Source organism: Paenibacillus sp. FSL R5-0517 (genome assembly GCF_037974355.1).
Lineage (GTDB): Bacteria > Bacillota > Bacilli > Paenibacillales > Paenibacillaceae > Paenibacillus.
Window position 1 is genome coordinate 2,768,228 of record NZ_CP150235.1, and the last position, 57,671, is coordinate 2,825,898.

The following is a 57,671-nucleotide window of genomic DNA, read 5'->3' on the forward strand; positions in this document are numbered from 1 at the left end:
GTCATCACCGTCAAGAGGTTCGTGTCTTTGCTCCGTATCTGGAAGACTTTGTGTTGGCCCTGGGCGTAAAGCCTGTGTTGCAATATTCGCATCACTCCTGGGGTAGACAGCATTATTTGGGATTGGATGATGTGCCCGAATTCGATGTAAGCCAGCAGGATGCTCAATTCAGTGCGGATTTTGTACCTGACTTTATCATGCTGAACAAGGGATATGATCGATGGAATCTGGACCGCTTTGAGCAAGTAGCACCTACGTTTTACGTAGATCATCTGGGAGAGGATTGGCGTTCCATTCTTAGATCAACAGCCGATGTGTTGGGAAAGGTGAATCGGGTTCAAGATGTAATTGGTGCGTATGAGGACAAGGCATTGGAAGCTAAAGGACGTTTAACACGTTATATGCGTGGTCAAACGGTGGCGTTTTTGCGTATATCTGCGTCGGATATTACTCTCTATGGGAATCAGCAAGGTTACGTGGGCCCTGTAATTTATCAGGATCTTGGACTAACTCCGCATTCCCGTGTGCAGCAATGGACGAGACATGAGCGCAGGATTTCCATTGGATTGGAGCAGTTAAGCCAACTTGATGCGGATCACTTGTTGATTACTTTTGATACTGGGGATTCTGCTGAACCAGGAGTTGAGCGCGAACTGCTCGATCGGGATGAATGGAACCGTCTGCCTGCGGTGAGGAACGGTAATGTGTATGAAGTGGATTTCCTGTCATGGATGAACTACGGTGTGATCTCTCATGGGAAGAAGATTGAGGATGTATTGCGGTTTATGGCTTGAGGGATGGAAGTTAAAACTACAAACAAGCTGGTTTCAATAATTAAATTAAACTCGAAGAAAAATGAATAGGAGAATAGACATCATATGCAGAAAAAAATCTGGGCATCGCTTTTATCTGGGCATCGCTTTTAGTAGTAGCTGTTATTGGAATGGTTCCTGTTACAGAGGTACCGAGGACTACGGTTGCCGAATCGCATGAAATCTTGCCTGAAGATCTTCCGGAAAGTTTAAGATATGATTCCGAGCATCCAGATGTAATTTATGTGAAAGATTGTGGGGTCTACGAGAAAGTTGATTCCAGTTTGGTAGACTACGGTGAAGAAGAGGTTGTAGTCGATGATTTACAAAAGGTAACAGATAAAACAAATGTAATTGTTGCTTATGAAGCAACTTACGTCAAAAAAGGTGAATGGGAATAAAACATATGACGTTTGAAGTAAGTGAATACTAAAAAATATGAAGTTCCATCAGCATAGCTGAAGGGGCTTCTTTTTGTTCGCTTTGATAAATGAACCAATACAACGACTCAAAAGGCTTGTTTCATCTCATTTTAGTGTAGCGTTTACAAAAAAACAGAACAATGAGCACAAAATGCAAAAGCGGATGTCCTTGACTGAAAGATTACGACATACCATTAGAGTGAAGGCTGATCTGTAAGGCAGGATGAAGTCTTCAAGCATAGCCATGAATGGCGGATGGGAGAGCTGTAATGACAAAACGGGTAATTCTGTTGGAAGAAGGTACGGCAGAGATGAAGGGGCTAATGGGCAGTATAGGGGCTGATCTTGCGGAGCTAAAGCATGCAGGTTGGTCTGTCCCGGCCGGATTTGTAGTCACAACGGAATGCTGTCGCGAGTTCTGTACCCGTCTTGGACATCTTTCCGGTGAAGGAGAGGAAGAGATTGTGAACGCGATCCGGCACCTGGAACAGCAAACCGGTAAATTCTTCGGACATTCGGAGAATCCGCTTCTGCTCGCGGTACTTACTGATCGTGATCAATCATCAGATGCTGCCATACATCCATTGTTAAGTGTGGGTCTAAACGATGTCACTGTGGAAGGACTCGCACGTCATACCGGTAATCGGTTGTATGCACTCCAATGTTACCTTCATTACTTAAAGGAATATGGACAGTTGATACATGGAATTCCGTCTAAATTTTTCACAGAAATATCGAGCAACGTCAAGGATGGGGATGAAGCGGAGCTTGAATTAATCATTACCGAATTTAAATATTTAATTGAAGCGAAGGGTCGCAGCCCTTTTCCACAGGATGTCCAACTTCAATTCAATGAAGCTGTACGTGCGGTATATCATTCACAGCGTGTTCAAGCATCCAGATCTCAGAATGAGATCATGCGTAAACCAACTTACTTTTCTTCGGAGCCAGGCGCTCCTGTTCTTATACAGACCATGATGCATGGGAAATGTGGAGACTCAAGCGGGACCGGAACAATATATACGCGTAACCCACTTACAGGAGAGAAGGGAATTATTGGACAGTACGTTTCAACGGGAAACACCGATCAAACGGATCACGGTCTGGAGCGGCTAAGAGATGACCAATCTGAGCTTTATACACGTTTGTTGGAGATAGGCAGCCAGTTGGAGAGACGTGAGGGAGAAGTGCAGGAGATTACCTTTGTAGTTGATTCCGGCGCGTTGTATGTTGTGTACACCCAGCCCGCTCGATTATCTTCTACAGCCTTACTGAGAAGTGCTGTGGATTTTGTCCATAAAGGACTCATTACCAGGGAGGAAGCACTGTTGCGTATTCAACCTGGGCATATCACGGAAGTGCTGAAGCATTATACAGATTCGGGCAGAGAAGAGAGCATTGGAAATCTTCCCACACAGATCCAGCTAGGAACGAATGACGAGCATGCAGCCTCTGAGAATAACTCAGCTTCACCTTCTTCATCCGATCTGCAACTGCTGCTCGAATGGGCTAATGAAGTGAAAGAGTTGACGATACTTTCCAATGCGGATCGACCGCAGGATGCCATAACAGCACGGAAGCTGGGGGCGGAGGGAATTGGGTTGTGCAGGACGGAGCACATGCTGTTGTCACCTGCGCGGCTACCTTTTGTACAGAAAATGATTCTGGCTGATAGTGAATCCGAGCGCAGGAGAGGGTTGGAGCGTCTGTTACCGATGCAACAGTCTGATTTTGAACAGCTGTTCGAAGCGATGGATGGATTCCCGGTAACTATACGTTTGCTCGATTCGCCGCTGCATGAATTGCTACCGGATCTGGGCGTGTTGGAGAAACGACGTGAATGGTTACAATCCGAGGAGCCGCAGAAGCAAGAAGACCCCCAGAGTGAACTGGAGGAACTGGAGCGCGTCATTCGCAGAGTCAGTGAATTGCACGAACACAATCCGGCACTTGGGCAACAGTCTTGTCGTCTGAGTACCGTGTTCCCTGAAATTATGGATATGCAACTTGAAGCAATATTCCGTGCAGCAGTGAAAGGCATCCGTCAAGGCTGGTGGGTACGCCCCGAGATTATGATCCCGCAGATCGGTCATGTGCATGAACTTCAGGTGATGAGAGATCTGGTGGATCATGTGGCTGACCAAGTGCTAGGTGAGGAGAGACGGCATTGTCACTATAGAGTTGGGGCGATGATCGAAGCTCCGAGAACGGCGCTGACGGCGACTCACATCGCTCGACAGGCAGACTTTTTCACATTTGGCACGGATGAGCTCACAGAGATGACGTTTGGATATAGTCGCCATGAAGCCGAGAAGCGATTCCTTCAACGTGATACGGATTCTCGTACAGTAACGAATAACCCATTTCATGTGCTCGATATTGAAGGAGTCGGGCAACTGATAGAGATGGCGGTAGTCCAAGGGCGAATTCGAAAACCTCATCTGAAAACAGGGATCTGCGGAGAAAATATGGCGGATCTGGAATCGATTACGTTCTGCCACCGTATTGGAATGGATTACGTAAGCTGTCTGCCTGAACAGATCCCTTATGCACGAATTGCAGCTGCACAAGCAGCCATTGAGGGACAGAGAGAGGTTACGAACACACAGAATGCAGATATATCCACCATTGCGTAAACACGCAGCCTGTCTTGCACGGAACTTCCATGGAATAGCAAACAGAAAACTGTTATACTGAAATATGCGTTTTGTAAAGAGAACGTAAAATTTCAGGGTAAGGGTTGAAAGCGACCATGTATAATTCCAATAATGAACGAACTTCATCACGGACTTTATTCGCCGTGTTATTCATTCTTATGTTGTTGAAGCTGTCACTGTTGAGGTATTTCTTTTTCCAGGGTCTGTCTGGCATTGGTCTGGTGACTGACGCATTAGGTGCATTAACGTTGGTATGCATACTGGATCTGATTGTGCCCAAAGGCTGGAAGCGGACCGTTTATGGGGGATTCAATATTTTGTTTTCTCTGCTTCTGTTCGCGGCAACGCTGTATAACGTTCATTTCAGTTCGGTACCCACATATACCGTGCTAAGTGAGTTAGGTCAGGTTGCGCAAGTACGGGGCAGTATCGGACCTCTGGTACGACCGGAGCACTTTCTGTTTTTTGCAGACATCGTATTGGCACTGCCAATATGGTTGATTGTGCGCAGACGTGCAGGTGGGCGTAACCGCAGCAGTTACCGCGATAGCGGTCTGACGTTCGGCAGAGTTCGCAGACGTTACTGGGGAAAACTCGGTGTTGCGCTTACCGCTGCATTCTGCATCGTGTTGTCTGGCAGTTTTATTGTCAAAGGTGAAACGATTGATAACGAACTGGTTCGCGCCGAGAATCTCGGTTTTCTGAACTACCAGGTCTCATCTGCTATTATGACAAGCAAAGAGAATGAGGCCATTGCGAATGGCAACATTAACGAAACGATTGCCAAGATCAATGACCTGGTTAGCAAGTATCCGTATCAGGATAAACCGAGTGACGGCTCAGCCGTGAAGGCCAAATATTTTGGTCAGGCCAAAGGCAGTAATCTGATTGTACTGCAACTGGAGTCCTTTCAGAATTTTCCGATTAATGCCTCATTGGACGGTCAGGAATTAACGCCGGTATTGAATGATCTGGCAAAAGAAAGCTATTATTTCTCTCATTTTTTCCAACAGATTGGACAGGGAAACACATCAGACGCTGAGTTTATGTCGAACACGTCCATCTATCCAACCGGCGTTGTCCCCATGTCGGCAGGGTATAGTGACCGCGAATTGCCAAGTCTTCCAAAATTACTTGGCAAAGAGGGATATGAGTCCGAGACGTACCACGTCAATGACGTTACCTTCTGGAACCGGAACAAGATGTATCCGGCCCTCGGATTCACTCGTTACTTCGACAAGCCGAGCTTTGAGAATGACAAGTTTAATGATTTTGGACCATCAGATGAAGAGTTGTACCGTGTAGGTGTGGAAAAAATGACTGCGCATCAGGCTGCAAATCAGCCGTTCTATGCTCAGTTCATCACGGCATCAAGCCACTCGCCGTTTACGGTTCCTGCCGATCGTGCACGAATTACGATTCCCGCGACGATCACAAACAAACTGCTTCACGATTATCTGCAGTCGATCAACTATACGGACTATGCCATTGGTCAACTCATTAATGAGTTGAAGGCCAACGGATTATGGGATAACACAACCCTAGTGCTCTACGGAGACCACTTCGGTCTGCCTGCTGACGAAGAGATTACACAACAGATTCAGGCTAATCTCGGTGTCCCTTATGACGGTAAAGTAAGTCGATTCAACATTCCGTTAATGATTCACACACCGAAACAGAGCAAAGGGCAAGTCATTGAGCAGCCAGGCGGTCAGCTGGATATGTTGCCAACAATCATGAATCTGATGGGCGTTTCGCTCCAGGACGAGAAGTTCACTGCCTTCGGACATGATCTGCTCAACATGGATCATAATGCCTTCGGTATCCGGTATTACTTGCCGACGGGGTCATTTGTCAACAATGACATCATGTTTATTCCGGGTGCAGGGTTTGATGATGGAACAGCCTACTCACTCAAAACGTATGAGCCGGTAACGGATTTGGAACCCTATCGTGCCGACTATGAACATGTGCTCAGCCTGATGAAACTGTCTGACGAGTATGTGAAGTTGTTACCGAAACGTGCGCCATAACTGAGTTTTTCTGAAAGAGATTAGATCTCAACGCTACATCCAAACGTCACCAGTTCAAAACTGGTGGCGTTTTTTGCATGTTTCTTGCACAAGTGTGGTAATAAAAGAGGATAACTAAAGTTTGAAACTGTAATAATTAATGTTACAATGGAACAAGCAAGAATGAAGTGAGCAATAGCGTGTAATATTCGCAGAACTCATATTCACAGAAATCATGAAGCAATAGACGAGAGGATTGAATATATATGAAACTGAGTGTACTCGAACATGGACATATCAATGAAGGCCGTAGTGTGCAGGATACGCTGCAGGAAACGGTGAAACTCGCGCAACATGCGGATCAATTGGGATACTCCCGCTTCTGGATGTCGGAGCATCACGGTAGTGGTGCACTGTCTTTTTCCAGTCCTGAAGTGATGATTGCACATGTGGCTGCACATACGGATCACATTCGGGTAGGTTCCGGTGGAGTCATGTTACCTCATTATAGTGCCTATAAGGTTGCGGAGAATTTCCGTCTGCTGGAAGCGTTGCATCCGGGGCGGATTGACCTTGGAATTGGCAGAGCACCAGGCGGAATGCCGATTGCCAGCAGAGCGCTGAACGAAGGCAAATCATCGAATGTACAATTCTTCCCACAGCAGATTGCGGATCTAGGCGGATACTTCCACGAGCAATTGCCTGAGGATCATCGGTTTGCGTCTCTGGTAGCCGGACCATCGGTTCCAACGGTACCCGAAGTGTGGTTGCTAGGTTCCAGCTCCGAAGGTGCGAGGATTGCAGCTGCGCAAGGGACGTCGTATGCGTTTGCCCAATTCTTCGGTACACCAGGCGGCGAAGAAGCAATGAAACATTACCGTAGACATTTCAAGCCGTCCATCCTGAATGACAAACCCCATTCCATGATCGCTGTCTCGGCGTTCTGTGCAGAGACAGAGGAAGAAGCGGCTGAACTGGCGCGCAGCAATGAACTATTCTTCCTGCGACTCGGACGGGGACTTGAACAGAGTTCCTTCCCATCCCTGGAGACGGTGAACAACTATCCATTCACAGCGATGGAGATGGAACAGATCCGTCAACGTCGTTCTTTTTCCATCGTGGGTACACCGGATCAGGTGAGAGACAAAATTACCGCTATGGCTGAACGTCATGAAGCGGATGAAGTCATTATCGCGTCAGCGATCCATTCGTTCGAAGCACGTCTACGCTCATTCGGCTTGATTGCAGAAGCCTTTGGACTCAAGCAGGACTAATAATCAGCAAGCGGGAATAACTACTCTGAACAGACCGGAATTTTGCTCTTGCAAGGTTCCGGTTATACTCTTGCTTGATCAGGGAGAGGAGAGAGATTCATATGCGCAGATGTGTCATTAGTGATATTCATGGCTGTTACGATGAAATGAATGCATTGCTTAAGCTTGCAGATTATAATCCTTTGCAAGATGAGTTGATTTTGCTGGGTGATTATGTGGATCGCGGTCCAAACAGCAGGCAGGTCATCGAACAGATTATGCAGCTTCAGCAACGGCACAATATTATAGTGATTAAAGGCAATCACGATGCCATGATGGTCAAGGCGCTGACTCAGGATGTTGAGCAATATGATCAGCATTGGATTCGTAATGGTGGATTAAACACGATGGCAAGTTATCTGGATCTGGAGCTTACATATGATGAGCAACAGATCGATTGGGAAGCTTATGCTGAAGCCAAACAGTGGATACGTACACATTATGAACATCATCTTCAGTTTCTGGATCAGCTTCCGCTGGTGTACGAGATACCGGGTTATATTTTTGTGCATGCCGGGATCAACCCGGATATCGAAGATTGGAGAAACCAGTCCGAGCGGGACTTCATTTGGATTCGGGAACCATTCTATTCCAGACCAACGGCGATTAGAGAGACGGTCGTATTTGGACACACACCCGTGAAGCATTTGCATGATGAGTCAGGCATTTGGTTTGACCCGAGCGGAGACAAAATTGGCATTGATGGTGGTTGTGCCTATGGAGCACAATTGAACATGCTGGAGATTAACGAGGATGGCAGTCTACAGACCTTTTTTGTACGGCAAGGGCAGAGCGTGGAAGAGTCCGAGATTTAATATTTTCGTTGCGTATCAGGAATTCATATGCTAATTTATAAGGTTGTACGATGGAATAAATAGGATACATATCATATCGACTTGAGGGGAATGAACCAAGTTTGGCTATCTATAATCTGGATCAACTGCAACATCACATTTTACTCTGTAATGGTGGAACATGCATGCGTAACGATGGGGAAGAAGTAACTCAGGCGGTACGGGACGAGATTGTTAAACAGCAGGCGGGAGGATTCATCCATACGACTCGTACCAAATGTAATGGTCAGTGTGACAACGCATGCGTGTCGATTGTGTATCCACAGGGTGACTGGTATGGCCAGATGACACCGGATTCAGGCAGAGCACTCGTACAGGCCTTGTGCGAAGGCGAGAAACTGGAGAAACACTTGATTGCGAATGTGGCCAAGACCTCTGTGAAATAGAATTACAGAGAGGATATTATTTTTTTCTAAGATGACTTACCTGAGAATGATTTGCAATTAATTCGCTGTAACGGGATTGGAATTAAGCCTTATAAGCGCTATAATCAGTAGGGTATGATTAAAATATGACATGTATTATTCTATATAAGTTCAACTAAACGTTTTACACGAGAACGGAGAGGACAGAAAAAAGCTGGAGAAGCGGAGCGCTCGCCTAAAAGCTTTCTGAAAGAAAGCTGCATCGGAAGCGTATGCTTATCACCGGATTTAACCTTTAAAAAGGGAATCAAAAAATCTGGGGATAACAGCGACCGGAAGGTTATTCTGTCATCGGAGTGGCAAGTGTAAACATTCTTTGGTTAAACTTATATAAATGAGAATTGACGGAGGGCTATAAATATGGAAAAAGCGTTAATCTTCGGTCACAAAAATCCCGACACGGATACGATCTGTTCGGCAATCGCCTATGCGGATCTCAAAACAAAATTGGGTCAGGACGTTGAAGCTGTTCGTCTCGGCGAAGTCAATGGTGAAACCCAGTTTGCACTGGATCATTTCAAAATTGAGGCACCGCGCCTGATTAAAACAGCTTCAAATGAAGTAAACAAGGTTATTCTGGTTGACCACAACGAGCGTCAGCAAAGCGTAAGCGATATTGAGGAAGTGACTGTCGTGGAAGTTATCGACCACCACCGTATTGCTAACTTTGAGACAAGCGGACCTCTGTATTTCCGTGCAGAGCCTGTAGGTTGTACTGCAACCATTTTGAATAAAATGTACAAAGAAAACGGCATCGAAGTGAGTGCGCCGATTGCTGGTCTGATGCTGTCTGCAATCATTTCTGATTCCTTGTTGTTCAAATCCCCGACTTGCACAGAGCAGGATGTAGCCGCTGCGCGTGAACTGGCTGCCATTGCTGGCGTAGATGCAGACAGCTATGGTCTGGACATGCTGAAAGCCGGCGCGGATCTGAGCCAAAAAACAATTGCTGAGCTGATTTCCCTGGATGCCAAAGAATTCGTAATGGGTCAAGCCAAAGTGGAAATTGCACAGGTTAACGCTGTAGATGTGAACGATGTTCTCGTGAAGCAACCTGAGCTAGAAGCAGCCATTGAAGCGATCATTTCCAGCAAAGGTCTCGACCTGTTCGTATTTGTCGTAACAGACATTCTGAACAACGATTCTGTGGCTCTGGCATATGGCGCATCCACCAAAGCTGTGGAGAAAGCCTACAATGTGACACTGTCTGATAGCAAAGCGCTCTTGAAAGGCGTAGTATCACGCAAATCACAGATTGTACCGGTTCTGACGGAAGCATTCAACACGTTATAAATCGGACAGATTGGCGTATTCATACGCTGATAGGTATTACAAATAATAGCAACGACATCCTAGCCTGCTCTGATCGGTACATGATCAGGACAGGCTTTTGATGTGGAGGAGGAAGAATCATGATCAAAAATGAAAAAATCAAAGCAGCCGAAGTACAGCTTACCGGATTGAATGGTGAAGATCTGGGCGTGATGCCCACAAAGGAAGCCCTTCTACTTGCGAAGCAGCATAAAGTAGATCTGGTGTGCTTGTCCTTGATGACCAGTCCGCCGCCATGCAAGCTGATCGGTGCAGGAGCAGCCAAAGCGGAAGCGCAGCAGGCGAAGAAAAAAGCGAGTAAATCCCCTGATAAACGGAAAGTAAAAGAAATTCGTTTGAACCTTGCAATGGAGGATCATGACCGGGATACCAAGCAATCTCAGGCGGAACGCATCCTGAAGAAAGGTGATTCGGTAAAACTCGTCATCCAGGTGCATGGAGCCAAAGAGGGAGCTGCTGGCAAGGAATGGGCAGAGCAACTGAGCAAATCGCTGGCTGAATTCGGTAGTAAAACGACGGGTGTCCAGGTAAGTGGTAAACAGGTTGTCGTGCAACTGGACCCCCATGCGTAGATTGCCAGACGATTATTGAGATAACACATAGCAAGGCCAATGTGAATGCAGTAATGATTATTCGAATGTGAGAAAAGCCCAATGAATGGCAGGGTAACTGCTGTACCATTGGGCTTGTTAATCGTCACTTGGATTGATATATCAGGGATGCAACTCAAGGCGAAATCCGTTTCTGTATCATTAATTCAGCTGCGTAAATAACGACTGCCCCCAAGACGTACATATAACTGTCCGGGTAATACAGGTGTAGAAGCAGCGGCAACATTATTCGGGTTGTTCTTGGCGAATCGAGATAAATAAAAGAAGTCCGGATAAATAACCATATCCATTAAGTAAGCAGAGACCCGGCTACCTGGAACGCGGAACTGATTCAGGGTACGTATTATTTCTCCGCCGCTTGCAATGCCAATCCCATGGCCATAATACCAGTCCTCGCGCAGCATAATCGTATTCTCTCCCTGCCATTCGGGGGTTTCGGGAGAAACATCCGGATTTTTGAAATACAGTACATCTCCTGGAAGCGCGGTTTCACTACCATTTTTTTCGATCAATCGCAGGTCGCTGTCATAATGCCAGTCAAAGAGCAGCAGATTTCGAAACAGCGAATTAAAAGCATCTTCACGAATGCTTCCCAGCACGCCACCATACAGCACAATGACCGTGGCTGTTGCACATTCAAAGGCATACAAGTGCCCATTCCTCCAAATATCCCGGATGCCGTCAGCGGGTGTTACGTTCGGTTTAAGCTCGAATCCACCCTCTGCATTTCGATTCCAGAAGGCAGGATTACATCTGGATTTTTCAAAGGATGCAAAATTCACCCCGCTTCGATCCAGTCCTTCTGCTGCATTCACGAGCGAGCCTCTCAAGTCCCATTCAAATCGAAGATGATCCATGGATTGGTAAACATATCTCGTTGGACGATCCTGAAGTTGCTGTAACCAGTACCATTCAAAATCAGACCATTCCGAGCGGTTCAGCAGGGCGGGTTGATTTGCGACAATGATCATCATTCATAACCTCCATTCCTGTTTGAATATTCAACATTGTATTATCAGTAGAGCACGGGTATTGTGTAGTATATGACGCGATGTGTTCGAATTGGTATGTACATATTGAATGTCCCGGCATCCAAGCTTAAAAATGTCGTTTCCTGTGAACATTTTGTGTGACCTCGTTTATAAATCATGGCATTTGGGGTAGTACTCTATAGATGAAGTTATGTTCAAGCGGGTCTATTCATACGGAATACAATCAGATTCTCATAAAGGAGGACACGTGATGTCGAAATCCATTACAGAGAGCCGATCTCTGTTCGAACAATTGTATACACACGCACCAATCGGCATTGCTGTCGCATCGCATGTAAATGGAAAGTGGTTGCAGCTTAATCCTGCATTTTGCGAGATGCTTGCATATAGTGAAGAAGAACTGCTCGATACTTCGGTCGTACATATGATCTGCGAAGAAGATCTGCACATGGAGGAATTCCGCAGCAAGTTCTGGGAAATGACCCATAAAACAAGGGAGATGTACGAGACGGAGGTTCGCCTGAAACGCAAGGACGGTTCGTTATTATGGGCAACCATTAGAGCTTGCATCGTACGGGATGAAACGAGTGGTGAACCTTTGTATCTGCTCGTACAAGCTGCTGATATTACGAAACAAAAAGATGCAGAGGAAATCCTTATTGTGCAACGTAAGCAATTGGAGGAGAGCAGTCGCATCTCGAGGCTGCTGGCAGAGTCTTCACTGGACCTGATTGCAATACATGATGTCGATTCCAGTCGTACATTTAAATATGTTTCGAATGCATGCAAGAGCATGCTCGGCTATGAGTTGGAAGAAGTGATAGGTAAGCCTGGAACATTCGTTATCTGTCCGGAGGATGTGCCCTTGGTTGAAGCGTATATGGAAGAGCAGAGAAGGGGTCTGGCTCCCAAACGGCTCAGTTATCGCCTGCAACATAAGGACGGATCTACGGTGTGGGCAGATACCATTACACATTATGTCTATGACAGTGCAGGTGAATTGTTAGAACTCGTCGCTGTAACCCGGGATATCACAGCCAGCCAGCAACAACAGTTAAGCATGCAGGAGTACAGATCATTATTTGACTGTAATCCCCTGGGCGTGGCTTCTCTTGATCTGGAAGGCAATCTGCTGAAAGCCAATGTGGGTCAGGAACAGTTGACGGGACACAGCAAGGAGGAGCTGCTGAGCCGACCTTTTGATCACCTCATTGATCCTGTGGATCTGGAGAAGACACGATATCATTTTGAGGAAACGGTGAAGGGCACGGCACAGAGCTATGAGATAGGCTTGATTCACAAAAATGGACAGCGAATTGAAACCAATGTGATTAATGTTCCTATTATACTGGAGGATAAAGTTGTAGGTGTCTATGGGATTACCAGTGACATTACGGAGTCCAAACGTTATGTCGAGGAAATCGAGAATCTTAGTTATGAACGGGCATTGATTTTGAATGGCATGTCTGAGGGTGTTATTGGACTGGACCTGGAAGGGAATCTGAACTTTGCTAATCCGGCCGCTGCGGAGATCATGAACTTCTGTCCAAGTGAAATGAACGGCAAACCTCTTGAACAGATGATGATTCAGATGCAGAGCGAAGGAATCCCTTACCCATCCAAGGATACACCAATTCTACAGGCTGTTCGTGAGGGACGAGGTCTGCCGCGTACCGAATCCGTTTTTTGGAGACAGGATGGGTCCAGTTTCCTGGCGGAGTTCCAATTGAAGCCGATTATGGATCAGGGTAGAACCCGTGGAGCCGTTTTGGTTTTCCGTGATATGACATCTGTGAAGGACATCATACGTGCCAAGGAAGCAGCAGAGCATGCAGACCGAGCGAAGTCCGAGTTTCTGGCTATCATGAGTCATGAGCTTCGAACACCATTGAATGGCATCATGGGCATGGCCCACCTATTAATGGAAACCGAGCTGGATGATGAACAGAAAGGCTTTGCAGAAATCATGATTGATAGCGGCGAATCTCTTTTGTACATTTTGAATGAAATCCTGGATTTCAGCAAAATCGAAGCAGGCAAAATGGATCTTGAGCGCGCACCTGTAGATATTAAGGCGATGCTGGGTGGAGTGATTGAACTGTTTGCGCTGAAGGCCTCAGAGAAAAATATTGAACTCTTTTGTGAAGTGTCGGATCACATTCCTGAGCGAATTCGGGGGGATGAGACACGAATTCGGCAGGTGCTGATTAATCTGGTGGGTAACGCTGTTAAATTCACAGAGCAGGGTCGTATTCAGGTGAGCGTTGGTGCTGATTTTTCAGATGAGCATGGTCGGGACAATCTGATGTTGACCTTTAAAGTAAGAGATACAGGAATCGGTATTCCAACAGAAAAGCAGCATCAGTTGTTCCAATCCTTCTCACAGCTTGATCCGGCCATCAATCGCAAGTTTGGCGGGACAGGACTGGGGCTTGCGATCAGCAAGAAACTGGTGGAATTAATGGGTGGAGCGATTGGCGTACAGAGTGAGATCGGTGAGGGAGCAGAGTTCCAGTTCACCCTCGTAGTGGAGCGCTGGCAAGAAGAAAGTAGTGACCCGATCGAAATTACTGAGAATGATGAACTGCAATTGGATCGAGCCAGTCTTGCCCATGACCTCAAAATATTGATTGCTGAAGATCAAGCGGTCAACAGCCACCTGTTGGAGGAGATGCTGCGCAAGTTTGGCGGAGTATGTGATATCGTTGAGAACGGTGCACAGGCCGTTGATTCATTGAACAAGGTTCAATATGACCTGGTGTTCATGGATATTCAAATGCCCGTTATGGATGGGATTGAAGCGACCTGTCGAATCAGACAGAGCCATCCAGAGATACCGGTTATTGCAGCGATAACTGCTTTTGCAGGTGCGAGTGACCGCGAGGAGTGCTTGAAATGCGGGATGCAGGACTTTATTAGCAAACCGTTCCATTCCGCGGAGATCAGCCGTGTATTAAATACATGGGTTCCATATATTCGCTCTCAAAGGGTAACGTAACAGAAAAATAACCTGTGCCTTGAATTCAAGGTACAGGTTATTCTGTCATTTACGACCAGCCTCCGATTAACCCGGAGAGGGTTACGCATTCGTCATCTTCCAAATCTGCAATCAGAGTGAGTTCTTCGTTGTCTTGTGGATCAACGGAGAATAATTCACGGCGTCCGTCCTCATGCACAATAATGACTAACTGCTGGCCGCCCTTTGTATCAAACTGGTACTTAACTCCAATACCAGGTAGTGGGCATTCGCGGATATTCATGAAACCTGTCACCTCTTTAGCTTTGCTGAATAAAAAATTAACCGTTCACACAGTACGGATGTATTCTACTATCCACAACACCGTTTGGCAAGTCACAAATAAAATTGGTGTGAAGGAATTAATTTTTTCCGCGATGTGATCCTGCACTATGTCTCTGTCTGGCCCGTTTGCGACGAACCAAAAACCAAATGAGCAGAGCAACGATGAATAATAGGCCAATGACTGCAACGATGATGATGTTCCGAATGTTGGGGACCTGTACAGTCAGATCCAGTTTATTCATCTGGAGGGGGGAAACGTGCCAAATGAGCGTTTTTCCGCCATCCTCTACCTGATCCGCATTGGAATCAGCTGCCTTGATAGGCAAAGACAACTTAAAATCAAAGTTAACATCTTTTAACAAGAGGTTCTTAAGAAAGCTAGGCACCTTGTTAATCTGATTTTTGATCTCACCATCCGGCATGGATTCCATGAGGTCGGCTTCTGCTGTAATGTGCATCTTGGAAGTGAAGAAGCCGGGAGAAGTTGATTGTTCAACTTTGATCCCTTGTGGTAACTTGGACGTATCAAAGTTGGTTGTATTGCTTTTTTCATAATGGGTGGTCGCTGTGAGTTGCTTCTGATCTCCCTGTTCCGAAACCTCTGCCTGGAAGTTATTTCGATTCAATGCATCTGCGATCAGAGGCATGAGATTGTCTTGTCCAATCTTTCCAAGAGCGGAGTTCTTTACGTTGAGATTGAGATCCAGATCCGTTGATCCGTCCATATTCACCGTTAGATGGGCTTCTCCATCCGCACAGGCGGATAAAATAGATAACATAAGGACTAGTAGAACAGTAAGCATTAGCTGACGTAAGGGGATGCGAGTCGACATGTCTTTCAACCTTTCTGCGTAAAAATCCAAATTCCATTTCATAGAAGTATAGTATACACCGTAAACATGGCGGATGAAACTTTGAACCCTGCAGTGAGGTACGTATGATATAGTGCCCTGTGGGAAATAATCAATATGTTAAAATTGAAGATTTCGTATTTTTGTCAATGTTCGGTCAATTCAAACGGTGTTTCACCGTGTACACTAGTAGTAGTGTGATGAATATACGGAAGCAGGGAGGTTACATTCATGACATATATCATTATTATGGCCGTTATTATGGTCGTGGGCATGGTCGGAATGGGCTGGTTCTATCAGATTATGGATAAAGACCAAAGCTAGTATTTTTTAAATGTGAAAAGAAGAGAGACAACCTATAAGCTGGCTTCGCTAATGCGAGGCGGGCTTATTTGTGTTTGAAAGTTTTTTGAAGAAATGATCTTACATTAGCACGTAATATATGTAGTCAACAATGTTGTACAAATTTGACCGATGGACAAATATTTTTCGTAAAGATGGGATTTTTTAGCTGCTCTTTTGTATAATAGGGGTTAGTTTAACTCGGGATACTCTCGAGATTCTGCCAAACAGGAAAGGGTGTACATAAATGAAATTTAGTGAGTATACGTATACACGTCCGAATCTGGAACACATCAAGACATCTTTCCGTGAGCTGTTGAGCGGTTTTGAAGCTGCGACAACGGTTGAGGAACAGAGTGGGTTCATGGATCAGATTAATGCGCTGCGCAGTGACTTTGAGACGCAAGCCCAACTGGTCTACATCCGTCATTCCATTGATACCAATGATGAGTTTTACAAAGCGGAGAACGAATTTCTGGATGAAAATGCACCCATTGTGCAGGAATATATTACGGATTTTTACCGTGCACTGGTTAACTCGAAATTCCGCAATGAATTGGAGCAAAAATGGGGTTCACAGCTGTTCCAACTGGCGGATCTTTCACTGAAAACATTCAGCCCGGAAATCATTGAAGAACTCCAGAAGGAGAACAAACTTTCCACAGAATACAATCAGCTGATCGCTTCGGCCAAAATTCCTTTCGAAGGTGAAGAGCGCACGTTACCACAGCTTCATCCATTTGAACTGTCCACGGATCGCTCCATGCGTGAGCGGGCTTCGGAAGCCAGATACACGTTCATGGCTGAGCATGAGGCTGAATTCGATCGTATTTACGATGAACTGGTTAAAGTGCGTACACAGATTGCGAAAAAACTGGGATATCCAAGCTATGTGGAACTCGGCTATGATCGCATGAACCGTACGGATTATAACGCAGAGATGGTAGCCAACTTTCGGGCCCAAGTTCGCGATTATATTGTACCTGTAGCGACCAAGCTCAGAGAGCGCCAGCGTAATCGGATTGATGTGGATACACTGTATTATTACGATCAGGGCTTCAGCTTCAAGACAGGTAACCCGACACCTAAGGGTGATGTGGAATGGATTATTGAGAATGGTAAAAAAATGTACGCTGAATTATCGCCAGAGACGGATGCATTTTTCCAGATGATGACCGACAACGAGCTTATGGATCTGGTCAGCAAAAAAGGTAAACAAGGGGGCGGATATTGTACGTTCCTGAACGATTACAAAGTGCCGTTTATCTTCTCCAACTTCAACGGTACATCCGGTGATATTGATGTATTGACACATGAAGCAGGTCATGCTTTCCAAGTGTATGAGAGCCGTGATTTTGCAGTGCCTGAATACAACTGGCCGACATATGAATCGGCTGAGATTCATTCCATGAGTATGGAGTTCTTCACATGGCCTTGGATGCAATTGTTCTTCAAGGAAGATACGGACAAATACAAGTTTGATCACCTGTCTTCCGGTTTGTTGTTCATTCCGTATGGTGTAGCTGTGGATGAATTCCAGCATTTTGTATATGCGAACCCGGATGCGACACCAACGGAGCGTAAGCAGGCATGGCGTAACATTGAGAAGACCTATCTGCCACACATCAATTACAAAGATAATGCTTATCTGGAGCAGGGTGGTTTCTGGCATAAGCAGGGTCACATTTTCTCATCGCCGTTCTATTACATTGACTATACGTTGGCACAGATCTGTGCATTCCAGTTCTGGAAACGCAGCAACGAAGATATGAAGTCCGCATGGGCCGATTACCTGACATTGTGCAAAGCGGGAGGAAGTTTGTCCTTCACAGGATTGGTTGAACTGGCTGGATTGAACTCACCATTTGAGGACGGTTGTGTTTCCTCCGTAATTGGAGATATTGAGGCATGGCTTGACGGTGTGAACGATAAGGCGCTTTAAGCCTTCGTAAGGATAAGGATGTTTCAATGAAAGTACCTTCGTAAGGTATAAGTAGTGGATATAGCTTTAAGATTGATAGGCAAGACGGCTTGGATACCTTCGGGTGTCCGGGTCGTCTTTTTTTCATTACGGGTAAAAATAAACTTCAGTGTAACATTTATCGTGTCCATTGTGATTTATTTCACTATATCTGAAAACGGATTCAGTTACAATGTAGATAGTAAATCAGGGGTTACAGGAGGCTGGTTCAGATGGCAACACATGCATATTATGTTCCGCCCGTGAACTTGATGGGTAGAGGTTGTTTACAGGAAGCAGGCCAGATGATTGGACAGATGGGTATCTGCAAAGCACTGGTCGTGAGTGATCGTCATTTGATAACTTCAGGCGTTGCAGAGCAGGTACTGTCTATATTAAGAAAATCAGGGTTAGACTATGTCGTATATGATGAGGTTCAGCCTAATCCAACATGTCAGAATGTACATGACGGACATCGATTATTCCAAGATCATGGCTGTGACGCCATTATATCGATAGGCGGAGGTTCACCACAGGATGCTGCCAAAGGTATTGGCATTGTGGCTACCAACGGTGGGCATATCCGTGAATATGAAGGATTGCATCAATCGAAACATAAGTCCGTGCCACTTGTAGCTTTTAACACAACGGCTGGCACATCGAGTGAGGTGACAATGAACTACGTGATTACAGATGAGGAACGTAAAGTAAAGATGGTAATGGTGGACCGTAATAGTCTGGTCTCCCTGTCGGTTAATGATCCGGAGCTGATGCTCAGCAAGCCAGCAAGTCTCACAGCGGCTACGGGAATGGATGCCTTAACCCATGCCGTGGAAGCGATGGTTACGCCTGGTGGATTTACAGTGACAAGTGCGACAGCTGCAGCAGCTGTTGAATTGATCTTTGAATATTTGCCAAGAGCGGTGAGAGACGGCAGTGATCTGGAAGCGCGGGAACATATGACGTACGCATGTTTCCTTGGCGGGATTGCTTTTAACAATGCGGGTCTGGGTTATGTCCACGCGATGGCGCATCAACTGGGTGGCGTATATGATTTGCCGCATGGTGTGTGCAACGCCATGTTACTCCCTTATGTGGAGGAGTTGAATGCCAAGCATGTACCGGGCAAATTCCGTCACATTGCCAAAGCGATTGGTATGGATGTGAAGGGTAGAAGTGATGAGGAGTGTTCCGATTACGTCATTGAGGCCATCCGTCAGCTATCGAAGGAAGTTGGGATTCCTGAGAAACTGTCTGAGCTGGGGGTGAAAGATCCGGATGTGGAACTGCTTGCCGATAACGCGATGAAAGATGCCTGTGCACCAGGAAATCCCTATCAACCGTCCAAGGATGAAGTGATGGAGCTATTCCGCAAAATTATATAGACTTTTTCAGAAACGGATATATCAAAGTACGATCCTATTGATGTTGAGGATCACGGATTATCCAATTCAAAAATAATAGACAAAATGAGCCGAGATCGAAAGTCGGCTTTTTTGTCGTGTAAACTCGATATTTTTACTTATTTTTCCACTTAATAATTGCACAAAAACTAAAGGATTTTGCTTCTCTATTATCGAATACAATATGAATAACAGCGGCTAGAGAAAGGGTAATCTTACCCGAAACTTGATGTCGATGTTTTCCAGTAAGATTCCCCAGTCCGTTTCGTGTTTAATGTTAAATAGGAGTATTCTATTTCATTGCTCACGAGCTACATCTTAAGTTCTTCATTTAACATTCACCTCTGTAAGTCAGTCAAGGCAATTCTACACCGCATCATCTCTATCTCAGGCTTCACAATCAAAAAGTTCAACTTCAATAAGACTTATCCGGTTACACATCTGTACAGCATGCTCCTAATCATGACAACAGTGTCCACACAACAGAATATCGATTATGGGCTCTGAAATGAATCAGAACGAATGCACGTGGAGGAGGCTGTAATGATGGCGAAAAAAGAAGTTGTAGCGATGCTACTTGCCGGAGGGCAAGGGAAGAGGTTAAAAGGATTAACGAAATCACTGGCTAAGCCGGCAGTATATTTTGGCGGTACGTACCGAATTATTGATTTTCCGCTAAGTAACTGCTCTAACTCGGGTATTGATACAGTGGGCGTATTAACTCAATATGAACCACTTGTCCTGCACTCCTATATTGGTATTGGCAGTGACTGGGATCTGGACCGTAAAAATGGCGGAGTATACGTACTTCCTCCCCATGAACGTGAAGACGGAAGCAGTTGGTACCGTGGTACAGCAGATGCCATCTTCCGTAACCTGAACTTTATTGAACAATTCGATCCTGAGCACGTGCTCATTTTGTCAGGGGATCATATCTATAAGATGGACTACGAAAAAATGCTCCAGTATCACAAAGATAAAGATGCGGATTGCACCATATCGGTCATTGATGTCTCATTGGAAGAAGCCAGCCGATTCGGGGTGCTGAACACCAACGATGACTATAGCATCTATGAATTTGAAGAAAAACCTCCTGAACCCAAGAGCACACTCGCTTCCATGGGTATCTATCTCTTCAAGTGGGATGTACTGAAACGTTTCCTGATCCAGGATGAACAACAGGCATCCACCTCCTATGACTTTGGTAAAGATATTATTCCTTTGTTGCTTGAAAACGAAAAATCCTTATATGCATACCCATTTGAAGGTTACTGGAAAGACGTAGGTACCATTCGCAGTCTGTGGGAATCCAATATGGACCTGTTGGACGAAGACACACCGTTTAATCTGAATGATCCGGACTGGCGTATCTTTACACGTAATCCGAACCAACCTGCACAATACATCTCACCTTCGGCGAAGGTTCGCAATTGTATTATTAGTGAAGGCAGTATTGTGCACGGCGAGGTCAACCATTCCGTCCTCTTCTACGGGGTAGACGTTGGGGAGAACAGCGCTGTTATCGATTCGGTCATCATGCCAAGAGTGAAAATCGGGCAAAATGTGCGCATTTACCGAGCTATTATCGCAGAAGGATTGGTTATTCCTGATGGAACACAGATTTCGCCTGCACCGGAAGATGAGAGTGATATATTGCTCGTCGATCAGGAAGAACTGGAACGTCAGCTTCGCCAAGGAATAACCAGCAAGGCCTAATTGAAGTCAAAAGGACGGTGCATGCGATGAAACAATTGATCGGAGTTATTAACCTTGACCATGAACTTGAGGAATTGAAGGAATTGACGTACTTTCGCTGCGGAGCCGCGGTGCCTTATGCCGGGCGTTACCGTCTGATCGATTTTGTTCTATCCAATATGATGAATGCAGGGATTGAGAGTATAGGTGTATTTGTACGGCGAAAATATCGCTCGTTGATGGACCATCTTGGTGATGGGAAGCCTTGGGATCTGGATCGTAAGCATGGGGGCATGTTTATTTTGCCACCAGACTGGAACGATCCAACAGACACATCACAGGGGGATTTGCAGCATTTTCATAATAATTTGGACTTTTTCCACAGAGGTGCAGGACAGTATGTTGTGCATGCAGGTAGTCGCCATGTGACCAAAGCAGACCTCCAGGATGTCTACAGGTATCACATCAGCAAAGGAGCGGACGTTACACTGGTCTGCAAAAAAGTGGATCAACTGCTGCCTGAGCATGACGCCTGTGTCAAAGTTGACCATGACGGGGACGGTAATGTGGTGGACATTCACCAAAGCGCTAATCACCCGAATATATATACAGAAATTTTCATCATGGAAAAAGAATTGTTCTTGCGCCAGGTGCAGCGCTGTATTGATCATGGCGAGAGCCATTTCTTCCGGGATGTGATTCAAAAAAATCCGGATGGATTGAATATCGCTGCGTATGCATATGATGGCTATCACGCAGTCATCAATTCCATTGACAGTTATTATCGCAACAGTATGGATCTGCTCAACACAGGGCAATATGAACAACTGTTCAAGGAAGATCCGATCCAAACCAAAATCAAATATGAAGCGCCTGCCAAATACCTGGATACCGCCAATGTTAAACATTCCCTCCTTGCCAACGGTTGCATTGTGGGTGGAGAGGTGGAGGACAGCATTCTGTTCCGTGGTGTACAGGTGGCCAAAGGTGCCAAAATCAAAGGTTCCATTATCATGCAGAAATGTTACATTGGTGAAGGGACAGTGCTTGAGAACGTCATTTTGGATAAAGACGTGAAGCTGACCGGAGGACAGACGCTGATCGGTGACCGGTCGAATCCATACATTTTAGCGAAAAGCACTATTATCTAAAGCCCGCACGTAACCGATATCTTCTATAAATATATATAAAATAAAAATCCTGTAGGATGGATTTAAGGTTCGTAGACGAAAGTTGTTTGGTAAAGAGCCTAGCAGTAAGTGAAGGGGACGAAATCGATTCTGAAGAAGCGTATATTGTCTCCAAATTTCAACCTTTTACTATATAAATTAAACTTAAACATTTACACAAAACGGAGAGGACAGAAAGAACCTGAAGAAGCGGAGCGTTCGCCTTTATCCCCGGATTTTTCCTTTTAAAAAAAGGAATCAAAAAAATCTGGGGATAACAGTGATCGGAAGGTTATTCTGTCATCGGAGTGGCCAGTGTGAATATTATTTAGTTCAATGTATATAGGTAATCGAGAAAATTTGGAGACAACAGCGATCATAAGAACGATTCGTCACCGTAACGGCCACTTTGCACAATGTTGAGCAACGGAGTGTATGAACCGCCATCATCCTGCAGGGTTTCCCCGGGAGGAACCTACTTTTGTTTGACAACAAAGAAACGTTCAAGAGTATCTTTACACGGAATTTGGTCAGCAAATTGGGCAAACCGATTGAAGAAGCCACACAGGAAGACGTGTACCATGTACTGGGAAGCATGATCCGTGAATATGCAGGACAGGATTGGGCAGCGTCGAATCAGGGGTTCAAGCAGCGCCAGGATAAACAGGTCTATTACTTCTCGCTGGAATTCCTGATTGGACGTCTGCTCGGCAACAATCTGCTGAATGTAAACGAGTTGGAACTCGTCCGTGATAGTCTGGCGGAGCTGGGTTTTTCCTTGGAAGAGGTAGAAGAACAGGAGGCAGATGCAGGACTCGGTAACGGAGGTCTGGGACGACTCGCTGCCTGTTTCCTGGATTCACTCGCATCACTCGGATATGCAGGACATGGTTGTGGCATTCGATACAAATACGGTTTGTTTGAGCAAAAAATCATCAATGGCAATCAGGTAGAGCTACCCGACAATTGGCTGGATAAGGGCAATGAATGGGAAGTCCGCCGTCCAGACAAAAAAGTGGAAGTGCAGTTCTGGGGCCGGGTAGAAGCTCACGAGCAAGATGGGGAATATCAATTTGTTACCAAAGATGCCGAAGCGGTTGTAGCCATTCCCTATGACGTGCCTGTCATCGGTTATGGTCAAACGCATGTGAACACATTGCGGCTATGGAGTGCTGAACCGAAGCGTGAGACTTCACTTGACACCCCATCGAACTACTACGGTTATCTGGATTATAGCCGTTCCGTTGAATCGATCTCCGAATTCCTGTATCCGGATGATTCCCAGTACGAGGGAAAGCTGCTGCGATTGAAGCAGCAATACTTCATGTGTTCAGCAGGCGTACAGAGTGCCTTGCGTACGTTTAACAAGCTGGAGCTACCGTATGATCGTTTGCCAGATAAAGTGGCCTTCCACATTAATGACACACATCCAACTTTGGTTATACCGGAACTGATGCGCATCCTGATTGATGTGAAGGGTTATGGCTGGGATGAAGCATGGGACATCACAACGCGTACTGTATCGTATACCAATCATACAACACTGAGTGAGGCGCTTGAGAAATGGCCTGTAGCCATGATCAGCAAGCTGCTGCCGCGGATCTACATGATCATTGAAGAGATCAATAAACGCTTCTGTGGCATGCTGCTGGATCGGTATCCGGGAGATCAGGATCGTATAGGGCATCTGGCGATTGTTGCGAATGATCAGGTACGGATGGCGCATCTGGCGATTGTAGGCAGTCATAGCGTGAATGGTGTTGCTGCATTGCATACCAAGATTTTGAAAGAGCGCGAGATGGCTCCGTTCTATGCACTGTATCCAGAGCGTTTCAATAACAAAACCAATGGGATTACCCATCGCCGCTGGCTGATGCATGCCAATCCGAAACTGTCGGATCTGATTACGGATACCATCGGTAACGAATGGATTACAGAGCCGGGTAAGCTGGACCAGTTGGCTGGCTTTGCGGATAGTGCATCATTCCAGGAGCAGTTCCGTTTGATTAAGCGGGATAACAAAGAGCGGCTTGCTGCGTATATTCTGGACCATACCGGGACATCAGTGAACCCCGATTCCATTTTTGATGTACAGGTGAAGAGACTGCATGGGTACAAAAGGCAGCTGTTAAACATTCTGCATGTCATGCATCTGTATAATCGACTTAAGAATGATGCTTCATTTGATATGGTACCGCGTACGTTCATCTTTGGTGCCAAGGCAGCGCCGAGTTATTATTTTGCCAAGAAAATTATCAAGCTGATCAATACCGTCGCTGATACGGTGAATCGGGATGCGGCCGTGAATGATCGCTTGAAGGTGTTTTTCCTCGAGAACTATTCCGTCTCTCTTGCAGAGAAAATCATTCCTGCTGCGGATGTTAGTGAACAGATCTCAACCGCAGGGAAGGAAGCGTCCGGTACGGGCAACATGAAGTTTATGATGAACGGTGCTTTGACGATTGGCACGATGGATGGAGCCAACGTGGAGATGGCAGAGCAAGTTGGAGAGGAAAATATGTTCATCTATGGTCTGCGTGCAGACGAAGTGCTTGAGTACTATCGTTCCGGCAGCTATCGTCCAAATGAGATTGTGCAGCATGATGAACGCATTCGCGAGGTCGTGGAGCAATTGGTGCATCCAGGTGCATTCTGTTATCGTGACGGGGAGTTCTGGGATATTTATGACTCCTTGTTAGCTCATGGTGACGAATACTTTGTATTGCGTGATTTTGCTGCTTATGCAGATGCGCATGCTGCCATTGACCAAGCGTATCGGGATATTCCGGGCTGGACTCGAAAAGCGATATTAAATACGGCGCATTCCGGTATATTCTCCAGTGACCGTACCATTAGTGAGTATGCCACAGATATCTGGGGTATTCATCCCGTGTCGGGGAACTGGAAAGGTTGAGCATAGATTTCTAGACAAATAGGTCCCCTTGTTCACAAGAGTGATCTCTACTGGTTAATCAATCAGAGTAGGGGTATCTCCTTGTAGAGCAAGGGGATTTTGGCATACATTTTATTATAGTGACATTCAGAATGAAGAGAAACGGATTTCACTTATCCTAACTCATACAAGTTCGCACACAAAATCAAAAAAATGTTCCGGATCTCAGTCATACTACATAAGAAATCGTTTGATATTTCGAATTAGATAGGGGAGCCGTCACTATGGATCATTACACACGAATTCAGCTTGCGATTGAGTATCTGGAGCAGCATTTGCAGGATGATTTTAATATCAGAGAGACGTCTGCTGCTGCGAGCTTTTCGGCGTTTCATTTTCAACGTTTATTTCAGGCGATCACCGGATTCACTGTACTGGAATATGTGCGCAGACGAAGATTAACGGAAGCTGCCGGGATGCTGCGGGGCTCGTCGGAAGGCATATTGGATATTGCGATGAACTTTGGCTATCGATCTCAGGAGGCGTTTACCCGTGCATTTTCAGCATACTTTGGAATGACACCCGCGAAGCTGCGCAAGTTGGAAGCGGATCAGTTGTCTCTTTTGAAGATGCAACAGAGCATTGATTTCAATGATTATCGAACTTCGCTTAATGGAACATTCCATATGAACACACCCCGTCTGGTCACACGGGAACCGAACTGGATTGCCGGCTATGAATATAAGACCAACCTGAATGACAATCAGCATTATGCTGAAATACCTGGATTTTATCACGATTTTGATGTGGAACAGAGATTCATGGCGATCCCGGAGAGGACACGCGCTGATATGGCTTATGGTGTGGCTTGTCATTTTGAAGAGGATGGAGCATTTTCTTTTATTGTGGGTGAAGAGAGCAGTGGAGCATCTCAGGTGCTTGAACCCGGTTTTACCTCGATTGAAATTCCGGGAGGATTGTATGCAGAGTTCACCGTGGAAGGCTCAGGGCAGGATATCAGGAAAATGATCTATGGCAGTTGGCTGCCACAGTCGAACTATGAACGGAGGGAAGGACCAGACTTTGAAGTGACGGATGTCTGGAAATCAACTCCTGAACAATTGGACATGAAGATCTATATCCCGTTAAAATAGACCTACCGCTTCGCGGAAAACAAGGTCGGAGGATAGAGGGAATGAACGAAAAGTCGTGGCTCCACTCCAAGTGGATACTTGCAACGGTTGGTTTCATGGCAGTGTTATACGTATTGATCATGGGCAATTTACTGTTTGTCAGTGGACGAACGCAAGGCTTGTATTATCAATATAATCTCGTCCCCTTTGAGACCATTCGGCCACTTCTATTGGAGAGGGAGAGGTACCATACAGATGCCTGGGTCAAGAATTTGTTCGGCAATATCGTATTGTTCATTCCACTGGGCATCTGGATTCCCTGGTTGTTTCGGAGGTGTCGTTCATTCCTGATCTTCACATCCACAGTTGTTTTGCTTCTGCTTGGTGTTGAAGTCATCCAATTGATTACACGTGTAGGTTCGTTCGATGTGGATGACATTATTCTGAACACAGTCGGTGCCTGGATTGGTTACGCCGGATTTAAGCTATTCTTATTATCACCAGGAAAGACTCGGAATTGAGCCGCAGATCGCGGTCCATGACCGAGTCTTTTTGCATAAGAACCCTTTCATATGTTTACAAGGGAATCATTTCGGATAAAACATATTAACGGCTTATTTATATCGTATACAGAGATTATATATATAAATTGAACTAACATTTACACGAAACGGAGAGAACAGAAATAACCTGAAGAAGCGAATGCGTTCGCCTAAAAGCTTTCTGAAAGAAAGCTGCATCGGAAGCATAGGCTATACCTGGATTTTCCCTTTATTGGGGTAATTCATAAAATCTGGGGATAACAGCGATTGGAAGGTTGTTCTGTCATCGGAGTGTCCAGTGTAAATATCCTTTAGTTCAATTTATATATAGTACAAAGATGAAAGCGAGGTGGGCGATATCGTTTGGTGGAAAGAGAGTGTGGTATACCAGATTTACCCGAACAGCTTCAACGATTCGGACGGAGATGGGTATGGCGACTTGCAGGGGATCTGTGAGAAGCTCGATTATTTAGAGAATTTGGGCGTGGATGTGATATGGCTCTGTCCCATCTATGATTCACCAGGACATGATAACGGATACGATATACGTGATTATTACGCCATTCTGCGCAAGTATGGCACGATGGAGGATTTTGATCGACTCTTGGCAGAGGCACATAAGCGTGGTCTCAAGATCATGATGGATCTGGTGTTGAATCATACGTCGGATGAACATGCCTGGTTTGCCGAATCGCGGTCGTCAAAGATGAATCCGAAGCGGGATTATTATATTTGGCGTTCAGGCAAAAATGGCCAGGTGCCGAATAATTGGGAATCCTATTTTGGAGGTTCAGTGTGGAAGCATGATGCCGAAACGAATGAGTATTATCTTCATCTATACTCGGAACAGCAACCCGACCTCAACTGGAACAATGAACAGATGGCGGAAGAGATGTATGAGATGGTTCATTGGTGGCTGGAAAAAGGGGTAGACGGATTCCGTTTCGATGCAGTGGCGCATATCGCCAAGGCAGAGGGGCTGCCAAGTGCCCACAATCCGGACAATCTGCCAGTGGTTCCGGCATATCAGCTCTTTTCCAACCTGGAACAAGTCCATTCGATTCTGAAAAAGCTGAATAACATGATCCTGAAACCATACGGACCTATGACGGTTGGCGAGACTTCGGGACTTGGGCCTGAGCAAGCGCTGGCTTATGTGGGGACTGATCGTGATGAACTTAATATGGTATTCCAGTTTGAGCATATGTTCATCGATGCCAAATCTTCCGGAATTGGTAAGTGGAACTACAAGGAATGGAAATTGACTGATCTCAAAGAAATCATGAGCCGGTGGCAAACGGTTTTGCATGGTAGAGGCTGGAACGCCAATTATATGGGCAACCATGATCAGCCACGCCCGGTCTCCCGTTTTGGTGATGACGGTAAATATCGAGTGCGTTCTGCTCAGATGCTGGCCACGTGGATGCTTACACTTGAAGGAACACCTTATATCTATCAGGGAGAAGAGATCGGCATGACCAATGTCGCTTTTCCGAATATCGAGCAATACCGGGATATTGAGACGAAAAATTATTATAATCATTACATTGGTCAAGGTAAGTCGAAGCATGAAGTCATGCAGGCGATTTGGCTGAAGAGTCGCGATAATGCCCGTACGCCAATGCAATGGGATGATACGGAACACGCTGGATTTACTCAAGGTCAGCCCTGGATACAGGTGAATGATAATTATCCTGAGATTAACGTAGCTGATGCCGAAAGTGATCCACAATCCATTTTGCATTATTACAGAAAGCTGATTGCACTTCGCAAACAACATAAAGTGCTGATCTATGGCGCGTATGAACTACTGCTGCCGGATGATCCGGATATCTATGCCTATACACGAACGCTGGATGATGAGCAGATGTTGGTCATTTTGAATTTTCGTGGGCATGAGCCTGAGATGGAGTGGCCTGAAGGGTGGGATGCGGAGCATGCCAAGCTGATCATCAGCAATGTCAGCAGACGTTATTCTACCGATGAAGGTGCCATTCAGCTTCAACCATATGAAGCAAGGGTATATCGTAGGAAGCAGTGAGACGGAAGTTATCCATTTTTGCGTTGGTGAAGAGCTATGATTTATAATCAATAGTGGTTTCAAAATAATCAAAACATATGTCGGGAGGAATCCGAGTTGTTGAATATTACGTTCCATGGTCACTCCAGTGTACAGCTGGGCACAGAAGAAAAGTCACTGATCATTGATCCCTTCCTGCGTGGCAACGAGCTTGCCGTCACGAAGCCTGAAGATATCAAGACCGATGTTGTATTGCTGACACATGCACATATGGATCACATCCTTGATGCTGAACCTATCGCCAAAGCGAATAACGCCAAAGTTGTGGCTATTGTGGAATTGGCTACATATATGTCCTGGAAAGGTCTGGATACGCTCGGCATGAATATGGGCGGAACGGTGGATCTTGGCTTTGCTCAAGCCAAAATGATTCAGGCATTCCATACTTCCGGGATTGTGCTGGAAGAAGAACAACGGATTATGTATGCAGGTTTGCCTGCTGGATATATCATTACTATTGGTGGTAAAACGATTTTGCATGCAGGGGACACGAGTCTCTTCGGGGATATGAAAATGATTGGTGATCGTCATGACATTGATGTAGCTTTCTTGCCGATCGGTGGACATTTCACCATGGGACCTGAGGATGCACTGCAAGCGGCCGAATGGTTCAATGCCAAACTGACGATTCCGGTTCATTATGATACATTCCCGGTGATTCGTCAGGATGCGGAACACTTCGTGCAACAGCTGGCTGCAAAAGGGTTGGAAGGGCGTGTGTTGGCCCCGGGAGATTCTCTTACCCTGTAAACCACATTTAACCCCTGTTCAATAATAATTGTATTTTTGGATAAAGACGAATATCACGTCAAGATAACTGACGCGATATTCGTCTTTTTTCGGTTTCAGGTTCAATTTTCACCGATAGAGTTGGTACAAATGACAAAAACATTGAAATTCCATTGTTGAACTCTGGTTTGGAATGATATAAAAAGTTACACGGAAACCAAACGGAAATCCGAATTGACCGCAAACAGGGGGAGCGTTCATGTCATTTGTGAAATCACTTTTTTTTCAAATTATTGTCGCGGTAATCATCGGGATTGGGGTAGGCATCCTGTGGCCGGATCTGGGTAGCTTGCTGCAACCGCTCGGGACAGGGTTCATCAAATTGATCAAAATGATCATCGCACCATTGATATTCATGGTGATTGTCACAGGCATTGCCAAGATCGGAGATCTGAGTTCGGTAGGTCGTATCGGACTGAAAGCCATCGTGTGGTTCGAGATTGCAACTACAGTGGCGTTGGTGCTTGGATTGGGGACAGCCAATCTGCTTCGCCCAGGTGCCGGAATGAACGTAAACCCTTCAACCATAGACGCGAGTGGCATTGAAGCGAAAACGAATGGTTCCGAGTTACCGCACACGGTCGACTTTATTATGAATATTATTCCGACAAGTGTTGTGGATGCCTTCGCACAGAATGCACTTCTGCAAGTACTGCTCGTAGCCTGCCTGTTCGGGGTTGCGCTGGCAGCAACGGAGAGTAAGGCAAAAGAAAATGTACTGACGCTGATTGAGAACTTGCTCGGCATTGTGTTCCGCATCATCGGTTATATCATGAAACTTGCACCGATTGGTGCATTTGGAGCCATGGCCTACACGGTAGGAGCCTATGGGGCTTCCACATTGTCGTCCTTTGGTCTGTTGATTCTGGCCTGTTACGGTGCAGCACTGTTGTTTCTCATCATGTTGGCACTCGCTGCCTGGTGGATCACCGGGCTGAATTTCCTACAATTTGTGAAGTATACCCGTGCTGAAGTTATGCTGGCGATTGGAACAGGATCATCGGAAGTGGTGATGCCACGCATGATGGACAAACTAACCAAGGCGGGATGCGATCGTGCGGTTGTGGGTCTTGTGGTGCCGACGGGGTACTCGTTCAATCTGGATGGCGCTTCAATCTATTTATCATTGGCAACGGTATTTGTTGCTCAAGCCGTAGGGATAGAACTGACATTGATGCAGCAGATTACGATTCTGCTGGTGTTAATGTTAAGTTCCAAAGGTATGGCAGGAGTACCTGGCTCCGCATTTCTGGCCCTGTCCGCAACGGCAGTAGCCGTCAATGCTTTTCCGGTAGCAGCGGTTGCTCTGCTGCTTGGTGCAGACCGTTTTATGGATACAATGCGTGTTTTCACAAACCTGATGGGCAACTGTGTTGCAGCATTCGTGGTTGCAAAATGGGAAGGTTTGTTGGATCAAAAGCGAATGCGTGCCGTGCTGTCTGGGGAGATCAGTGCTGCTGAATTGGAAAGAGAAGAACAAGCTGCGCTCTCCTTACTGAAGTTGAATCTGCAGGACAAACAAGGGAAAGCTTCCGTTTCACCAGAGATGTCATAAGAGGCGTGGCTCCGCTGTGGTGATGAAGTCAAGTGACAGCAACCCTATGATAACAATCCATTACAAAAGTAAAAAACAGCAGAGTACATTTAAAAAGTTCAACCAAGATATACCGTCTGTTGCCCACACCACATGTAGGGAGAACAGACGGTTTTTTTTGTGCCAATACAGATATCATGGAGTTCACGAACGCTGATTCCAAAATAAATGTTACAGAGGAAAGGTTTATGGGGAATGTGTAGAAGAGGCGAAGAATAACCATATTATAGTTTCAACTTGTATATACATGTTTAGTTATGTAATATAGATATGAAGTTAACCGAGAACATCACATGAGAGCATTACAATTTATTGGAGGCGTTAACATGAGTTCTAACAATACAACTCCGTCATCTTGGTGGAAGACATCAACGGTGTATCAGGTCTATCCGAAGAGTTTTAATGATACAACCGGATCGGGTACCGGAGATATTCGTGGATTAACCGAGAAGCTTGATTATTTGCAGCATCTGGGTATCGATATTGTGTGGTTGCAGCCGGTATATGTATCCCCGCAACATGATAATGGATATGACGTAGCGGACTATTACCGGATTAATCCGGATTATGGGACGATGGAGGATTTTGACGAGCTGTTGAAAGGTCTGAAGGCTCGCGATATGAAACTGATGATTGATATCGTGGTGAATCACTCTTCGACCGATCATGAGTGGTTCCAGCAATCCCGCTCTTCCAAGGATAATCCGTATCGGGATTATTATATTTGGAAAGATCCTGCCCCGGATGGCGGTGTGCCGAACAACTGGCAATCCAAGTTCGGTGGACCTGCTTGGCAGTATGACGAACTGACGGGACAATATTTCCTGACTTTATTTGATAAAACGCAGGCAGATCTGAATTGGGAGAATGAGGAAGTACGCAAAGCAGTACGGGATATGATTAAGTTTTGGGCTGAAAAGGGTGTAGACGGTTTCCGTATGGACGTGATCAACCTAATCTCCAAAGATCAGCGCTTCCCGGATGACGATGGCAGCGTATCACCTGGTGATGGACGCAAGTACTACACGGATGGACCGCGTGTACATGAATATATCACCGAGATGTACGACGAAGTATTCGGACCGTACAACATGGTGACTGTCGGAGAAATGTCCTCCACAACACTGGAACATTGTATCCGATATTCGAACCCGGCTTCCCGGGAGTTTTCAATGACGTTCAACTTCCATCACCTGAAAGTGGATTATCCGAATGGTCAGAAGTGGGAACTGATGCCGTATGATTTTGAAGCGATGAAGCAGCTCTTCAGTGAGTGGCAGACAGGCATGCAGGCGGGTGGAGGATGGAACGCGCTGTTCCTGAATAACCATGATCAGCCGCGAGCACTGTCCCGATTCGCTGATGATGGTGACTATCGTGCCGAGAGTGCCAAGATGCTCGCGACAACGATACACGGAATGCAAGGTACGCCTTATGTATACCAGGGTGAAGAGATCGGAATGCCGAATCCAGTCTGGAATGACGTTAGCGAGTTCCGCGATATCGAATCGACGAACATGTACCGCTTGCTTCAGGAAGAACGAGGGAAATCAGCGGAGGAAGCGTTCGAGATCGTGAAGGAGCGTTCCCGGGACAACTCCCGCACACCGATGCAATGGAATGGAAGTCAGAACGCCGGCTTCACTACGGGAACACCTTGGCTGAAGGTGGATGAGCGGTATCCTTCCATTCACGTGGAACAGCAGCTGGCTGACCCGGATTCGATCTACTACCATTACCGCAGATTGATTGCCCTGCGTAAACAGGTAAACGTGCTGATCGACGGTCTGTATGAACGCTTGGATGATGCCCACCCGGATGTATTTGCGTACGCACGGACCAATGGAAGTGAAACCCTGATTGTTGTATCCAACTTCAGTAAACGAGACGTCACGTTCTCGCTTCCGGAAGCGGTCTGGAATGATCACATTGCAGGCAAATCAGCTGAATTACTCATTGGTAATACAGAGGCGGCCCCTGCTCTGACGCAGGAAATCTTGCTCAGTCCGTATGCATCCTATATGTGGCTTGTACCACAACAGGACTAATCATATTTTATAAATAGGAAGTGACACTATGGCAATTGATAAAAAACAGGTTGAGGAGATCGTCCGGGCAGTCGGCGGCAAAGAGAATATTGAAGCTGCAACACACTGTGTTACACGACTCCGGTTTGCCTTGCATGATGAGAGTAAAGTGGATACCGAAAGCCTGGATCAGAATGATCTGGTTAAAGGACAGTTCTCTTCCCAGGGACAATTCCAGGTCGTTATTGGGCCTGGTCTGGTGGATAAGGTCTATGATGAGATGATTCAGATTACCGGTGGAGATCGTTCTTCCAAGGATGATGTGAAGGCGGTTGCTGGTAAAAAGCAAAATCCAATTCAGCGAGCGATTAAAACACTCTCGGATATTTTCATTCCAATCTTGCCAGCGATCATCACGGCAGGTCTTTTGCTCGGGATTAATAACATTCTGACAGGTCCAGGCATTTTCTTTGATGGAAAATCACTGGTGGATGTCTACCCAGCCTGGAAAGATCTTGCGTCCATTATTAATACGATTGCAAGTACAGCCTTCACGTTCCTGCCGGCTCTCATTGGTTGGGCAGCTGTAAAAAGGTTCGGCGGCAGTCCGCTGCTCGGGATCGTGCTTGGTCTCATTCTGGTACATCCCGATCTGCTGAGTGCATACGGTTATGCTGATGCCGTGAATAATGGCACAGTACCAACATGGAATTTGTTTGGTTGGGAGATTGAGAAGATCGGTTACCAAGGGCAGGTTCTGCCGGTACTGGTATCGGCCTATCTGCTTGCGAAGATGGAAATTTTCCTGAACAAAAGAGTTCATGATTCGATTAAACTGCTGGTCGTTGCACCAGTTACATTGCTGATTACCGGATTCCTGGCATTTACGATTATTGGACCGGTTACATTCGCCATTGCGAATGCAATTACATCCGGCTTGATCTATGTATACGATTCATACGCGGCGCTGGGTGGTCTGATCTACGGTGGTCTATATGCTCTGCTCGTCATCACCGGTATGCATCACACATTCCTTGCGGTGGATGTTCAGCTCATTGGTAGCCAGGGTGGTACGTTCCTGTGGCCGATGCTGGCATTGTCCAATATCGCACAAGGTTCAGCGGCACTTGCGATGATGCTTGTCCTGCGTGAGAAGAAAATGAGAGGACTTGCGGCAACATCCTCGGTGTCGGCCTTCCTCGGGGTTACTGAGCCGGCGATCTTCGGAGTAAATATCCGTTACCGTTATCCGTTTATCTTCGGTATGGTCGGTTCCGCAATTGGTGGTGTGCTGCTGACGATCAATAATGTTCAGGCAACTTCCATCGGTGTAGGTGGTGTACCGGGCTTCCTGTCGATTTTCCCGAACAAGTGGGGCGTCTTCTTCATCGGCATGGCGATCGTCTTGGTGGTACCGTTTGTACTGACGGTCCTTTTTGGCAGAGCCAAACTGAGAAAAGAAGATCGTAATGCAAGCAACGGAACGGATGCTGAGCCTACAGCGGCTACATCGCAATCTGCTTCGGCGGTTACCTCTTCCACTGCCAAAACTGAACCAAACCAGCGCACACGTAGTGCAGCTCAAGTAGGGGACGAAGCAGTGAATACGCTGGAAATTATGGCACCATTAACAGGCCAGGCCGTGTCACTGGAGCAAGTACCTGATCCGGCTTTTGCCGAGAAACAGATGGGTGAAGGTGTAGCCATTGAGCCTTCCGGCAACCTGGTCGTAGCTCCGTTCGATGCTCAAGTCGCTCATGTGATCAAGAGTAAACATGCCGTGATTCTTGAACACGCGAGTGGACTACAAGTTCTGATCCATGTCGGGATTAATACGGTATCGCTCAAGGGTGAAGGTTTCAACATGCATGTCGAAGCTGGCGAGCACGTAAAGGCTGGGCAAAAGTTGTTGGAATTTGATCGTAAGGTCATTGAAGATGCGGGATATCCGCTGATTACACCGATTATCATTCCAGATGGCCAAGATATGGTTGAACGGGTAGAAGTCACAACAGGTGATGTTACCTCTAATCAAAATGGTGTGTTGAAGGTCCATCTGAAAGGTTAATTAAATATAACAACATGAAGGGGCTGCGTGATGTGCAGCTCCTTTTTGCAGTATGATCGTTATTTCCATGGTTATCATGGTAAACTGTATATAAAATGGAAGAATCACATTTTTGAAATACAGGTTCCTATATAAATTGAACTAAACATTTACACAAAACGGAGAGGACAGAGAGGACCTGAAGAAGCGGAGCTAAAAGCTTTCTGAAAGAAAGCTGCTTCGAAAGCATACACTTCGCCTGCAAGCTTTCTGCAAGAACGCTACATCGGAAACATATGCTATCCCCGGATTTACCCTTTATAAAAGGAATAAATAAATCTGGGGATAACAGCGATCGGAAGGTTGTTCTGTCATCGGAGTGTGCAGTGTAAATATTCTTTAGCTCATTTTATATAGTATGTTTTCTAATAAAACATGCTTCAGGCATGTTCGAGTGGTGGCGTTCATATGGTGGAGTAAGAGATCCTAGCGATCGATGAGGAGGAGAGCCATGACACGTATTGCGGTGATGGTCATTCATGGGCTGGGTATGCGGAAGGATGGGTACGCGGACAAGCTGATTACTTCTTTGCATAAGGAATTGGACAAGGTGATGGTCTTGCCTGGAGCCTCCAAACAGATGCTGGATATTGAGCCCGTATATTGGGCGGATGTATTTGAGGAGCGGGAAGAGATGTTGTTTCAACAGCTCGTCAGCTCTCCGGGATTGAATTACCAGTCGCTGCGACGATTTGTCATCCATTACCTGGCTGACGCGGTTGCATATCAACCTGTGGAAAATCAAGGCCATAACTATGATGCCGTACATCGAACGTTGAATCAGGCGATGCATACCCTTGCACAGCGTAACGGACCCGAAGCTCCGCTCTGTGTAGTTGCCCATAGTTTGGGTGCCGTAATCGCGAGTAACTTCTTCTATGATCTGCAATATCCGTCCAGTCGTATTCCTGAGGTTGTGGATGTGAGCTCGGCGTTGGAGCGGGGGGATACGCTTACTAATTTTTACTCGTTTGGTACAACCCTGCCTTTATGGAGTTTGCGTTACCATGACTTTAGTTGCCCAATTCAGGTGCCCTCTGCCCAGGTGAATCAGTATTATGCCGGACTGGAAGGGGAGTGGGTGAACTTCTACGATCGGGATGATATTCTGGGTTATCCATTACGCCCCATTGATCCGGCTTATGAGAAAGCGGTCAAAGAAGACATTGAAGTGAACTCCGGCGGCGTAGCTATGAGTTGGAATCCGCTAAGCCATGGAGGGTATTTTTCCAATCGAAGCATGAATCGGAGAATCGCGCAGGGGCTTGCACGAACCTGGACCTGGATAAATCGTTCAATATAAAAGATTATTACTTCATCCCATCTTCTTGATACTGAAAACCGATCTTTTTGAACATGTATTGTAAGTACTATAAGTATTGAAATGAGGAGGGAATACGTATGGAATGCAGGACAGGCTGTGCCGCATGTTGTATCGCCATTTCCATATCATCACCGATACCGGGCATGGCTCATGGCAAGCCGGCAGGTGTACGTTGTGTGCAGCTTACAGATGATAATCGCTGCGGAATTTTTGGCCAAAAAGAGCGACCTGCCGTATGCAGTGGATTGCAGGCTGAGGAAGAGATGTGCGGTAGCACCGATCAGGAAGCATTTGATATTCTAACCTGGTTGGAGCAAGAAACTGCACCGACTGTCATTGCACCGAAAGTCGTTTGATTGACTTGTTTTAATTAAATAGGATAATTATACTTAATATGGAAGAAGGTAGATCTGGAGAGGAGATGCGAATACAATGGGGCTTGTTAAACGTTTTGTATTGGTTGTTGTGAATATGATCGGAGAGTTATGGATGGGCTTTTACCGACGTAACTCGGATTATTATGACCATCAGACTTCGGGGTCCAAGAGCAAGATGGGGTATTATGCATTTATTATTGGGGCAACGGTAGTTACGGTAGGCATTGTGGGCTGGATGTACAATCGAATTTATTCATAGGTCGTCATTTTGCTTATGATCGAACATGCCTAATGTCGCTGAAGTGAAGTCTGTACAAATAAAAGAGAGTATCCGCAGGATGTGATATCAAGAGGGTACTCTCTTTGGCATGGGAACAATCATGCTGTTATTGTCCAGTTCATGCTTCTCTTGCGAGAGAGGCAGCCGAAGGCTTGGGTTCTCTGAACATTACGTAGTACATCAATGATGAAATGACATATAAACTGCCTGTGATGCTGAATGTGATCGCGTAACCCCAGTACGTTCCGTATGTGGTGACCAGATGGGATTGAACAGGGCCCATGGTAGCCCATCCAATCATGAAAGCTGTCTGCATCAGTGAATTGGCGATCCCGCGGCGCTTGTCCGAGATGCGATCCACCAGGATGGCTGAATGAATGGGATTGGCTGCATTCATCAACGCTTGTCTGAATAAGAAACTCAATGAAGCGATGAACAGCAGGTTGGTGAAACCTGTTAATAGAAGGAAGGGCAGCGACATAACCTGGAAAATGACTACGGCTCGTACACTCCCGACCCTTGCGGCCAGGGTAGGACCAATTAGCATGGATACTATCGTCATAATCTGACCAAGTGCAATCAGCAGACTCATGCCACTCAGAGATACCGAGAAGCGATTGGTGAAATACAGATTTAGGTATGGGACAACCAGTCCTGAACCTAATCCGATTAATAACTGGGTTACTACAAACTGACCAATCAGTCGGGAATCTTTTTTCTTGGTGACTGAATCATTTGTGCTTACGGTATTTGTCAAACGTTCTTTAAGATCTGCATTGGGTTGAGGATCAGATTGCGCCGAAGTGGTTGTCTGCGGGACGGCCTTGTCCTCGGTTACAAATAACAGTGGAATGAATGCAGCGAGTGTTGCTGCACCACCAACAAATAATACCGTCTGAAGTCCCGTCACTTTGGCGAGTCCTGCCGTATGTAACAAATCTGCGAATACACCGCCACCTAGGCTACCAAGCACCTGGGAAGCAAGCACAAGGGATGAATAATAACTGAACATCTTCAGCCGCTGGCTTTTCTTGACGTTTTCCGCTAGATAAGGAATGGCCAGTACTTGGAATACACCAGCGAAAAGGCCGGAAAATACCGCGAACCAGATCAGTCCTGTAGCTGAATAATCGAAGGAGCGTCCGATCAGGAAGATTCCGCTGAACAACGCCCCGGTAATGAGCAGCCGCTTGCGACTGAACAGATCACCACATAGACCGATAGGAACAAACATAATGGCTGTTGCGAGTGATTGAATACTTACGATCTGGCCGTTCATTGTATCATTATAACCCAGCCCCTGAATGTACAGATTGTACAAGACAGAGAACATGCCATTTCCGATCTGATACAGAATGCTTGCCAGGAAAAAAAGTTGAATATTGCGGGACCAGCCGCGAATTTCAGCATGAATCTGTTGTAAAACTCTCAAGTGGTTCCCTCCAGTCTGCCTGTGCAGTCATTCCAGTTTAACAGGAAAGGGGAATTTGCGGAAGAATTGACCACTGTTTATTTTGGTTCAGGGTTATCCAACACACGAGCAATGACGAATCCATCGTAACCTTTGCTTCCCACCGTTTGCAGTGCTGTAGCTTCAAGCCGGGGGTGATCCGCGATTAACTGCAGGAATGATCGAACGCCTTGAACTCTGGGGTCCGTGCTGTCCGTGCGAATCACTTCACCGTCTCTGACGATATTGTCACCAATAATAAGACTTCCCGGTCGAGTCAGTCTCAGGGCCCATCTCAGATAATCGGGATTACTCGGTTTGTCAGCATCGATGAAGATCATATCAAACGGTTCCCTGTATTCTTCCTGAACATCGGGAAGGGTGATTAAGGCAGGACCAACTCTCAGATCAACTTTGTGCATAAGTCCTGCACGTGTGATATTGGTTCGCGCCAAGTCCGCATGGCGTGATTCCGATTCCAGGGAGACGATACGTCCGTGTTCCGGCAGCGTTCTTGCCATCCAGATGGTACTATAGCCCCCTAATGTGCCGATTTCAAGTACACGGGATGCGCCTTGGATTTGCAGCAGAAGCTGGAGTAACTTTCCTTGATTGGGTGTTACGTCATGAGCGGGCAGTCCAGCTTCGGCATTGGTTTGCAATGTTTGCTCCAGCAGGGAATCGGAGGGGATCAGCAGATCGTTCATGTAGTCATCGACTTGGGTCCAGGTATGCTGGAGATCGGTTGTATTTGTATTTTTCATCTTCAATGTTCCTTCCTTGGTTCTTGTATTGGATTTCATAATTCAACTATAGCTGGAGTAAATGTATAAATAAAATATATATTATGTATGTTAATATAAATTTAAGTTATGTATTTGATATGGAAGAGGTGTAACACATGAATCTGCATGGATTACGATTATTTCATGCCATCGTGAGATATGGCGGGGTCACTCGTGCCGCAGAGGAACTGAATATTAGTCAGCCTGCTGTATCTTCCCAGGTGAAAAAGTTTGAACGTGAATTGGGAATTCAGCTTTTTGTTTCGGAGGGGAGAAAACTGGTGCTTACGGATGCAGGGATACAGTTAACAGGTTATGCGGAACGGCTGTTCATGCTGGAGCAGGATGTCGAGAATTTTGTGCAGGATTTTCGGGAGGGCAAAAAAGGACTGATCCGTCTTACTGCAACCTATTTGCCTTCAAATTTTCTATTGCCAGGCTGGATTGCGCGGTTCAAGCAAATGCACGAGGATGTAGAGATTGTTGTGAGTACAACCAATACCCGGATGGCATTTGACCAGTTACTTCGCTATGAGGCAGAGATTGCAGTGTATGGTGGGAGTGGTATTACACATGTGGGTGTCCAATGGGACGAATTGTTTGACGATGAGATGTGGTTTGTTGTGCACCCAGACCATCCGTATGCGGGCCAAGAAATTGAGCTGCATGAGATGATGGCAGAACCGTTCATCATGCGCGAAGAAGGCAGTGCTACTCGTGAGCGACTCGTGTCCCTATGCACAACCAATAACCTGGCCGCTCCCCGCATTGCGCTTCAGTTCAACGGGCTGAATGAAACGATCAGTGCGGTGAAGGCAGGTTATGGGGCCAACTTCATATCTTCTTTGGTTGTGAAGGAAGATGTGCGGCAAGGTAAGCTCGCACGTGTGTTCGTTCGAGAAGTACAGCTGAGAAATACGGTTGCCGTATGTACACGAGCAGGGGAAGTGTTGTCACCTGCTGCACAGCATCTGGTCAAGTTTATTCGGCAAGAAGCTGCATTGATGAAATAAATAGTGCGATTGCACTTAAAGGATTAAGAGGGTTGCTTATTCGGTATTTAACCTTCACTTTGTTGTGAAGTTCCCCATGCGTGTAATCGGGCGTACAGGGTTACACCGCCAATGATCAGGACGGGAATCCAGACTGCGATCATGGGCACACGGTGGAATAGCAGTGCGGCTGCAATGACACCGACCAAATAGATGACAACAGCACCTGCACGAAGGTAGGCGTCTGTAGACAGGGCTGTGACTAACGATCGAATATTAGCATGTCGCAGTCTTTTAAGGATGCTTACGGTGTCCTCAACCACAGCGGCCAAATTATTGGTTAGCACGGTTGTTGAGATGCCAGCAATGCCGATTCGACGTGCCGCAGTTGTTTGCATTCCCATGGCAACGGCCAGGATGACAATTAACAGGTAGGACAGTTGTTCTGAAAATGGGCTAATCATGGCGATTGCAAACAGAAGGAGCAATATGCTTTCAACTGTAAATACGGCGGTAACCTTAGTAGACCAGCCATTTTTGGTCTGCACAGGTCCAACCATATGTGCTGCAATGGCATTGCCCGCAATAAAACCAATGAGAGCAAGCAGTGACCGGAGCACAACAAATTCCTGAGCTCGGGCAATGGCAATACCCAATAAAACAATATTTCCTGTCATGTTGGCTGTCAGCACATGCCCCAGTCCCAGATATCCGATCAGATCCACCATTCCGGCAGACATACAGAGAAGCAGCATGGCGTATTTTTGGAGGGTACTTTGATTCATTCTATCCGTCCTTTCAAAAGAAACGTAGCCCATCCAGTATACAGCCATAACCCATGCTTCTTCAAAATGAAATTCATAGCGCTGGCTAAGGTGCAGCGAGCCAATCAAACATATTGTTTACCGCAGATTCATGTATTTTCTCGTGAAAATGATGATCCTGCCCGCCATAAGCGTGGAATGTGACGTTTGCACCTCGGCGCTTAAGCCAGTGATACATTCGGGTTCCATGGCTATAATTCACCTGTGTATCCGATGTACCATGCATGATCAGCACCGGACAAGATAGTTTGTTCGCTTTGGATAAGGGAGAACGGGCGAGGTACGCTTCCGGAGCTGCGCGGGGGGAACCACCTAATACCCGCTTCAATGTGCGCCTCAGATCGGTTCGCTCATGGTAAGTGCGTTCCACATCGGAAACACCGCTCCAAAGAACTAATTTATGTACTTTATCCGGTCCCTCATTGTAGGCAGTTGCCGTATGTACAGCATTAATGGCCCCACGCGAGAACCCCATTAACGATATACGTTTCGGGTCGACAAAAGGTAAACGCTGTATCAACCGATAAGCAGCATGCACATCTTCGGCATCTTTTCCGCCGTACTCGTCACGACCTTCACCGCCTTCGTTGCCACGATAGGATGGGGCGAACACGATATAACCTTGTTGTACAAACTGCTCAAGCCAAACGGTATTTACCCCGCCATAGCTGCCAAGTCCGCCGCGACAATAGATCAGCGCTGGCCACTGTTCCTGTGGGTGTGCGATATCAGGTATGTTTGCAGCAGGGTAGTCGCTGGCGAGTGGTTGCAGATGTAGAGAATTAAGTGTGGAAGTGAAGTCCGGAAAGGCAGATGAGACTGAGCGGGGATAAGAAGATTCATATATCGTGATATCAGGTAATGAACAACCTCGTGGCAAGAATAAATAAGCTTTAACCCGAAGTGTATCGGATGAATACGTCACTTGATAGAGCAGGGTGATTCACCTCTTTTATTAGTCATGAACGGCAAATGAACGGCCCTTTGACAGGGATGCTTCTATATGATGCTCGTTTAATAATTTCCCATACCTTCCAAGCTAAATCGCCAGCCCGAAGGTGAGAAATTCGTTTATTGGCTTCAGATGATTTATAATGGTTCAGGAGACATGTGGATTGACCGCTTGTCCTCATATTCATAAAACTAACTTTAGTGTGCAGAAAGAAAGGAAGAAAGCCATGATGAATGCTCCACATCCAATCGATCAATTCAAGAAATTTAAATATGAAATTACGAGATTTATGATGATCTATAAATTTGCTCTGGATCAAATGGAGACCAAAATTGAAGTATTGAAGGAAGAATTCCAGTCTCTGCATGATTACAGTCCAATTGAGCATACAAAGTCCAGACTGAAATCTCCTGAGAGCATTATGAACAAGATGTTCCGCAAAAATCATGAGTTAACGTTTGAGAGCATCAAGCAAAATATCAAGGATATCGCCGGGGTACGGATTACATGTTCCTTTATCTCGGACATCTATCGCATTAAGGATATGCTGTGCAACCAGAGCGATCTGCGTGTACTGGAGGTCAAAGACTACATCGAGAATCCGAAACCAAATGGCTACCAAAGCCTTCACCTCCTGGTGGAAGTGCCTGTGTACATGTCCAATGGCGAGGAACGAGCATGTGTGGAGATTCAGATTCGTACGATCGCGATGGATTTCTGGGCGAGTCTAGAGCATAAGATTTTTTATAAATACAATAAGGATGTTCCCGAGCATTTGACGAGAGAGCTAAAGAGTGCGGCAGACTCCGCCAATGCACTGGATCAACAGATGGAACGACTTCACCGGGAAATTCAGGAGATTAAGGACGCCGAGAACGAGCGGGATGAAGAAGAACTGCGCCGTATCATTATTAACAACCAACAGTTCACACTGCCGTCCAACTTGCTCAAACTGCTGGGTAGCGGGGAGTAGTACTCGATGAAAAGTACAATAGCTTCATTGAACACGAATCCCACATCCCGTGTACGGATGGCTTTAATTCTGGGGACGCTGTCGGCCTTCGGGCCGTTGTCCCTGGATATGTATTTACCCGCATTACCTACACTGGCTGATGAGTTCGGTTCATCGACCTCCTATGCTCAACTCAGTCTGACGGCGTGTATGATTGGACTTGCGGTGGGGCAGCTGCTTGCCGGACCTCTAAGTGATGTACGTGGTCGGCGAACACCGCTCATTGCAGGACTTATGCTCTATACTATAGCTTCCATACTCTGCTTGGTTAGCCCTACGATGGGCTCTTTTGTTGTGCTGCGGTTCATTCAGGGTGTAGCTGGAGCGGCTGGGATTGTCATCTCGCGCGCAATCGTCAGAGACGTATATTCAGGCCCGGAACTTACACGGTTCTTTTCCCTGTTAATGCTGATTAACGGCGTAGCCCCAATTGCTGCACCGATCATTGGTGGACAATTGTTGACATATACGTCGTGGCGTGGCGTATTTATTTTGCTTAGCCTCATCGGTATATTGACGCTGTTGGCTGTTATTTTCGGCCTTGGAGAGACATTGCCCTCCAACCGCAGATCAAGCGGGGGATTGAAACAGACGTTGATTACGTTTCGTCAAATCGCAGGCGATCGTCAGTTTATGGGTTATGCGTTGACCCAGGGTTTCGTAGCGGCTGGTATGTTTGCCTACATATCCGGTTCACCGTTTGTACTTCAGAAAATATATGGGGTATCCCCGCAAATGTTTAGTATCTGCTTTGCCATCAACGGGCTTGGCATTATTCTGGCCAGTCAGGTTGCCGGCAGACTTGCAGGTAAGGTATCTGAAACCCGCCTGTTAATCGCGGGGCTGCTAACCGCGGCCCTGGGAGGCACATCACTGCTCATCGCCATTCTGGCGGGAGGTAATCTAATCTCTGTACTGATTCCGTTATTTTTGGTGGTATCCAGTGTTGGACTGGTCAATACTGCGTCCTTCGCTCTGGCGATGGCCAATCAGGAGAAGTCGGCAGGAAGTGCGTCTGCGCTTATTGGTGTGATGACGTTCCTGTTCGGTGGCATTGTCGCTCCGCTAGTTGGTCTCGGAGGAGAAGGTACAGCTGTGCCAATGGGAATCGTTATCGCGTGTGCGGATCTCGGTGCCTTGCTGATTTATTTCCTAATGGTCAGTCGGGGCAGGAAGCGTCAGATGGATCAGACGTTGAGTTAACGATACGGATTCTTTGATTAAAAGAACGAACAAGAGCCTCACTTGGAAGAAATCATACTTCCAAATGAGGCTCTTGCTGTCGCTAAGGACAAGTTTAGCAGAGCGCAAACAAAATCTGTGTATTGGACAGTATGCCTGGCGTGAGGAATGGATAGAAGTACCCCACTACAAAACCGAACAGATTGATGGCAGGCCACATCAGGTACACATCATTGTATGTGAAGACAAGGGACCATCGGTTATAGCAAAAGTTGGGCAGTGCACGTTCTTCGTTTTCTCGCGGTGCCGCTGCACCCGTCTGTGCAAATTGTACAGCTTGAGTGAGACTTTGCGGCTGTTGCTGGAGGAAGAGTGGAAGCAGACCCGGGCTGCTTTTGATCAGGTTATACAGAAAAAGCATCTCTGCGGGAGGCTGACCTACCGGACGCGGATAGGCGCTAAGCAGCGTTGGCAGATTGCCTTGTGCCAGTTGCGCAGGTACGCCCGGTGCTGTACCCGGAATGCCTCCAGGAATATATGGACCTGGTCCTCCGCTTGGAATGAATGGAGGATAGGAGCCTTGACCTCCAGGGGTACCCGGATACGTCTGACCACCCGGTATGCCGCCACCGCCACCTCCTGGGAATAGTGGAGGCAATTGAAAGGAGCGGTCTTCTCCATAACTTAGATAAGGACTATATTCGTAATACATGTATAGAACATCCTTCCTGTCGTCGTATTCTGCATTCAGCATATGGCGGCATCCGCCTATACGTGAATGCCGCCAAGAAGATTTTATTTGCTTCGCTCGGACATAATCGAATTGACAATTGAACTGATAACAATTATCATTGTCAATGGAATTGGACAAATGTACATACGGGTATTATATGTATCAATAATAATATCATTGTTTTTGAACGAAGATATCTGTCCCAATACAGCCAATAAGGTTTCCATATTGAAAGGGGATAATAAAGTGTTTAAGAGAAATAAAAAGATGATCACACTTTTGATTACGGTGATGGTTATGTCCATCTGGTTAGCAGCATGTGGAGCGAAGCCGGCAGAGAACGGAGCAGCAGGAGAGAACGATACAACAACCGAGACAGAGACGCAAACAGAAGCCGCTACAGAGCGAACCATGACAGATGCAATGGGACACGAAGTGAAAATCCCGGCGAATCCGGAGCGTATTATCGCATCTTATCTAGAAGACAATCTGGTAACACTAGGTGTTAAGCCAGCAGCACAGTGGTCAGTAGCAAACGGCATTCAGGAATATTTGCAAAAAGATCTGAACGGTATTCCAACGATTGCCTTCGATCTTCCTTTTGAAGCGGTAGCAAGTTTCAACCCGGATCTGATTATTATTGGTTCTCAAAGTATGGTTGAAGGAGAAAAATACGAACAGTACAGTAAGATTGCACCTACTTATGTACTTGGCGATGAGATCAATAGCGATTGGCGTAAAACATTGCTGAAAATCGGTGAGATATTGAATAAGAGTGATGAAGCACAAAAAGCGCTGGATGATTACGAAGTTAAAGCTACAGAAATTAAGGAAAAGATCAACAACGTTACAGGTGGAACGAAATCGGCAGCGGCCATTTGGTTGGTTAGCGGCAAGTTCTTTATTGTAAGTGACAATGTATCAAGTGGAGAAGTAATGTATAAAGAACTTGGCCTTCAAGAGCCTGAAGTTGTAAAAGAAATCTCTGCCAATGCAACAGGTAACTGGTCTTCCATCTCTTTGGAGAAGCTGGCGGAAATGGATGTAGACTACTTGTTCTTTGTGAATAGTGATGAAGGTACTGGGGCGGAAGCACTGAAAGATCCAGTGTGGCAAAGCATTCCGGCTGTGAAAAATGGCAATTTGTTTGAATTCACCCGGTCCAGCAGCTGGTTGTATAGTGGAGTTCAAGCGAACCTTCAAATTATGGAAGACATTCAGAACAGCATTGTTAAATAAGAATTAGTCGATATGAAAAAGCATATTCCTACTCTCTGGTGCAATGGGCCCAGGGAGTTTTTTTGTTAATTCGGCATTTTACGTTATATAATAAATATGAGTGTGTTAACGTGTTTTGAAGTGAAATGGACACTTATTACACGAGCAGGGAAGGGGATATTTACATATGTATACATTGGATCCACGCGAAATAACGGGAAGAGACAACTATAAACTGATGAGTGGTTCGGTGGTACCACGTCCTATTGCTTTTGTGACGACACGTTCAGATGAGAATGATGTGATCAATGCAGCGCCTTTCAGTTTTTTCAATGTGGTTAGTTCGGACCCACCGCTGTTATCCATATCCGTTGCACGTAAAGACGGCAGGATGAAAGATACTGCACGTAATGTGCTTGCTCATAAAGAGTTGGTCGTGCATATATGTGATGAAGCAATCATAGCAGAAGTAAATGAGACAGCAGCTATCCTTGAACCTCATGAAAGTGAGCTTGAGCGGACGAAACTGACTACAGTACCAAGTACAAAGGTCACCGTGCCGGGAATAAAGGAAGCCCTTATTCGAATGGAGTGTGAGCTGTATCAGCACATTCCCATTACCAACGATGATGGCAAACCGATGAGTGATTTGCTACTGGTACGCATAGTACAGTATCATTTCAGCGAACAAGTCTATAATCCGGACAAGGGGTATATCCTGATGGATCATTTGAAACCAGTCAGCCGACTTGCGGGTAATGATTATGCCAAGCTTGGAGAGAGATTTACCATAATACGCCCTGAATAGGTATGAAAGATCTTATATGTAATTTGTGAAAGGGTTTAATTTTGTAGATAAAGGCGGACAACACATGCGAAACTCGCATAGGTTGTCCGCCTTTCGTTGTGATATGAACATATATGGGACAGGGAGTGAATAGACTTGTACTATAACCTGCACATTTTTATATGAACCTATTTGATATATAGGTCGTTTAACAGGCCCACTTTTGATGAGAAAGAAAAGATTATATAGGGGGTTAAGCTGATGAACCAGCTTGAGGAAACTACAGGGGCAAGTATTATGGGAATAGGAACGGCTTGGCCAGTCCACCGTATTGAGCAAAAGGATGTGTCTGCCCGTCTCGCACAGGCGCTGGAACATGAGCCGGATGCGAGACGATGGGCGAAACGGATCTTTAATCAGTGCGGTGTGGAAACTCGTTATACGTGTGAACCGAATCTGCTTGAGCCTGTTGATTCTTGCCGATACTTACCTTTCACGAGTAGGGAGGAAGTTCCGACTACATCCGAGCGCATGGGCAAATACAAAGCTGCTGCTGTTCCCCTTGGTCTGGAGGCGGCCGTACAAGCGCTTCAGGATGCGGACGTATCCTCCTCGGAAATTACACATCTCATTACGGTGAGTTGCACGGGCCAATTCCTGCCCGGACTTGATGTTCGGCTGATCCAGCAGCTTGAACTGTCACCGCAGATTAACCGGATTCCGCTGGTGTTTCAAGGATGTGCAGCGGGTCTGAAGGCGATACAACTGGCGAATTCCATTGTAACGACCGATCAGAAGGCCATGGTTCTCATCGTGTGTGTGGAGCTGTGCACGCTTCATTTTCAGCCATCTTCCAAACGGGACGACCTGTATGCTGCATCGTTCTTCGGTGATGGTGCATCTGCCTGTGTTATTGGTGCGTCCGGAACAGACCGTAATGAATGTTTTCGACTAGGGCGTGGGTACTCAACGCTGCTCCCGGATTGTGCAGAAGAAATGATCTGGGAAGTGGGCAATACAGGCTTTGACCTCTATCTGTCACCACAGATTCCAAAGCTGCTTGGTCTGCATCTTGGGCCAGAGGTTGAGCGACTTCTCGAGGGGGGGAGTTTACCTGAAATATGGGCGATCCATCCGGGAGGCAGAGGCATCGTGGATGCCGTTCAGAAGCTGTATCAGTTGACAGATGAGCAGGTCTCATACAGTCGTAACATCCTGAGGGATTATGGCAACCTGTCGTCTGTGACAATTCTCTTTGTACTTCAAGCCATCCGCGAGGATTACAGACAAAAAGAAGATTACTCGAGTGGAATAGCGCTTGCCTTTGGACCCGGACTGACCGCAGAATTACTCCCTTTTACATACATTCCTGTGCCCATGGCGAACAGAACACCTGTGAAGCAAGGCATCCATTAGTTCGCGAATCCGAGTGAAGGAGACATGCACCGCAAGTGGCTGGATGTGCGTACGATTTTACCGATGAACGTAATCGAATGACTAATCTGATCGCAGAGGAGCTTAGGTATGGCTTATCGCAGACTTGCTGCCTTCATCAGCCGATATCCACGGTTCATTATTCTCTGCTGGGTATTTATCATCGGGATGTCAGCGGTCTGGGCGTGGAGGTTGCCTGACATTGTCCAGGATCACGGATTGAGACGGGTTCACGGGGATGCGCAAGCCGTAGAGCTTGTTCTGGAGGACGAATTCGCTTCTCCTGCGAATCCGGTTATTCTGGTTTTTGAGAAAAAGGATAATACCTCGCCGTTAGCGTTCCGACAGTGGATCAGGGAGCGTCTGACACAGGTTCAAGTGTTGCCTGCGGTAAGCTCTGTCACGTTCCCGCTGGATGCTGGCGAAAGGGTGACGCTGCAAAATCACAGGGCATATGCCCTTGTGAAGATGGATGTGCCCCCACATCAGATGGGTCCTCCAATTGAGCAGTTGCGCGCCTTGCTGGCAACAGACGGTCCAGGTACGGTCCAATTGACCGGCAAGACCGTCGTACAACAGGATGTAAATCATCTGAGTTTTCGTGACCTGGAACGGGCAGAGATGGTGGGGCTGCCGATTGCCCTAATCGTTCTGTGCTTCGCTTTCAGGGGGTTATATGCCGCATTGATTGCTGTCATGATGGGCATCAGTGCTGTGATTACAGCGATGGGAGCCACAACGCTCCTTGGTTATCATCTGGAATTGTCCAACTTTATCATTAACGTTATTCCCATGGTGGGCATGGCACTCAGTATAGATTTTGCCCTGATCATCCTGAGCAGGTACAGGGAAGAAGTTCAGCGGGCCTATAAAGATGAAGGTGCAGCTAATATTCCGGGAAGAAGCCTGGTTATGCAGAGCGAGATTCTTCAAAGAACATTACGTACAGCAGGCAGAGCAGTGTTGTTCTCGGCAGCTTGCGTACTCCTCGGGCTGCTGGGTCTGCTCTGGATCAGGCTGCCAATGTTTCTGAGTGTCTCCTTGGGGGCCGTCACTGTTCTGCTTCTATCACTATTGTTAAATCTTACACTGCTGCCAGCTCTACTGTCACTGTTCGCGGATCGCGTCTTCAGGCAAAATTCAATTCATTCGTTACCTAGAGGTTCAGTGTGGCACAGATGGTCAGCAATGGTCATGAAACGTCCAGTCAGCATGGCAATTGGAGGTACGATCGTGCTGCTCCTGTGTGTCTATCCAGTGACCCGGCTGGAACTGTCTGTCCCGGATGCCTCTTCACTGCCAGCCAGAATGGAGTCCCGCCAGGCAGCAGAGCTGTTGCAGCATGATTATGGGCAAAAGAATACCTCCACCATCGAGATCGTGATTGGTGCACAGCAGGAACGGTTAACTACCTCACACTGGCAGACGGCCCACAACAAAGCACGTCAATTACTTCAGGACTCGGACGTATTGAGCATTGTTTCACCATGGGGCCTATTACAGCCTAATCAGAATGGCTCACCAAACCTGTTTACAATTCCATCGTCGTCGCCTTCCATAGAAGGCAAGGAGTCAACAAGGACGGCATGGCTGCGTTCAACGGTCTCTGATTATTCCATACGATTGGTAGCCACCGTGCATGGGGAGCCTGGATCGGAGCAGGTCGCAGATTGGCTGGAACGGATGAGGAATAGCGATCATGCACTAGGTTCCAACAATGTAAAACTGCGTTATGGTGGGGAAGCTGCCAAGCAGGTTGAAATCATGCAGGAAGTTACACATCAACTGCCTAAAGTGCTGGTATTTGTAGTCGTCACCAATTATCTTGTATTACTGGCGGCATTCCGATCTCTACTCATTCCAATCAAAGCGATTGTGATGAATCTGCTCAGCTTAGCCGCTTCATTTGGCATTTTGGTATGGGTGTTTAATGAAGGACATCTGGGCATGGAGCAATCAGACATTGCTATTATGATCCCTGTATTCATTGCAGGATTGGTGTTTGGCATATCCATGGATTATGGGGTATTTATGTTAAGTCGTATTCAGGAGGTGTACAGACGAACAGGAGACAGTGATGGAGCTGTCCAACAAGGACTGGCTTCTACCGGTCGTCTGGTCACTTCCGCAGCGGCAATTCTACTTGCGGTGACCGTGCCGTTTGCTTTTGCTGAAGTTGCAGGTGTGAGGCAATTAGGGATTGGAATCACGGCAGCGGTATTGATTGACGTTACATTGATCCGCCTAATATTGGTACCTGCGTTGATGAGATTAATGGGCAGGTGGAACTGGTGGCTGCCAGGTCAGATCAAATGAAGGGTATTTCCGTAACCTGTCTTCAGGTTGGAGATATCCTTTTTGGCTAGAAATCGTATGATTCTATTCAAAACAGGCAAACATGTTCAATTCATGGGAGACATCAATGTTCTATAATGGATGGGATTCATTCCATATGACAGTCTTCTATCTACGTTATCTTTACGAAAAACAGGAGGGACACAGGCCCATGTCGGATATTGAAGCCTATTTACAACAACAAACGAATCTCCGTGGACGTTCCGCATATCAGGCAGATCAACCCCTGGAGTTATGGCGCAGTCAGTTATGTACCCGCGTGAAAGAACGGTTGGGCGGTTTTCCAACCAGGGACGCAGCATTGAATCCTGTCTTACTGGAGCGCATCCCATGTGACGGGTATATCCGGGAGCGGGTTGAGATCACGACCTATGCGGGACTCCGTATGTCTGTGTATGTATTGATTCCAGGGGATGGAAGCACTACCGAGGTGAGAAGACCTGCTATCGTTGCTTGTCATGGGCATGGCTATGGTAGCCGGGAGATCTCTGGTATGGAACCGGATGGTTCACCACGGACTGGAGAGCCCGGATTACACAAGGACTTTGCAGTAGCGCTTGTGAAGCGTGGATATGTGGTTGCGGCTCCAGAGCTGCTCGGGTTCGGTGATCGAAGACTGGCAGAGGACCGCGATGCGCCACCAGGGGTAAGCTCCTGTACGAAGATTGCGGCGCATCTGCTCATGGTGGGGAAGACTCTCGCCGGGCACAGGGTATATGAAACAACTAGAGTACTGGATTATCTATTGACCCGACCAGAAGTGGATACGGAGCGAATTGGAAGCATGGGTATCTCGGGTGGTGGTCTGGTTACGGCATTTTCAGCCGCATTGGATGAACGCTTCCATGCAGCTGTAGTAAGTGGCTATGCAAGTACATTCCAGGGCAGCATACTGGATCGCAACCATTGTCTGGACAATTATGTGCCAGGTATCCTTCGTGAAGCGGAGTTGCCCGATCTCATCGGCTTGATTGTACCTAGACCACTCTTTATTGAAGCTGGAAGTTATGATCGGGTATTTCCGCTCGATGCAGCAAGAGAAGCCTATAAGCGATTGACATACATCTATGAACAAGCGGGGGCATCAGAAGCACTGGATGCGGATTTCTTTACAGGTGGACATGAGATTAGCGGAGCGAAGGCCTATGACTGGCTTGATCGAGTTCTGTGAAGTTGTGGATCATGCACCAACCTAATATGGATTCGAGAGGAGAATTCAGTGATGAAATGGTCAACATTAGTAAAGTTTCTGCTCTGTTTTATTCTGTTTGCAAGTACGTTGAGCATCGGTCTGGGAAGCAGTGGAGGGCAAGTTGCCAAGGCAGCAACGGACAATTACAGATTTGATTTTGGTTCGGGTCCGGTTGAGAGCGGTTACACAGGCGTGTCCGCAGGAGATGCCTACACGGCTACCAAAGGGTATGGGTTCAATACACCAGCCAATATGCGAAATGTGTCTGCTTCTGGAAGCGGAGTAATGAGTGACGCCGTACAGTTTCTGACGTTTGGCACGAAGAGCAACAACACCTTCAATGTGAACCTGTCCAATGGCCTATATGAGGTCAAAGTGGTTCTGGGCAATACAGCCAGAGCAAGTGTGGCGGCAGAAGGGGTGTACCAGATCATCAACATGACGGGCAACGGGGCGACGGATCAATTTCAAATTCCGATAACTGATGGGCAACTCAATCTGCTCATTACGGAAGGAAAAGCAGGTACTGCATTTACACTCAGCGCACTCGAGATTCGGAAGATATCCAATCAGACCGTAACCAACCGCACGATCTATATCGGTGGTGACTCAACAGTTTGTAATTACTATCCGCTTGGCAGCAGTGTTCAAGGAGGGTGGGGACAGCTGTTACCGTCTTATGTGAACAACGCTACGTTCCAGGTTCGTAATATGGCATCAAGTGGTCAGTTTGCGAGAGGATTCCGCGACGATGGTCAGATGGAGGCGATTCTGAAGTATATCAAGCCGGGAGATTATTTTATTTTGCAATTCGGGATTAACGATACCAATGCCAAGAACAATACAACGGAGGCGCAGTTTAAAGAGATTATGCGGGATATGGTGCGTCAGGCGAAGAACAAAGGAGCAACGGTTATCCTCTCCACGCCACAAGGCCGGGCAACAGACTTTAATACAGCCAATGTACATCAAGCGGAGAACCGCTGGTATAATCAATCGACTCGTGCACTGGCTCAGGAAGAGGGGGTCACACTGGTTGAACTGAATAAGTTGAGTTCTGCTTATTTCACGTCCATTGGTCCGGCGGCAACACTCGCTCTGTATATGACGGGGGATAGTCTGCATCCGAATCGTCAAGGTGCTGCCCAGCTTGCACGCATTGTGGCTGCGGATCTGAAAAGACAGGGATTGAGTGGATTCTAACGATGAATATTATCTGCCTGCATGATCCGGATATGATATGAACTGCGTATGATAAATTAAAAAATACCCCCGGGAACAGCCCGCGAAAAGGGCGGGTGATCCTTGGGGGTATTCGCTATGTCTGAGATGGAGGATCACTCCATCATGTCTTTGGCTTCATGGTTCACCTTTTTACCTTTTAACAAGGGTTCCAGTTCATCTTGTACACTCTGCTCCCACAGTGGTACATCTGTGCGATAGGCGGCCCGTCCGTTCAGATGTCCGGCGACCGGAGCCGTGATGAATACAAACAGGATACCTAACAACAAACGGGCACTGATATAGTTATCGAAGTACCAGAAGTAGAAAAACGTAGCGCTTAGTACACAGAACACGCCAAGCGTCATACTTTTGGTTGCGGCATGGGCTCGCAGATATACATCGGGCAGACGAATAAGTCCGAACGCACTGAGGGCGCTAAGCAATGCACCAAGCAGTACGAGTAAACCTATGGCTGTTTCAGCGGTTACCTTAACGATCTCCATCATTTTTGAATACCGCCCCCCGTTCAATATAACGTGCAAATGCCACTGTACTTAGAAAAGCCAGAATACCAATCAGCAAGATGATATCCAGATATGCCTGAGTTTGCAGCATCATCGAAAGAACGGCGACGATGGCAATTACATTGATACCGATGGTGTCCAATGCTGTGATCCGATCAGCCATGGATGGTCCCCGAAGCACCCTATACAAGCACCCTAGTATGGCTAAGGAGAGAATGAGCAATGAGATGAACAACAGTGAGGATAACATTAACGCGTCACCTCCATAATTGCTTTTTCGAATGTGTTTTGAATATTATCTCTCATTTTCTGTTCATCCTTGATATCTAGCGCGTGGATAAACAGTTTGCGTTGGTTACCCGAGATCTCAAGTGGCAGAGAACCCGGTGTTAATGAAATAAGTAGGCAGAGCAGGGTGACCTCCCAATCCGAGGACAATTGAGTTTTATACGTAAAAATACCGGGCCTTATGTCGAGCTTGGGCTTGATAATCTGGCGTATAACCTCAATGCTGGCTCGCACCAGTTCCTTGAACAGTAATGTAATCAGTTTGCAGATGGCCCAGACTCGAACAATATAGAAGCGCTGGGGGAAGAATCTCCGCATCCCCCCGATGAGAAGTAGTCCGAGCAGGTAACCTATGAGAAAACCAACACCATTCCAGGCGTTGTTCAAAAACATCCATACAAAGGCAATGATAAGATTAAGTACAATCTGAAAGGCCATAGACATCTACTCCTTCAATACGGCATCAATATAAATATTGGGATGCAGTAGAATATCGCCTGCGCGGGAGGTCAATTGGAACATGCCTTCAGCCCCCACACCCATTACGATGATGAATACAAACAGAATTCCGGCAGGAATCAGCAGGCCGTTCACCGCGTATGGCCGTCTTGCAACACCGGCAGGCGGTTCGCCCCAGAACGCTTGTATGAAGATGCGCAGTACCGAATATAACATTAACAAGCTGGAGAGCACCGCAATACCGGTCAGACCATACAAGCCTGCCTGCAAGCCACCTTCGAAGAGAAGCAACTTCCCCGGAAAACCACTGAATGGAGGCAAGCCTGCCAAGGCAAGTGCGCTAATGAAGAACATCCAGCCGAGCAGCGGATAGCGATGGATCAGCCCGCCCATGTTGTCCAGTTTGGATGTTCCGGCAACTGCGATCAACGCACCGCCGAGCAGGAAGAGCAATGTTTTGATTAACATGTCATGAAGCATGTAGAAGAGCAGACCTTCCAGCGCTGGACGACTGGCTGAAGCCATACCAAAAGCGACAAAACCTACACCTGCAACCACGTTGTAGATGAGAATTTTGTTCACATCGCGGTACGAGATTGCACCGATAACACCAAGAACCATCGTAGCACCAGCCATCCATCCGATCAGGGCATGGAAGAAATCAGGATCATGATAGAAGATCAGTGTGAATGTTCGCACAATGGCGTACAAGCCAACCTTGGTAAGCAATCCTGCGAACAATGCAGTGACGACAGCAGGTGGTGCCGCATAAGAGCCCGACAGCCAGAAGAACAGGAACAGTCCGGCCTTGATGCTGAATACAATCAGGAAGAGAACAGCAATTAAGGTGATGACACCGCTCTGTCCCACTTCAGCAATTTTTACGGACAAGTCTGCCATGTTCAGTGTGCCAGTAATGGAGTAAAGGAAGCCAATGGAAGCGACAAACAGGGCTGACGAAACGATGTTAATCAAGACATATTTGATCGTTTCACGAAGCTGCCTTTCCGTACTACCCAATACAATCAGTGCATAGGAAGAGATCAGCATCAGCTCAAAGCAAACAAACAAATTGAACAAATCTCCGGTTAGGAATGAACCGTTAACTCCCGCGATCAGAAAATGAAAGAACGGATAGAAGTGATGTTCTTCTCTCTCCTTGTTTACACTGCGGAATGCATACAGCAGACAAGCCAGCGCAATGATGGAAGCAGCAACCACAAGCAACGCAGACACCATATCAGCAACTAGCACAATACCATAGGGAGGTGCCCATCCGCCCATATTAAGCGTGAGCACTCCAGTTTGAGTTACACGAGTAATAAGTATCGTTGAGACCGCTGCTGTAAACAAAAGCCCGATGACACTAATGATCCGCTGGATATTTGTTTTTCGGAAAAAGAGCAAAGCCAGAACACCTGTGATTAAAGGCAACAGAATCGGCAGAACGACGAGATTATTCATATGGGCGCCCCCTTACTTCTTCCATATCGTCTGTTTTTAATTTCAGATAAGAACGATAAGAAAGAACAAAGAAGAACGCAGTGAGTCCAAAATTAATTACAATAGAAGTTAGTATTAACGCCTGAGGAAGAGGGTCGACATAGCGCTCGGCCATCTCCCCAAGCAGGGGTGGTGCCCCGGTTTTGAGACGTGACATGGTGATCAAGAGCAGATGTACACCATGGGTTAGTATGGACATGCCAAGTACGATACGGAGTAGGCTCCGCGACAAGATTAAAAAGACAGCAACCGCAAACAGAATGCCAACGGCTACACACATCAATATTTCCATATCAGCGATCCTCCCCGATCTGTAGAATGATGGTCATGGTGACACCCAGGACAGCGAGATACACGCCAAGATCAAACAGCATGGCCGTGGCGAGTTCTGTCTCTCCTAGCAAAGGGAGTTCGAAATAACCGAAGGTTTGGCTTAGGAACGGAACTCCGAATATAAATGAACCTGCACCTGTCAGTAACGCGATACCCAATCCGATTCCTGTTAGAACACGGAAGTCAACGGGTAACGCTTTGCGTATCGTATCCGTACTGAATGCCAGGGCAATCAATACGAGCGCTGCCGCTGTAACCAAGCCACCGATAAAACCTCCACCCGGATTGTGATGTCCTGCGAAGAACAGGTGCATGGCAAACGTCAGAATGATGAACACAACGACCTTGGTGGTCGTTTGCAGCAATACATCATTACTCTGCAAAGGTACAGTATCCCACGAGGATGAGCTCCGTTCACGGTTACCATACTTTTTCGTATTATCCGCTTCATCATCCAGAGCAGGTTCAGACTCCTGACTTTCGTCCTTCTTACGGAACTTCAAGCGGGCTCCGAGATCTTTGGCTTCGAGGTTCAGATTAATCATGGAGTAGATGGATAATGAAGCAACGCCGAGCACCATAATCTCCAGTAACGTATCGAATCCACGGAAATCAACCAATAACACGTTCACGACATTTTTACCACCAGCAGAGTCATACGCTTCTTGCAGGAAGAAGGTAGAAATGCTGTCCAGTGATGCTGTTCCGCTTGCAGCTAGAGCAACAAAGGTCATCACAACGCCGACTGCAATCGCTACGATCATATTTACCGTGAGATAACTACGGCTTGATTTGCCACGTTTCAATTCAGGCAGATGGTAGAAGCAGAGCAGGAACAATGCAACGGATACCGTCTCGACAATCATCTGTGTCAAGGCCAGATCCGGCGCCCGAAAGAGCACAAACAGCAGGGTTACGATGTAACCAACCGCACCGGTCATAATGACTGCCGACAGTCTGTTTTTGGCAAAAGGAATCGAAACCGCCGCACCGATGAGTGTGACCAGCAGAACGACCTCATAAAATGAGAAAGGTGCATTGCCCTGCAGATTCCAGGTAATATTTTCACCTGAACGGAAGAAGGCATAAACTAACAAGGCAACCGTGAATGAGAAAATGTAAACCAA

At 46.6% G+C, this 57,671-nt stretch carries 48 protein-coding genes (2 of these 48 running past the window's edge); 34 read left to right on the forward strand and 14 right to left on the reverse strand.

The window, feature by feature from the left end; genetic code table 11:
* From MKX40_RS12630 to infC, 9 genes are all read left to right on the forward strand, one after another.
* Positions 1–794, forward strand: partial view of a helix-turn-helix domain-containing protein gene (locus MKX40_RS12630; protein WP_339243036.1) — the end only. Its footprint begins 814 nt before the window's first position; 794 of the gene's 1,608 nt are visible here — the last part of the coding sequence; its start codon lies beyond the left edge, outside the window; its stop codon occupies positions 792–794.
* A gap of 149 nt (positions 795–943) precedes the next feature.
* On the forward strand, positions 944–1,213 hold the full coding sequence (locus tag MKX40_RS12635; RefSeq protein ID WP_339241998.1) for a hypothetical protein: 270 nt from the start codon (positions 944–946) through the stop codon (positions 1,211–1,213).
* 290 nt (positions 1,214–1,503) lie between these two features.
* Positions 1,504–3,870, forward strand: a complete 2,367-nt coding sequence (locus MKX40_RS12640; RefSeq protein ID WP_339242000.1) for a putative PEP-binding protein — start codon at positions 1,504–1,506, stop codon at positions 3,868–3,870.
* Between the two features lie 116 nt (positions 3,871–3,986).
* Positions 3,987–5,924 (forward strand): LTA synthase family protein, encoded by a 1,938-nt coding sequence (locus tag MKX40_RS12645; RefSeq protein WP_339242001.1) that lies wholly within the window; start codon positions 3,987–3,989, stop codon positions 5,922–5,924.
* A gap of 245 nt (positions 5,925–6,169) precedes the next feature.
* Entirely contained in the window at positions 6,170–7,177 is a 1,008-nt protein-coding gene (locus tag MKX40_RS12650) for an LLM class flavin-dependent oxidoreductase (protein ID WP_339242002.1), read from the forward strand.
* A gap of 101 nt (positions 7,178–7,278) precedes the next feature.
* Positions 7,279–8,031: a metallophosphoesterase family protein gene (locus tag MKX40_RS12655; protein ID WP_339242004.1), complete on the forward strand. Its 753-nt coding sequence runs from the start codon at positions 7,279–7,281 to the stop codon at positions 8,029–8,031.
* A 101-nt stretch (positions 8,032–8,132) separates the two neighbouring features.
* Positions 8,133–8,456, forward strand: a complete 324-nt coding sequence (locus MKX40_RS12660; protein WP_339242005.1) for a (2Fe-2S) ferredoxin domain-containing protein — start codon at positions 8,133–8,135, stop codon at positions 8,454–8,456.
* Between the two features lie 399 nt (positions 8,457–8,855).
* Positions 8,856–9,788, forward strand: a complete 933-nt coding sequence (locus MKX40_RS12665; RefSeq protein WP_339242006.1) for a manganese-dependent inorganic pyrophosphatase — start codon at positions 8,856–8,858, stop codon at positions 9,786–9,788.
* Between the two features lie 119 nt (positions 9,789–9,907).
* The gene (infC, locus tag MKX40_RS12670) at positions 9,908–10,399 is read left to right on the forward strand and encodes a translation initiation factor IF-3 (RefSeq protein WP_339242008.1); all 492 of its coding nucleotides are present in this window, start codon (positions 9,908–9,910) and stop codon (positions 10,397–10,399) included.
* Between the two features lie 185 nt (positions 10,400–10,584).
* On the opposite strand, the gene MKX40_RS12675 is transcribed toward infC, so the two are convergent.
* Positions 10,585–11,409, reverse strand: coding sequence for a protein-glutamine gamma-glutamyltransferase (locus MKX40_RS12675; protein ID WP_339243037.1), 825 nt, complete (start codon positions 11,407–11,409; stop codon positions 10,585–10,587).
* Positions 11,410–11,680: 271 nt separating this feature from the next.
* Between MKX40_RS12675 and MKX40_RS12680 the strand changes: the two genes are divergently transcribed.
* Positions 11,681–14,428 carry a PAS domain S-box protein gene (locus tag MKX40_RS12680; RefSeq protein WP_339242010.1) on the forward strand — a complete coding sequence of 916 codons (2,748 nt, stop codon included), beginning with the start codon at positions 11,681–11,683 and terminating at the stop codon, positions 14,426–14,428.
* Positions 14,429–14,477: 49 nt separating this feature from the next.
* Here MKX40_RS12680 and MKX40_RS12685 read toward each other — a convergent pair whose 3' ends face one another.
* Together MKX40_RS12685 and MKX40_RS12690 are read right to left on the reverse strand one after the other, a co-directional pair.
* Positions 14,478–14,690 (reverse strand): hypothetical protein, encoded by a 213-nt coding sequence (locus tag MKX40_RS12685; protein ID WP_076249592.1) that lies wholly within the window; start codon positions 14,688–14,690, stop codon positions 14,478–14,480.
* Between the two features lie 118 nt (positions 14,691–14,808).
* Positions 14,809–15,564, reverse strand: coding sequence for a hypothetical protein (locus tag MKX40_RS12690; protein WP_339242012.1), 756 nt, complete (start codon positions 15,562–15,564; stop codon positions 14,809–14,811).
* A gap of 607 nt (positions 15,565–16,171) precedes the next feature.
* Here MKX40_RS12690 and MKX40_RS12695 point away from each other — a divergent pair.
* The 15 genes from MKX40_RS12695 (at position 16,172) to MKX40_RS12765 (ending at position 37,276) form a co-directional block, all read left to right on the forward strand.
* Positions 16,172–17,866 carry a M3 family oligoendopeptidase gene (locus tag MKX40_RS12695; protein WP_339242014.1) on the forward strand — a complete coding sequence of 565 codons (1,695 nt, stop codon included), beginning with the start codon at positions 16,172–16,174 and terminating at the stop codon, positions 17,864–17,866.
* A 251-nt stretch (positions 17,867–18,117) separates the two neighbouring features.
* The gene (locus MKX40_RS12700) at positions 18,118–19,269 is read left to right on the forward strand and encodes an iron-containing alcohol dehydrogenase (RefSeq protein ID WP_339242016.1); all 1,152 of its coding nucleotides are present in this window, start codon (positions 18,118–18,120) and stop codon (positions 19,267–19,269) included.
* A gap of 564 nt (positions 19,270–19,833) precedes the next feature.
* Complete coding sequence (locus tag MKX40_RS12705) at positions 19,834–21,003, forward strand: glucose-1-phosphate adenylyltransferase (RefSeq protein ID WP_339243038.1); 1,170 nt, start codon at positions 19,834–19,836, stop codon at positions 21,001–21,003.
* A 26-nt stretch (positions 21,004–21,029) separates the two neighbouring features.
* A complete protein-coding gene (glgD, locus tag MKX40_RS12710; RefSeq protein WP_339242018.1) occupies positions 21,030–22,133 on the forward strand; it encodes a glucose-1-phosphate adenylyltransferase subunit GlgD in 1,104 nt (367 codons plus the stop codon).
* A 499-nt stretch (positions 22,134–22,632) separates the two neighbouring features.
* Positions 22,633–25,065, forward strand: a complete 2,433-nt coding sequence (locus tag MKX40_RS12715; protein WP_339242020.1) for a glycogen/starch/alpha-glucan phosphorylase — start codon at positions 22,633–22,635, stop codon at positions 25,063–25,065.
* 263 nt (positions 25,066–25,328) lie between these two features.
* A complete protein-coding gene (locus MKX40_RS12720) occupies positions 25,329–26,198 on the forward strand; it encodes an AraC family transcriptional regulator (protein ID WP_339242022.1) in 870 nt (289 codons plus the stop codon).
* Between the two features lie 41 nt (positions 26,199–26,239).
* Positions 26,240–26,698, forward strand: a complete 459-nt coding sequence (locus tag MKX40_RS12725; RefSeq protein WP_339242024.1) for a VanZ family protein — start codon at positions 26,240–26,242, stop codon at positions 26,696–26,698.
* A gap of 370 nt (positions 26,699–27,068) precedes the next feature.
* A complete protein-coding gene (locus MKX40_RS12730; RefSeq protein ID WP_339242026.1) occupies positions 27,069–28,760 on the forward strand; it encodes an alpha-glucosidase in 1,692 nt (563 codons plus the stop codon).
* A gap of 96 nt (positions 28,761–28,856) precedes the next feature.
* Complete coding sequence (locus MKX40_RS12735) at positions 28,857–29,549, forward strand: metal-dependent hydrolase (protein WP_339242027.1); 693 nt, start codon at positions 28,857–28,859, stop codon at positions 29,547–29,549.
* 238 nt (positions 29,550–29,787) lie between these two features.
* On the forward strand, positions 29,788–31,143 hold the full coding sequence (gene dctA, locus MKX40_RS12740) for a C4-dicarboxylate transporter DctA (RefSeq protein ID WP_339242030.1): 1,356 nt from the start codon (positions 29,788–29,790) through the stop codon (positions 31,141–31,143).
* A gap of 365 nt (positions 31,144–31,508) precedes the next feature.
* A complete protein-coding gene (treC, locus tag MKX40_RS12745) occupies positions 31,509–33,230 on the forward strand; it encodes an alpha,alpha-phosphotrehalase (RefSeq protein ID WP_339242032.1) in 1,722 nt (573 codons plus the stop codon).
* A gap of 28 nt (positions 33,231–33,258) precedes the next feature.
* On the forward strand, positions 33,259–35,277 hold the full coding sequence (gene treP / locus MKX40_RS12750) for a PTS system trehalose-specific EIIBC component (RefSeq protein ID WP_339242033.1): 2,019 nt from the start codon (positions 33,259–33,261) through the stop codon (positions 35,275–35,277).
* Between the two features lie 490 nt (positions 35,278–35,767).
* Positions 35,768–36,619: a chemotaxis protein gene (locus tag MKX40_RS12755; RefSeq protein ID WP_339242035.1), complete on the forward strand. Its 852-nt coding sequence runs from the start codon at positions 35,768–35,770 to the stop codon at positions 36,617–36,619.
* Between the two features lie 98 nt (positions 36,620–36,717).
* Positions 36,718–36,996 (forward strand): YkgJ family cysteine cluster protein, encoded by a 279-nt coding sequence (locus MKX40_RS12760; protein ID WP_339242037.1) that lies wholly within the window; start codon positions 36,718–36,720, stop codon positions 36,994–36,996.
* 76 nt (positions 36,997–37,072) lie between these two features.
* A complete protein-coding gene (locus MKX40_RS12765; protein ID WP_339242039.1) occupies positions 37,073–37,276 on the forward strand; it encodes a hypothetical protein in 204 nt (67 codons plus the stop codon).
* 139 nt (positions 37,277–37,415) lie between these two features.
* On the opposite strand, the gene MKX40_RS12770 is transcribed toward MKX40_RS12765, so the two are convergent.
* Positions 37,416–38,729 carry an MFS transporter gene (locus tag MKX40_RS12770; RefSeq protein WP_339242041.1) on the reverse strand — a complete coding sequence of 438 codons (1,314 nt, stop codon included), beginning with the start codon at positions 38,727–38,729 and terminating at the stop codon, positions 37,416–37,418.
* 77 nt (positions 38,730–38,806) lie between these two features.
* Positions 38,807–39,511: an O-methyltransferase gene (locus tag MKX40_RS12775; protein WP_339242043.1), complete on the reverse strand. Its 705-nt coding sequence runs from the start codon at positions 39,509–39,511 to the stop codon at positions 38,807–38,809.
* 137 nt (positions 39,512–39,648) lie between these two features.
* On the opposite strand from MKX40_RS12775, the gene MKX40_RS12780 reads away from it, so the two are divergent.
* Positions 39,649–40,545, forward strand: a complete 897-nt coding sequence (locus MKX40_RS12780; protein ID WP_339242045.1) for a LysR family transcriptional regulator — start codon at positions 39,649–39,651, stop codon at positions 40,543–40,545.
* 47 nt (positions 40,546–40,592) lie between these two features.
* Here the strand turns inward: MKX40_RS12780 and MKX40_RS12785 are convergent, their stop codons facing one another.
* Both MKX40_RS12785 and MKX40_RS12790 read right to left on the reverse strand, forming a co-directional pair.
* Positions 40,593–41,309, reverse strand: coding sequence for a YoaK family protein (locus tag MKX40_RS12785; protein ID WP_339242047.1), 717 nt, complete (start codon positions 41,307–41,309; stop codon positions 40,593–40,595).
* A gap of 85 nt (positions 41,310–41,394) precedes the next feature.
* The gene (locus tag MKX40_RS12790; protein WP_339242050.1) at positions 41,395–42,228 is read right to left on the reverse strand and encodes a prolyl oligopeptidase family serine peptidase; all 834 of its coding nucleotides are present in this window, start codon (positions 42,226–42,228) and stop codon (positions 41,395–41,397) included.
* A 301-nt stretch (positions 42,229–42,529) separates the two neighbouring features.
* Between MKX40_RS12790 and MKX40_RS12795 the strand changes: the two genes are divergently transcribed.
* Together MKX40_RS12795 and MKX40_RS12800 are read left to right on the forward strand one after the other, a co-directional pair.
* Positions 42,530–43,273 carry a GTP pyrophosphokinase family protein gene (locus MKX40_RS12795; protein ID WP_062834047.1) on the forward strand — a complete coding sequence of 248 codons (744 nt, stop codon included), beginning with the start codon at positions 42,530–42,532 and terminating at the stop codon, positions 43,271–43,273.
* A 6-nt stretch (positions 43,274–43,279) separates the two neighbouring features.
* Positions 43,280–44,515, forward strand: coding sequence for a multidrug effflux MFS transporter (locus tag MKX40_RS12800; protein ID WP_339242052.1), 1,236 nt, complete (start codon positions 43,280–43,282; stop codon positions 44,513–44,515).
* A 94-nt stretch (positions 44,516–44,609) separates the two neighbouring features.
* Here MKX40_RS12800 and MKX40_RS12805 read toward each other — a convergent pair whose 3' ends face one another.
* The gene (locus MKX40_RS12805) at positions 44,610–45,248 is read right to left on the reverse strand and encodes a hypothetical protein (protein ID WP_339242054.1); all 639 of its coding nucleotides are present in this window, start codon (positions 45,246–45,248) and stop codon (positions 44,610–44,612) included.
* A 225-nt stretch (positions 45,249–45,473) separates the two neighbouring features.
* Here MKX40_RS12805 and MKX40_RS12810 point away from each other — a divergent pair, with 225 nt between their 5' ends.
* The 6 genes from MKX40_RS12810 (at position 45,474) to MKX40_RS12835 (ending at position 53,416) form a co-directional block, all read left to right on the forward strand.
* Positions 45,474–46,466 carry an iron-hydroxamate ABC transporter substrate-binding protein gene (locus tag MKX40_RS12810; protein ID WP_339242056.1) on the forward strand — a complete coding sequence of 331 codons (993 nt, stop codon included), beginning with the start codon at positions 45,474–45,476 and terminating at the stop codon, positions 46,464–46,466.
* Between the two features lie 166 nt (positions 46,467–46,632).
* The gene (locus MKX40_RS12815; RefSeq protein WP_339242058.1) at positions 46,633–47,253 is read left to right on the forward strand and encodes a flavin reductase family protein; all 621 of its coding nucleotides are present in this window, start codon (positions 46,633–46,635) and stop codon (positions 47,251–47,253) included.
* A 240-nt stretch (positions 47,254–47,493) separates the two neighbouring features.
* Positions 47,494–48,648 carry a type III polyketide synthase gene (locus MKX40_RS12820; protein ID WP_339242059.1) on the forward strand — a complete coding sequence of 385 codons (1,155 nt, stop codon included), beginning with the start codon at positions 47,494–47,496 and terminating at the stop codon, positions 48,646–48,648.
* Between the two features lie 108 nt (positions 48,649–48,756).
* Entirely contained in the window at positions 48,757–50,982 is a 2,226-nt protein-coding gene (locus tag MKX40_RS12825) for an MMPL family transporter (protein ID WP_339242061.1), read from the forward strand.
* A gap of 190 nt (positions 50,983–51,172) precedes the next feature.
* Complete coding sequence (locus MKX40_RS12830; RefSeq protein ID WP_339242063.1) at positions 51,173–52,192, forward strand: alpha/beta hydrolase family protein; 1,020 nt, start codon at positions 51,173–51,175, stop codon at positions 52,190–52,192.
* A 51-nt stretch (positions 52,193–52,243) separates the two neighbouring features.
* Positions 52,244–53,416: a GDSL-type esterase/lipase family protein gene (locus tag MKX40_RS12835; RefSeq protein WP_339242065.1), complete on the forward strand. Its 1,173-nt coding sequence runs from the start codon at positions 52,244–52,246 to the stop codon at positions 53,414–53,416.
* A 134-nt stretch (positions 53,417–53,550) separates the two neighbouring features.
* Here the strand turns inward: MKX40_RS12835 and mnhG are convergent, their stop codons facing one another.
* The 6 genes in view from mnhG to MKX40_RS12865 are tightly spaced (at most 6 nt apart) and all read right to left on the reverse strand, a layout consistent with a single transcriptional unit that may run on beyond the window.
* Positions 53,551–53,943 (reverse strand): monovalent cation/H(+) antiporter subunit G, encoded by a 393-nt coding sequence (mnhG, locus tag MKX40_RS12840; RefSeq protein WP_076249568.1) that lies wholly within the window; start codon positions 53,941–53,943, stop codon positions 53,551–53,553.
* The gene (locus tag MKX40_RS12845) at positions 53,927–54,211 is read right to left on the reverse strand and encodes a Na(+)/H(+) antiporter subunit F1 (protein WP_017688855.1); all 285 of its coding nucleotides are present in this window, start codon (positions 54,209–54,211) and stop codon (positions 53,927–53,929) included. The genes mnhG and MKX40_RS12845 overlap by 17 nt, the downstream gene beginning before the upstream one ends.
* A complete protein-coding gene (locus MKX40_RS12850) occupies positions 54,211–54,687 on the reverse strand; it encodes a Na+/H+ antiporter subunit E (protein ID WP_339242068.1) in 477 nt (158 codons plus the stop codon). The genes MKX40_RS12845 and MKX40_RS12850 overlap by 1 nt, the downstream gene beginning before the upstream one ends.
* Positions 54,688–54,693: 6 nt before the next feature.
* Entirely contained in the window at positions 54,694–56,172 is a 1,479-nt protein-coding gene (locus MKX40_RS12855; RefSeq protein ID WP_339242070.1) for a Na+/H+ antiporter subunit D, read from the reverse strand.
* Entirely contained in the window at positions 56,165–56,503 is a 339-nt protein-coding gene (locus tag MKX40_RS12860; RefSeq protein ID WP_036670645.1) for a Na(+)/H(+) antiporter subunit C, read from the reverse strand. The genes MKX40_RS12855 and MKX40_RS12860 overlap by 8 nt, the downstream gene beginning before the upstream one ends.
* Position 56,504: 1 nt before the next feature.
* Positions 56,505–57,671 carry the 3' portion of a Na+/H+ antiporter subunit A gene (locus MKX40_RS12865; RefSeq protein ID WP_339243040.1) on the reverse strand. 1,788 nt of this gene lie beyond the right edge of the window, so 1,167 of the gene's 2,955 nt are visible here — the last part of the coding sequence; the start codon falls outside the window, past its right edge — the gene reads right to left on this strand; its stop codon occupies positions 56,505–56,507.

Coding starts and splice junctions, on each gene's coding strand:
- MKX40_RS12635 (WP_339241998.1), top strand. CDS start 944: ATGGTTCCTGTTACAGAGGTACCGAGGACTACGGTTGCCGAATCGCAT.
- MKX40_RS12640 (WP_339242000.1), top strand. CDS start 1,504: ATGACAAAACGGGTAATTCTGTTGGAAGAAGGTACGGCAGAGATGAAG.
- MKX40_RS12645 (WP_339242001.1), top strand. CDS start 3,987: ATGTATAATTCCAATAATGAACGAACTTCATCACGGACTTTATTCGCC.
- MKX40_RS12650 (WP_339242002.1), top strand. CDS start 6,170: ATGAAACTGAGTGTACTCGAACATGGACATATCAATGAAGGCCGTAGT.
- MKX40_RS12655 (WP_339242004.1), top strand. CDS start 7,279: ATGCGCAGATGTGTCATTAGTGATATTCATGGCTGTTACGATGAAATG.
- MKX40_RS12665 (WP_339242006.1), top strand. CDS start 8,856: ATGGAAAAAGCGTTAATCTTCGGTCACAAAAATCCCGACACGGATACG.
- infC (WP_339242008.1), top strand. CDS start 9,908: ATGATCAAAAATGAAAAAATCAAAGCAGCCGAAGTACAGCTTACCGGA.
- MKX40_RS12675 (WP_339243037.1), bottom strand. CDS start 11,409: ATGATCATTGTCGCAAATCAACCCGCCCTGCTGAACCGCTCGGAATGG.
- MKX40_RS12680 (WP_339242010.1), top strand. CDS start 11,681: ATGTCGAAATCCATTACAGAGAGCCGATCTCTGTTCGAACAATTGTAT.
- MKX40_RS12685 (WP_076249592.1), bottom strand. CDS start 14,690: ATGAATATCCGCGAATGCCCACTACCTGGTATTGGAGTTAAGTACCAG.
- MKX40_RS12690 (WP_339242012.1), bottom strand. CDS start 15,564: ATGTCGACTCGCATCCCCTTACGTCAGCTAATGCTTACTGTTCTACTA.
- MKX40_RS12695 (WP_339242014.1), top strand. CDS start 16,172: ATGAAATTTAGTGAGTATACGTATACACGTCCGAATCTGGAACACATC.
- MKX40_RS12700 (WP_339242016.1), top strand. CDS start 18,118: ATGGCAACACATGCATATTATGTTCCGCCCGTGAACTTGATGGGTAGA.
- MKX40_RS12705 (WP_339243038.1), top strand. CDS start 19,834: ATGGCGAAAAAAGAAGTTGTAGCGATGCTACTTGCCGGAGGGCAAGGG.
- glgD (WP_339242018.1), top strand. CDS start 21,030: ATGAAACAATTGATCGGAGTTATTAACCTTGACCATGAACTTGAGGAA.
- MKX40_RS12720 (WP_339242022.1), top strand. CDS start 25,329: ATGGATCATTACACACGAATTCAGCTTGCGATTGAGTATCTGGAGCAG.
- MKX40_RS12725 (WP_339242024.1), top strand. CDS start 26,240: ATGAACGAAAAGTCGTGGCTCCACTCCAAGTGGATACTTGCAACGGTT.
- dctA (WP_339242030.1), top strand. CDS start 29,788: ATGTCATTTGTGAAATCACTTTTTTTTCAAATTATTGTCGCGGTAATC.
- treC (WP_339242032.1), top strand. CDS start 31,509: ATGAGTTCTAACAATACAACTCCGTCATCTTGGTGGAAGACATCAACG.
- treP (WP_339242033.1), top strand. CDS start 33,259: ATGGCAATTGATAAAAAACAGGTTGAGGAGATCGTCCGGGCAGTCGGC.
- MKX40_RS12755 (WP_339242035.1), top strand. CDS start 35,768: ATGACACGTATTGCGGTGATGGTCATTCATGGGCTGGGTATGCGGAAG.
- MKX40_RS12760 (WP_339242037.1), top strand. CDS start 36,718: ATGGAATGCAGGACAGGCTGTGCCGCATGTTGTATCGCCATTTCCATA.
- MKX40_RS12765 (WP_339242039.1), top strand. CDS start 37,073: ATGGGGCTTGTTAAACGTTTTGTATTGGTTGTTGTGAATATGATCGGA.
- MKX40_RS12775 (WP_339242043.1), bottom strand. CDS start 39,511: ATGAAAAATACAAATACAACCGATCTCCAGCATACCTGGACCCAAGTC.
- MKX40_RS12780 (WP_339242045.1), top strand. CDS start 39,649: ATGAATCTGCATGGATTACGATTATTTCATGCCATCGTGAGATATGGC.
- MKX40_RS12785 (WP_339242047.1), bottom strand. CDS start 41,309: ATGAATCAAAGTACCCTCCAAAAATACGCCATGCTGCTTCTCTGTATG.
- MKX40_RS12795 (WP_062834047.1), top strand. CDS start 42,530: ATGAATGCTCCACATCCAATCGATCAATTCAAGAAATTTAAATATGAA.
- MKX40_RS12800 (WP_339242052.1), top strand. CDS start 43,280: ATGAAAAGTACAATAGCTTCATTGAACACGAATCCCACATCCCGTGTA.
- MKX40_RS12805 (WP_339242054.1), bottom strand. CDS start 45,248: ATGCTGAATGCAGAATACGACGACAGGAAGGATGTTCTATACATGTAT.
- MKX40_RS12815 (WP_339242058.1), top strand. CDS start 46,633: ATGTATACATTGGATCCACGCGAAATAACGGGAAGAGACAACTATAAA.
- MKX40_RS12820 (WP_339242059.1), top strand. CDS start 47,494: ATGAACCAGCTTGAGGAAACTACAGGGGCAAGTATTATGGGAATAGGA.
- MKX40_RS12825 (WP_339242061.1), top strand. CDS start 48,757: ATGGCTTATCGCAGACTTGCTGCCTTCATCAGCCGATATCCACGGTTC.
- MKX40_RS12830 (WP_339242063.1), top strand. CDS start 51,173: ATGTCGGATATTGAAGCCTATTTACAACAACAAACGAATCTCCGTGGA.
- MKX40_RS12835 (WP_339242065.1), top strand. CDS start 52,244: ATGAAATGGTCAACATTAGTAAAGTTTCTGCTCTGTTTTATTCTGTTT.
- mnhG (WP_076249568.1), bottom strand. CDS start 53,943: ATGATGGAGATCGTTAAGGTAACCGCTGAAACAGCCATAGGTTTACTC.
- MKX40_RS12845 (WP_017688855.1), bottom strand. CDS start 54,211: ATGTTATCCTCACTGTTGTTCATCTCATTGCTCATTCTCTCCTTAGCC.
- MKX40_RS12850 (WP_339242068.1), bottom strand. CDS start 54,687: ATGGCCTTTCAGATTGTACTTAATCTTATCATTGCCTTTGTATGGATG.
- MKX40_RS12855 (WP_339242070.1), bottom strand. CDS start 56,172: ATGAATAATCTCGTCGTTCTGCCGATTCTGTTGCCTTTAATCACAGGT.
- MKX40_RS12860 (WP_036670645.1), bottom strand. CDS start 56,503: ATGGAAATATTGATGTGTGTAGCCGTTGGCATTCTGTTTGCGGTTGCT.